This is a genomic window from Caulobacter sp. 05L422, from assembly GCF_056397765.1.
In genome coordinates this window covers 336,763-379,291 of record NZ_JBFTOB010000002.1, presented here as the reverse complement: position 1 = coordinate 379,291, position 42,529 = coordinate 336,763, and the positions used below count along the sequence as shown (strand labels likewise).

Genomic DNA, 42,529 nt, shown 5'->3' with positions numbered 1-42,529 from the left:
GCGCCGACGACCGAAGCCGCCGAGCCCGCCGCCGCTCAGGCCGCTGTCGCCGCCCAGGCCGCCGCGCCGGAAGTCGTCTCGGTGACCGGCAAGATCGCCAAGCCCGTCGAACAGAAGGCCGCCGCCTCGACCACCGCGACCGCCGTCGCGGCCGCCGTGGCAGACGCCGCCGCCGAGCCCGCCCACGGCCAGGTCGCCGCCACGGCTCATGCCGCGACGACCGGCGAAGGCGGAGCCGAAAGCGGCGCCAAGGACCAATCCAACGCCCAGGGCTCGGCCCTGAAGGACGCCGCGCCGGTCGTTGCCTCGACCGACGCCGCCGCGACCGCCCCGACCTTCGTCGCGCCCGGCACCGCCGCCGCGCCGGCCCCGATCGTCGCCGCCCAGCTGCCCAAGGCCGGCCCCGAGACGGTCAGCCACCTGACGACCGAGATCGCCAGCAAGGCGGTGGTCGGCAAGACCAGCCGCTTCGACGTGGTGCTGCAGCCGGAAGGCCTAGGCCGCGTCGACGTGCGCATCGAGATCGCCAAGGACGGCAAGCTGACCGCCGCCCTGAACTTCGACAACCCGGCCGCCGCCGCCGAGCTGCGCGGCAAGTCGGGCGAACTGCGCCAGGCTTTGGCCGCCGCCGGCTTCAACGTCGCCGACAGCGCCTTGAGCTTCGACAGCTCGAGCCAGAACCAGAACGGCGGCCAGAACCAGAACGCCTTCTTCAACAACTTCCAGGACGGCGAGAACGGCCGTCAGGCTTTCCAAGGCCGCGCCTTCCGATCGGCGCTGGGCGAGGAAATCCCCACCCTGTCTCCGTCCGCCCTGCTGCCCGGCCTTCGCGTCGCCGACAGCAGCGGCGTCGACGTCAGAATCTAGGAGAGTCCGCCATGGTCGCCGCCACCAGCAGCACCGGTAACGCCACCACCGACAAGATCAACAACTCGCGGAACTCGCTCGCCAACAACGAGCAGACGTTCCTCAAGCTGCTGACCACCCAGCTGAAGAACCAGGATCCGCTGGCGCCCACCGACACGACCCAGATGACCAGCCAGATCACCCAGATGACGGGCGTCGAGCAGCAACTGGTCACCAACGACCTGCTGGCGGCCCTGGTCGGCATGAGCACGGGCGGCGGCATCAGCGAAGGCGTCAACCTGATGGGCAAGCAGGTCACCGCCGAAACCGACAAGTCGGTGCTGAAGAACAAGGAAGCCACCTGGAGCTACACCCAGAGCCGTTCGGCCACCGGGGTGAAGATCGAGGTCCTCGACAAGTTCGGCAAGACCATCGCCACCGTCCTGCCCGACGACATGTCGGGCGGCGACCACACCTTCAAGTGGGACGGCAAGAGCACGCCCGAAGGCGTCCAGCAGCCCGAAGGCGGCGAGTACACCATCAAGGTCACCGCGACGGACGCGGAAGGCTCGAAGATCACCACCACGGCCAAGGGACGCATCGACGGCGTCGTCACCAAGGTCACCAACGAAAGCGGCGTCAACATGGTCTGGATCGGCGACACGAAAGTGCCGCTCGACTCCGTGATCGGCGTCACCAACGCGCCCGCGGCGACCACCTAGCGGTCGCCGCCACCCGATGAACGGGCGTCAGAATGACGCCGTCGCGGTCTCTTCAGAGACCCAAACGCAAACCGCGCTGAACCCTCAAACCCATTCGTTTTTGAACTTCATCGCAGGATCGCAGTCATGAGCATCAACAGCGCCATGCTCGCCGGGGTTTCCGGCCTGATCTCCAACTCGTCGGCCCTGGCCGCGATTTCGGACAACATCGCCAACGTCAACACGGTCGGCTACAAGCGCAGCTCGGCCAACTTCTCGACGCTGGTCACCTCGCAGAGCAAGAACGCCACCTACAGCGCCGGCGGCGTGCGGGCCCAGACCCACCAGTTCGTCAGCCAGCAGGGCCTGACCCAGGCCACGACCTCGAACCTGGACCTGTCGATCGCCGGCTCGGGCTTCTTCGTCGGCACCGAGAAGCCGGAAGGCCTGACCGCCACCGACAGCCGCTCGTTCACCCGCGCCGGTTCGTTCCAGCTCGACAACCTGGGTTACCTGCGCAACGACGCAGGCCTGTACCTGCAGGGCTGGCTGGCCGATCCGGTGACCGGCACGATCACGCCCGATCCCTCGGACCTGACCCAGCTGTCGTCGATCAACGTCGGCACGGTCGGCGGCACCGCCGAGAAGACCACTCGCGTCGGCGTCAACGCCAACCTGCGCTCGGAACAGCCTGTCTCGGCCGCGGCCAACGCCGTGGCGACCAAGACCGGCGTCCTCGACTCCGGCGGCGGCACCGGCACCTACACAGTCTCGTACAGCCCGACCGGCAACGGCAACCAGTACGCGGTCGAGGTGAAGCAGGGCGCCACCGTGCTCTCGACGGGCGTGGCGACCTACAACCCCACCACCGGGGCGCTGGTCAACTACATGCAGAACAACCCCGCGCCGGCCGCGCCGACCGCGGTCGCCAACATCACCGTCGGCGCCAACACCGTCGCCGTCGCCGCCCTGGGCATGGGCACCAAGGCCGACGCCGTCGCCAGCGGCGCCTATGACCCGACGACCCGCTCGATGTCGGACTACGCCGAAGACCCGACCACCGGCGTCAAGCCGGACTTCGAGATCCAGATCCCGGTCTCGGACTCCAAGGGCGGCCAGCGCACCGTCACCCTGTCGCTGCTGAAGGGCCCCGGCCCCAACGAGTGGTTCGCCGAACTGCGCGCCAAGCCGGGCGACCTGGACAACAACACCAACGGCCTGATCAGCTCGGGCAAGGTGACCTTCACCACCGACGGCAAGCTGAGCTCGGTCGGCAACCTGTTCGGCGGCGTCACCCCGACGGCGATCAACATCGGCGCGTCGGACCCGGCCGTGGCCAACCTGGCTCCGCCGGCGGTGACCCCGCCGCGCTGGGCCGACGGCCTGGGCATCGACAGCCAGGGCATCCAGATCGACCTGGCCAGCGCCGCCGGCGGCCTGACCCAGTACAACAGCCAATCGGTGGTCCAGTCGGTGAACACCAACGGCACCGCCTTCGGCAACCTGACCAACATCGAAGTCGACGACGAAGGTTATGTTTCGGCGATCTTCGACAACGGCGTGACCCGCCGGATCGCACAGGTAGCGATCGCCACGTTCTCGAACCCCAACGGATTGAAGGGGGTGAACGGAAATGCATATCGCGTCACCAACGAAAGCGGCACCTATAGCTTGAAGACTCCAGGCGGCGGCGGCGCGGGCTCGATTGCTCCGTCCACGCTGGAAGCTTCGACGGTCGACTTGTCGACCGAGTTCACGGGGTTGATCACGACACAAAGAGCCTATTCGGCTTCGTCGAAGATCATCACCACCGCTGACCAGATGCTAGAAGAGCTTCTGAGCATTAAGCGGTAATTACAGGTCTTAACTGACCTTAATTACCCTGTGTCACATTGATACATCACGGGAGTAGGGGGAAGGCTTCGTGTTTCAGTCTTTCTTTACTATTGGAATTAAGCGCCTGTTATTTCCCGGCGCCTATATTCCTCTCCAACAGTGATGGTTGTGGGAAAGGCGTAAAGCCATGTTGCAGCAGCAGCGCACGAACAGCCGGGGTGAGAAGTACGTGATCGGTCCGACCGGCGCGCCGCTAACTCTCTCGGATTTGCCGCCTCCGGAAACCCAACGTTGGGTGATCCGGCGCAAGGCCGAAGTGGTGGCCGCCGTCCGCGGTGGTCTCCTCTCGCTCGACGAGGCGTGCGATCGGTACAAGTTGACCAACGAGGAGTTCCTCGCCTGGCAGCAATCGATCGACCGGCACGGCCTGGCGGGTCTTCGGACCACGCGGCTTCAGCAGTACCGCTAGTTCGCGGGGCTGAAAGCGTAAGCCGCGCAAGGGTTTCGGCCCTTCAGCGGTCCAAGTTGTACAGATCAGCGGCCGCGTCCCTCGGGGCGCGGCCGCGACCTTTTGGCGCCCTTGGTCCCCCCTTGGAGGGGCCTTTTGTAAACGACCCGTTTACCTTGCACTGGGTAAATCCTGCCTAGCGACGGCGTGCTTCGGCATGCAGCGGCTGGCGTTCTGTCGGGAACGCTGTTCAGGGGTAGGGCGTAGTTTGGATAAGTTCCTCAGCGCGATTCAAAGGTTTGGCGTCGGCCGTCTGGCCGCCCTGATCGGCGTTGTTGTCGGCGGCATCGCCGTGATCGCCGCCGTCATGATGATGATGAGCAAGCAGCCCAACGAGCTGCTGCTGTCGAACGTCGACCCCAAGGAATCCGCCGCCGCCACCCAGGCGCTCGACGCGGCCAACATCAAGTATGAGACCAAGAGCGACGGCGCGACGATCTATGTCGCCCGCGACAAGGTCAACGCCGCCCGCCAGCTGATCTTCACCAAGGGCCTGGTGACCTCCGGGTCGGTCGGCTACGAGATTTTCGACACTTCCAGCGCGCTGGGCCAGACCGATTTCGTCCAGCAACTGAACCGCCAGCGCGCCCTGCAGGGCGAGCTGGAGCGCACCATCCAGGGCTGGGACGGCGTCAAGGGCGCCCGCGTCCACCTGGTGCTGCCCAAGCGCCAGCTGTTCGAGGAAGACGCCGAGAAGCCGACCGCCGCCGTCACCATCAGCACGGGCCGCGAGCCTTCGGCCGACATGGTCCGCGCCGTCCAGAACCTGGTGGCCGGTTCGGTCGCCGGCATGAAGCCCGACGCCGTTAACGTCATCGACCAGCACGGCAAGACCCTGTCGGCCGGCAACGACGGCAGCCTGGCCGGCAAGCTGGCCCAGGACGCCAAGAGCGAGGCCGAGGCCCGCGTCGCCAAGACAGTCAAGGAAATGCTCGACGGCGTGCTCGGCCCGGGCAAGGCGCGCGTCACCGTCAACGCCAAGCTCGACCTGAACCGCGTCACTGTCCAGGAGCGCAAGTTCGATCCGGACGGCCAGGTCATCCGCTCGGAAAGCACCAACGCCAACAACGCCAGCGAGACCAAGAACGACGACACCGGCGGCGTCACCTCGACCCAGAACATCCCCGGCCAGACCCCGAACGGCTTCCAGCCGGTGGGCTCCAAGCAGGACAGCAACGAGAGCGTCACCAACTACGAGATCTCAGAAAGCACCAAGACCACCGTCCAGGAGCCGGGTTCGGTGATCCGCCAGGACGTCTCGGTGGCCATCGACGGCATCACCGCCCCTCCGGGCAAGGACGGCAAGCCGGGCGCCTACACCCCGCGCACCGCCGAGGAGATGGCGCAGCTCGAGCAGATGGTGAAGACCGCGGTCGGCTTCGACCAGACCCGCGGCGACCAGGTCTCGGTGGTCAACGTCCGCTTCCCGCAGCCCGAGGACCAGGGTCTGGGCAAGGCCGGCCTGCTGGACGGCATGGACAAGAACGACCTGATGCGCTTCGCCGAGCTGGGCGTGCTGGCCGTCGTGGCCCTGCTGATCCTGCTGTTCGCGGTGCGTCCGTTCCTCAAGAGCCTGATGAGCCCGCCGCCGACCCCGCTGGGCCTGGCGCTGAACACCCCGCAGATCACCCGCCTGGTCACCCTGTCGGACGGCTCCACCCAGGAAGTGGTGGTCGACCAATCGGGCGAGTCCATCGCCATCGCCGGTCCGGGCGACATGGACCAGCGCATCGACATCGCCAAGATCGAAGGCCAGGTGAAGGCCTCGTCGATCAAGCGGGTCTCCGAGTTCGTCGAAAAGCATCCGGAAGAATCCGTCGCGATCCTCCGCTCCTGGCTTCACGAGTCGGAGTAGGCGATGAAGACCTCCGTCAACGACGTCAAGAAACTGGCCGGGCCGGAAAAGGCCGCCATCGTGCTGCTCGCTCTGGGCGAGGACCACACGGCGATCTGGCAAGCCCTGGACGACGAAGAGATCAAGGAAGTCTCCCAGGCCATGGCCGGCCTGGGCACGGTCTCGGCCTCGGTCGTGGAAGAGCTGCTGGTCGAGTTCGTCTCGGGCATGAGCTCGACCGGCGCGATCATGGGCTCCTATGAGCAGACCCAGCGCCTGCTGTCGGCCTTCATGCCGCAGGAGAAGGTCGATCAGCTCATGGAAGAGATCCGCGGTCCCGCGGGTCGGACCATGTGGGACAAGCTGGGCAACGTGAACGAGGCGGTGCTCGCCAACTATCTGAAGAACGAATACCCGCAGACCGTCGCCGTGGTGCTGTCCAAGGTGAAGTCCGACCACGCCGCGCGCGTGCTGGCCTCGCTGCCGGAAGACTTCGCCCTGGAATGCGTCACCCGCATGCTGCGGATGGAGCCGGTGCAGCGCGAGATTCTCGACAAGATCGAGCAGACCCTGCGCACCGAATTCATGTCGAACCTGGCGCGCACGTCCAAGCGCGACAGCCACGAGATGATGGCCGAGATCTTCAACAACTTCGACCGCCAGACCGAAGCCCGCTTCATCGCCGCGCTGGAAGAGCGCAACCGCGAAGCCGCCGAGCGCATCCGCGCCCTGATGTTCGTGTTCGAGGACCTCTCCAAGCTGGATCCGGGCGGCGTCCAGACCCTGCTGCGCGCCACTGGCAAGGAACAGCTGGCCCTGGCCCTGAAGGGCGCCTCGGACAAGCTGCGCGAGATGTTCTTCTCGAACATGTCCGAGCGCGCCAGCAAGATCATGCGCGAGGACATGGAGAGCATGGGTCCGGTCCGTCTGAAAGACGTCGACCAAGCCCAGGTCGCCATGGTGCAGGTGGCCAAGGACCTGGCCGCCAAGGGCGAGATCATGCTGGCCGGCGCCGGCGCCGAAGACGAACTGATCTACTAGGGGGATGGCTGAATGACCGACATGACCCCCAAGCGCTTCACCTTCGACACCGTGTTCGACGACCACGGCGGCATGACCGCGCCGGCGCGGGTGAAGAAGAACTTCACGCTGGAAGAGCTGGAAGAGGCCAAGGCCGAAGCCTTCGCGGCCGGCGAGCAATCGGCCGTCGCCCAGGCCGAACACGAGGCCGTCATGGCCCTGAACACCATCGGCCAGGCGATCCACAGCGCCTTCTCGACCCTGACCGCCGTCGCCCACGAGCACCGCGAGGGCTCGGCGATGCTGGCCCTGGCCTGCGGCCGGGCGATCGCCGACGCCGCCCTGGACCAGTTCCCCCAGGCTCCGGCCGAGGCGGCCCTGGTCGCCCTGGCCCGCGAGGTCGAGGCCAGCCCGAAACTGACCGTCCGCGTCGCCGCCCATCTGGTCGAGCGCACCCAGGCCGCCCTGGAGCAGACGGCCCAGGCCATCGGCTTCCCGGGCCAGATCGTCGCCCGGGCCGACGCCATGCCGGCCGCCGCCTTCCTCCTCGACTGGGGCGACGGGCGCGCGGCCTTCAATCCTGACGACGCGGCCGCCCGCGTCACCCAAGCCCTCGAAGCCGCCATCGCGGCCGAGGGACTCCACGCCGAACCCCTTCTGCCTAGCGAGAGCTGACCGTCATGTCCGAAGACAACCTCACCCTCGACGAATTCGGCGGCTCGATGCTGGCCTCCGAGATGCCGGTCGAACTCAGCGACAAGATCGCCTCGGACCTGGCGCCGGTCTTCGACGTGCCGGTCAACATCTCCGCCGTGCTGGGCCGGGCCCACATGTCGGTGGCGCAGCTGCTGCAGCTGTCGGCCGGATCGATCCTCGAGCTGGACCGCAAGGTCGGCGAGGCGATCGACATCTATGTGAACAACCGCCTGGTGGCGCGCGGCGAGGTCGTCGTCGTCGACGAGCGCCTGGGCGTGACCATGACGGAAATCATCAAGGACGGCGACGCCGCCGGGTGATCCCCAGCGACGTCGAGTGAAGCTTAACCAGTTGAACTGCCGGGGTAAAAACACCCCAACGGAGATAGAACGATGCGCCTCCTGGTCGTCGGAAAACTGAACGGACAGCTCTCGGTCGCCGTGAAAATGGCGATGAACACCGGGGCCAAGGTCTCGCACGTCGAGACCTGCGAAGCCGCGACCCACGCGCTGCGGGCCGGGCAGGGCGCGGACCTGATGATGGTCGAGTACACGCTCGACATCGCGGGCCTGATCGCCGCCAACGAGTCCGAGCGGATCCGGGTGCCGGTGGTGGCCTGCGGCGTCGACGCCGATCCGATGCGGGCCGCCGCGGCGATCAAGGCCGGGGCCAAGGAATTCATCCCGCTGCCGCCGGACGCCGAGCTGATCGCCGCGGTCCTGGCCGCCGTCACCGACGACAATCGTCCGATGATCGTCCGCGACCCGGCCATGGAGGGCGTCATCCGCCTGGCCGACCAGGTCGCCCCGTCGGAAGCCTCGATCCTGATCACCGGCGAAAGCGGTTCGGGCAAGGAGGTGATGGCCCGTTACGTCCACACCAAATCGCGTCGGGCCAAGGCGCCGTTCATCAGCGTCAACTGCGCCGCCATTCCCGAGAACCTGCTGGAAAGCGAGCTGTTCGGCCACGAGAAGGGCGCCTTCACCGGCGCCGTGGCCCGCCGGGTCGGCAAGTTCGAGGAAGCCAACGGCGGCACCCTGCTGCTGGACGAAATCAGCGAGATGGACACCCGCCTGCAGGCCAAGCTGCTGCGCGCCATCCAGGAGCGCGAGATCGACCGCGTGGGCGGCTCCAAGCCGGTCAAGGTCGACATCCGCATCCTGGCCACGTCCAACCGCGACCTGGCCGCGGCGGTGAAGGACGGCACGTTCCGCGAGGACCTACTCTACCGCCTGAACGTCGTGAACCTGCGCCTGCCGCCGCTGCGCGAGCGTCCGGGCGATGTGCTGACCCTGTGCGAGCACTTCGTGAAGAAGTACTCGGCCGCCAACGGCGTCGCCGAAAAGCCGATCTCGGCCGAGGCCAAGCGCCGGCTGATCGCCCACCGCTGGCCGGGCAACGTCCGCGAGCTGGAAAACGCCATGCACCGCGCGGTGCTGCTGTCGCCGGGCGCCGAGATCGAGGAGTTCGCCATCCGCCTGCCGGACGGCCAGCCCCTGGCCCCGGCTCCGGACACCCAGGTCGCCCGCGGCGCCCAGATGGCGGCCGACGCCGTCTCGCGCACCTTCGTCGGCTCGACGGTGGCCGAGGTCGAGCAGACCCTGATCATCGACACCCTGGAGCACTGCCTGGGCAACCGCACGCACGCGGCCAACATCCTGGGCATCTCGATCCGCACCCTGCGCAACAAGCTGAAGGAATATTCCGACGCCGGCGTCTCGGTGCCGCCGCCCCAGGGCGGCGTGGCCGCCGCCTGATCGCCTGTCCAGGTCCCGGCGCCCGCGACCATCGGTCCGGCGCCGGACATGGCTAATTTCGGTTAAGACCCTGGCGGGTTCGCGCAAATCGCTTCAAGGCGGATTCAGCGCAGTTACTGGCCAAGCTAACGGATCGAACACTCTGAATGGCTGACGCCGCCGTCCCCAAGACCGCCTCCTCGGTCCCCAGCGCCAAGTCGCTGTGGGAAGGGATCCTGCGCGGCGAAATGGGCCTGGCCCTGGGCGTCGTGGGCATCATCGTCCTGCTGATCATCCCGGTTCCGGCGATCCTGCTGGACCTGCTGCTGGCGATCTCGCTGACCGGCGCCGTGCTGATCCTGATGACGGCGATCCTGATCAAGAAGCCGCTGGAATTCACCTCGTTCCCGACCGTCCTGCTGGTCGCGACCCTCTATCGCCTGGGCCTGAACGTGGCCTCGACGCGCCTGATCCTCGGCCACGGCCAGGAGGGCTCGCACGGGGCCGGCGCCGTCATCCAGGCGTTCGGCAACCTGATGATGCAGGGCAACTTCGTCATCGGGGTGATCGTCTTCATCATCCTGGTGGTGGTGAACTTCATGGTCGTCACCAAGGGTTCGGGCCGGATCGCGGAAGTCGCGGCCCGCTTCACCCTGGACGCCATGCCCGGCAAGCAGATGGCCATCGACGCCGACCTGTCGACCGGCCTGATCGACCAGGACACCGCCAAGCAGCGCCGCAAGGACCTGGAGCAGGAATCGACCTTCTTCGGGGCCATGGACGGCGCCAGCAAGTTCGTGAAGGGCGACGCCGTCGCCGGCCTGATCATCACCGCGATCAACATCATCGGCGGCATCCTGATCGGCGTCGTCCAGCACAAGATGCCGATCGGCGAGGCCTCGGCCTCCTACACCATCATGACCATCGGCGACGGCCTGGTCAGCCAGATCCCGGCCCTGATCATCTCGATCGCCGCCGGCATGGTCGTGTCCAAGGCCGGCGTCGAGGGCAGCGCCAACAAGGCCCTGACCACCCAGCTGGCCATGAACCCGGTCGCCCTGGGCATGGTCTCGGCCTCGTCGGGCGTGATCGCCCTGATCCCCGGCATGCCGATCCTGCCCTTCGCCGCGCTGGCCGTGGGTTCGGGCTACCTGGCCTATCGCCGCGCCGTGAAGGCCAAGGAGCCGCAGCCCCTGGACGCCGCCGCCCTGGCCGCCCTGGCCGAAGCCTCGGCCGAGCCCGAGGAGGAGCCGATCAGCGCCTCCCTGGCCATCGACGACGTCAAGATCGAGCTGGGCTACGGCCTGCTGACCCTGATCAACGACCTGGACGGCCGCAAGCTGACCGACCAGATTCGCGCCCTGCGCAAGACCCTGGCCACCGAGTTTGGCTTCGTCATGCCGCCGGTCCGCATCCTGGACAACATGCGCCTGGCCAACCAGGGCTACGCGATCCGCATCAAGGAGATGGAAGCCGGGGCCGGCGAGGTCCGCCTGGGCTGCCTGATGGCCATGGACCCGCGCGGCGGCCAGGTCGAGCTGCCCGGCGAGCACGTGCGCGAACCGGCCTTCGGCCTGCCCGCGACCTGGGTCGAGGAAGCCATGCGCGAGGAAGCCACCTTCCGCGGCTACACCATCGTCGATCCGGCCACCGTGCTGACCACGCACCTGACCGAGATCCTCAAGGAGAACATGGCCGACCTGCTCTCCTACGCCGAGGTGCAGAAGCTGCTGAAGGACCTGCCCGAGGGCCAGAAGAAGCTGGTCGACGACCTGATCCCCTCGGTGGTCACCGCCGCCACCATCCAGCGCGTGCTGCAGGCCCTGCTCAAGGAGCGCGTGTCGATCCGCGACCTGCCGCAGATCCTGGAAGGCATGGGCGAGGCCGCGCCGCACACCGCCTCGGTGGTGCAGCTGACAGAACAGGTCCGCGCCCGCCTGGGCCGCCAGCTGTGCTGGGCCAACCGCGGCGAGGACGGCTCCCTGCCGATCATCACCCTGTCGGCCGAGTGGGAGCAGGCCTTCGCCGAGGCCCTGGTCGGTCCGGGCGAGGACAAGCAGTTGGCCCTGGCCCCGTCGCGCCTGCAGGACTTCATCCGCGGCGTGCGAGACGCCTTCGACCGCGCCGCCATGGCGGGCGACAGCGCCGTGCTGCTGACCAGCCCGGGCGTGCGTCCCTACGTCCGTTCGATCATCGAGCGCTTCCGCGGCCAGACCGTGGTGATGAGCCAGAACGAAATCCACCCGCGTGCGCGCCTGCGCACGGTGGGGATGGTCTAGGACGCTCCCAGCGTCCGGATCTCGGGCCTTCGGCCTAGAAAAAGCCTGGAAATGCCCCGAAATGGTCACGGGTTGTTACTGACTATTTCGGAACCGTTGCCGATAGGTCGCGTTCGGTTTGCAAGGCGGGGGCCTTCACGACGGAGCGTAATGATGAAAACCAAGATCGCCATGCTCGCCGCCGCCGCGACCGTTTCGCTGGCTGGGGCCGCTTTCGCCCAATCGACCGCCCCGGCTCAGACGCCGCCGGCCACTACCTCTTCCACGACCACCACGACGACGGCTCCGGCCCAGTCGACCACCCCGGCCGCGCCTGCGGCCACCACGGCTCCGGCCACCTCGGCCGCGCCGACCAGCGCCCTGCCGGGCGCGCCGACCCAGTCGACCACCAGCAGCACGACCAGCACCACCTCGACGGCCGCTGACGCCGACGCCGCCGGCACCCCGTCCTCGGCCAACGTGGCCCTGGACCTGAAGGTCGGCTCCGAGGTGAAGGACCCCTCGGGCGCGGTGGTCGGCACGATCGCCGGCACCACCACCGGCGCCGACGGCTCGACCAACGTGGTCGTGACCAGCGGCGAGAAGAAGTTCGCCCTGCCCAAGGCCAGCTTCAGCGCCGCCACCGCTGGCGGCCTGCAGACCACGGCCACCAAGGCTCAGATCGACGCCACTCTGGCCGGCGCCAAGCCCCAGTAACCGTCGACCCAGCCAACGATCGTCGTCTGATGATCCGCGAGCCCGCTCGGCATTGCCGAGCGGGCTTCGCACTGCTAGCGATGGGCCAGTACCCGGCGGAGCTCCCGCTGACATGAGGGGTGTCGGATGGCTCCGGCCAGAAATTCCAAGGCGCGTAGCTCGAGCGGTCTGTTCTGGGACCTGCTGACGTTCGATCGTCTCGTCACGGGGCCGGTGATTCACCTGATCTACTGGGCCGGCCTCGGCGTCGTGGCCCTGTTCGCGTTCTCGGTGGTCGGCGCCGCCGTCGGCCTGGCCCTGAAGGAGCCCGGCCTGCAATCGCTGCTGCTGGCCTTCCCCGTGCTGGTCGCGGGCCTGCTGGTGGCCGCCGCCATGGTGCTGCTGTGGCGCGCCTTCTGCGAATTCTATGTCGCCATCTTCCGGATCAGCGAGGACCTGCGGGCTCTGCGCCAGGCCAGCGACGCCGACCACGCCGTGGCCGCCGTCACCCGTCCCCCGGCCCAGAAAACGGCCGACTAAGTCCTCCGTACCCTGCGACCGAATAACGCGGTTTACGAAAATTCACCGTCGAGCTTGAGGGCAGGGGTCGTTCCCGGCGTCTAAGCGGCAAGGAGGCGTCTCAAGTCTCCAGTCGGAGACGCATGTTGACCGCCGATCAAGAACCTCACCTCGTCGACATCCATGTGGGCGCCCGCATCCGGATGCGCCGCAAATCCATGGGCCTGAGCCAGACCCAACTGGCCGACAGCGTGGGCATCACCTTCCAGCAACTGCAGAAGTACGAGCGCGGGGCCAATCGCGTCAGCGCGTCCAAACTCTACGGCATGGCGGTGACGCTGCAGACCTCGGTGGCCTGGTTCTTCGAAGGCATGCCGCCGCTGGACAGCGTGGTCGACGGCGACAAGCGCACCATGGCCGTGCGCCGCTTCATGGCCACCGAGGAAGGCGTGGAGCTGGCCTCGCTGGTGCCGCAACTGCCCCTGTCCCAACGCCTGCAGATCCTGGCCCTGGCCAAGACGCTGAGCCTGGACATCAACGACAACGGGTCGGACGAGGCCGCCAGCTAGGCCCTGAACGCCCCCGCCAGGGCCGCCGCGCCGGCCTTGGGCCGTCCGGCGTCGTCGAACGGCGCCGGGGCGTCGGCGGCGTTCTCCTTCTTCAGCCACGAGTCCTTGTCGCGCAGGCCCCACAGGGTGAAGGCGAAACGCTGGCGTTCGGGCAGGGCCATGAAGGCCTCGGCGGTCTCGGCGTAGACGGCCGCCTGGCGGCGCTGCAGTTCGCCACGCGACAGCAGCTTGTTTTCCGACCGGACCAGCGAGACGTCCAGCTCGGAGACGTGGATCGGCAGGCCCAGGCTCGCCAGGTCGCGGATCATCGTGGTGATCTGGCCCGGAGCGATGTCGGCCGCCACGTGCATCTGGGTTCCCAGGCCCGTCAGCGGCGCGCCCGAGGCCAGCAGGCGCTCGGCCAGCTTCAGGAACGTGGCGCGCTTCCTGGGATAATATTCGAGATTGTAGTCGTTCAGCAGCAGGGCCGCGTGCGGGTCGGCCTCGCGCGCCGTGCGATAGGCCAGGGCGATGTGCTCGAAGTCGCCCAGGCGGCGGGACCACAGGCTGTCACGCCAGCCGTTGCCGTCCTCGGCCACCGCCTCGTTGACGACGTCCCAGCCGACCACCTGGCCGGCATAGCGGCCGGCCACCGCCAGGATGTAGTTGCGGTAGGCGTCGGCGAAGCCGATGCGGCTCTCGTCCAGCCGCTCGAAGGCCTCCGGGGCCTGGGCGTACCAGATCAGGGTGTGGCCCAGCAGGCCCATGCCGTGGGCGCGGGCGAAGGCGGCGATGCGGTCGGGGGCGTCGAAGCGGAAGGAGCCGTCCGGCTGGACGATGTACTCCATCTTCATTTCCCACTCGGGGGTCAGCTGGCTGACCTCGCGGGCCAGCAGGGCGGCCAGGGCCGGATCGTCCAGGTGCAGCGCCTGGACGCAGGCCCCGATCCGGAACGGCGCCAGGCTCTTCAGCGGCGGCAGGTCGGCGGGGGCGGACTGGCTCTGGGCGTCCTTGGAGCCGCAGGCGGTCAGGGCCAGGGCGCTGGCCAGGACCGCGCGGCGGTCGAGACCCTTACCGCCCACCGACCGCCACCCGGCGCAGGCCCAGCTCGTCCAGGGCCGCCGTCTCCAGCTTGCCCGCCAGCTTGATCTTGGCCACCTTGGCGGCCTCGGCGACGTGCTCGTATTTCTTGAGGTTCTCGAAGGCCATCGACAGGGCGTCGCGGGCGCCGGCTTCCTCGATCAGGATCTGGTCGATCTCCAGCAGGGCCTGGTCGCGGCGGATCTTCGAACCCTGGCGGAAGCCGATCATGTACCAGCCGGCCTCGACGTCGCCCTGGGCCTGCATCGCCTCCAGCTCGGACTGGGCGTCCAGGGTGGCGACCTTCATCTCGGCGGTCTGGCGGCGCTCGACGATCTCGGCCAGGCGCTTCTGCAGGGTCTCGACCTCGTGGTTCGAGATGCGGATCAGGGAGTCGGCCCACTTGGTCATTACGCGGCTTCACTCTGCAGGATGTGGGCGAGGTAGCCGAAGCTGTCGTCGAGGCTGGTGGCCTCGTCGGGGCTCTGGCTGAGGAAGGCCTCGACGGCGGGGTTCAGGCGGATGGCGCGGTCGATCAGCGGATCGGCCCCGGCGCGGTAGGCGCCGATGCGGATCAGCTCCTCCATGTTCGAATAGGCGGCCAGGGTCTGGCGGGCCATCTTCACGACCTCGCGCTCTTCCAGCGTCTGGCAGCCGGGCATGGTCCGGCTGATGGACTTCAGGACGTTGATCGCGGGGAAGCGGCCGCGCTCGGCGATCGACCGTTCCATGACGATGTGGCCGTCCAGGATGCCTCGGGCGGCGTCGGCGATCGGCTCGTTGTGGTCGTCGCCGTCGACCAGCACCGTGAACAGCGCGGTGATCGGGGCGGCCGTGGTGCCGTCGGGACGGATCGGACCGGGACCGGCGCGCTCCAGCAGCTTGGGCAGCTCGGTGAAGACGGTGGGGGTGTAGCCCTTGGTGGTCGGCGGCTCGCCGGCGGCCAGGCCGATCTCGCGCTGGGCCATGGCGAAGCGGGTGACCGAGTCCATCAGGCAGAGGACTTCCAGGTCCTGGTCGCGCAGGAACTCGCTGATCGCCAGGGTCATGTAGGCGGCCTGGCGGCGGGTCAGGGCCGGCTCGTCCGAGGTGGCGACCACGACGATGGCGCGCTTGAGGCCGTCCTCGCCCAGGGTCTCCTCGATGAACTCGCGGACCTCGCGGCCCCGTTCGCCGATCAGGCCCACCACGACGGCGTCGCAGGTGGCCTCCTTGGCCAGCATCGACAGCAGCACCGACTTGCCCACGCCCGAGCCGGCGAAGATGCCCAGGCGCTGGCCGCGGCAGGTGGTGGTGAAGACGTTCATCGACCGCACGCCCAGGTCGATGCGCTCGCCGACCCGGCCTCGGGCGTGGGCGGGCGGGGGCGGGGTCTTCAGGGGGTAGGGGACCTCGCCCTGGGGCAGCGGGCCCAGGCCGTCGATCGGCTCGCCGAAGGCGTTGATGATGCGGCCCAGCCAGGCCTTGGTCGGACGGACCACGGCGCCCTCGGGCATGATCTTGATGACGGCGCCGGGGGCCACGCCCTCGACGGGGCCGAACGGCATCAGAAGGGCGCGGGTTTCGCGGAAGCCGACCACCTCGGCGGGCAGGACCGGCAGGCCCAGGCGCTCGATCTCGACCCGCGCGCCGACGGCAAGACGGGTCAGTCCGCCGCGCGCCTCGATCAGGAGGCCGTTCACGGCGGCGACGCGACCGAAGACGGTCAGCGGATCGATACGTTCGACGGCGGCGATCAGGCTACGCAAGCACAACTCCCGACGGCTCAGGGCCAAGCTTTGGGCCCCGGGCGTTAATGGGGAGTGAAGTAGACCGACATGGTTAATTCGCTCTTGAGGATTGCGGTTAAGCCAGGGGGCTGCGTCCTTATGACCACCCCTCTTTCCGGTCATCCCGGCCTTGGCCGGGACGACCGGAGCTTGGGGGCTAGGGCTTGGCCAGATTGGCCTTGAAGAACCCCACCACCTTGGCGTCGAAATCCTTGTGGAAGGCCGCCCGGTCGAAGCCCGGCGCGCTGGTGCAGATGAACGCGGCGGTGGCGCGGCCCTGGTCGTTGCAGGGCGTCAGGAAGTCGAAGTGCCCGGCCCCGGGGACGACATGCCATTCCGGCGGCTTGGGCAGGTTGGCGCGCACGGCCGAGGCGTAGAACGGGTCGGGCAGGATCTGGTCGTTCTCGGCCCGCCACAGCTGCAGCGGGACCGTCACCTTCGACAGGCCGGTCTTGGTGAGGCTGTAGCCCATGGCCGGGGCGGCGGAGACCACGGCCTTGATCCGCGCGTCGTGGGTCCAGACCGCCTTCAGCGCGTCGGCCGGCGGTGGGTGTGAAGCGGTCAGCTTGCAGTCGAAGAAGTCGGGATGGGCCTTGCAATGCGGGGCCAGGGTCGTCAGCTCCGGCTCGCCGCCGGCCGCCGCCAGCACGGTGAAGCCGCCCGAGGAGAAGCCAAACGCCCCGACCCGCTCCGGATCGAGCGCCGCCTGCATCGGCGAGGCCTTCAGCATGTACTCGATCAGCACCGACAGCTGGCGCGGCCGGTTGGCCATGTCGGTGGCGCGGCTCTGGTCGGCGTAGTTGTCGCCGGTGTGGGTCAGGGCGGCGACCACGAAGCCGGCTTCGGCCAGGGCCTGGGCGGTGTCGGCATGGCCGCCGAAGAAGCCGCCGTTGCCGTGCGACATGACGATCAGCGGCAGGTGGTCGCCGACCAGGGGCGCGCCGGCCGCCACGGTCTGCTGGCCGATGCCCAGGTCCATCAGCTTGGCGGGGGCGTCGGCGGGATACCAGATGCCGACGGTGATCGGCGCGCCCCCTTGCGGATCGGCGGCCTGGACCACGGTGAAGCCGGCGCTGGCGGCCAGGGCCGGCGAGGCCAGCCCCACGCTCAAGACGGCGAGCGGGGCGAGAAGCAGGGAACGAAGCGACATGGACGTCCTCGGGGATGGAAGATGTCCAGGGTGATGCCGCCGGCCCCGACGGCCCGCCACCGCCGCTTCGCGAATGGGCGAACGGGTTCGCGAACCGGCGAACCGACGTTATAGCAACGGTATGACCGACCCCACGGCCGCCAGGGCCGAACCTCTGCTGGGAACCGCCCGCGAATGGGCGATCGACTTCGCCGTCGCCGCGACGATCGGCGTGTTCGTCGGCGTGATCGGTCCGTACGGCAGCTATCTGAATGGAGCGGTCTGGCCGCGCATCTTCCACTTCGTCGTCTGTTTCTGCGTGGGAACCCTGATTTTCGGCGTGCTGCAGCGCCTGGCGGTGGCCGGGGCGGAACGTCTGAGGCTCCCGGTCTGGCCGGTGATCGTCGTCGCGCTGCTGGTCGGCTGCGTGCCGCTGGCGCTGTTCATCAGCTGGCTGGCCACGACGCTGTGGCCGTTCCTGCGCGACAGGATCGCGCCGCTGGAGTGGTACGGCCAGTGCGTCTTCCTGTCGGGACCGGTCCTGACCTTCGTCATCGTCCGCCGCGCGATGAAGGCCCGGACGCGCGACCCCCATCCGGTCCAGGCCGAGCCGCAAGCCACGGCCATGCCGGCCTCGGGCGAGGTGCTGTGCCTGCGGATGGAGGACCACTATGTGCGGGTCCACACCCCGAACGGCTCGCGCCTGGTCGCCGGGCCGTTCGAGCGGGTGATAGCCGGCATGGCTCACGAGGGGATGCGCGTGCACCGCTCGTGGTGGGTGGCCCGGGCGGCCGTCACCGGGGTGGTCGCCGACGGCCGAAACCTGCGCCTGACCTTGCGCGGCGACCTCACCGCGCCGGTTTCTCGGACCTCCGTGGCCAAGCTTCGGGAGGCCGGTTGGCTGGCCCCAGAAGCTTCGGGCGAAAAATAGGGTGAAACCCGCCGCGACCGGACGTCGCGGACCTTGCGCGGCAAGGCTCGCGGCGACGCTCCGAGGCCCATGGCCAAGGCAGTAAAATTCTCGCGACAGAACGCCGCAATCTCGCCTCACGGATTAACGGCGGGCCGCTGAAACGGTCGGAAAACAGGGGCGCCGAACCCTTTCCAAACCCCGCAAATCAGGCGTTTCGCGCCAAAAGGAATCGTCTTGACGGGCTGTCCACAGCCCCCTGCGACCATTGCGCCAAATGAGTCGCTGACCGCTTGCACCCGATTCGCAAATCAGATTAACCATTTCTTCGACGAGATCATTCACCATTAACCTGTCTTAAATTAACTGTCCGGCAGAGTGCAGGACGGGTTTCACCGGCGGATTCCGCCTAGCTGTCGAATAATGCCGCCCAAGGGCGGGGAGGGCTGCATGCGCGTACTGTTGATCGAGGATGACAGCGCCACCGCGCAGACCATCGAGCTGATGCTGAAGTCTGAAGGCTTCAACGTCTACACGACGGATCTTGGCGAAGAGGGCGTGGATCTGGGCAAGATCTATGACTACGACCTGATCCTGCTGGACCTGAATCTGCCGGACATGAGCGGGCTGGACGTTCTGCGCACCCTGCGGGTGGCGAAGGTGAACACGCCGATCATGATCCTGTCGGGCAGCGCCGAAATCGACACGAAGGTGAAGACCTTCTCGGGYGGCGCCGACGACTACATGACCAAGCCGTTCCACAAGGACGAGATGATCGCCCGCATCCACGCGGTGGTCCGTCGTTCGAAGGGTCACGCCCAGTCGGTCATCAAGACCGGCGACATCATCGTGAACCTGGACGCCAAGACGGTCGAAGTGAACGGCAACCGCGTTCACCTGACCGGCAAGGAATACCAGATGCTGGAGCTGCTCTCCCTGCGCAAGGGCACGACCCTGACCAAGGAGATGTTCCTCAACCACCTGTACGGCGGCATGGACGAGCCGGAACTGAAGATCATCGACGTTTTCATCTGCAAGCTGCGCAAGAAGCTGGCGGCCTCGGCCCAGGGCAAGCACCACATCGAAACCGTCTGGGGCCGCGGCTACGTGCTGCGCGATCCGAACGAGCAAGTCGCCGCGGCGTAGTCGCTGGCGAACGAAACCCGAAAAGTAGAGCGCCCGCCTCTCGGAGGCGGGCGTTTTCCTTTTTAGGATCAGGGTCTTAACCCTATCCGTGACAAATCGCCCGAAGCACCGAATAGTCCTTGCCCGAAGGTGGCGTCATCCGTCATTTTCCGGCGCGAGGTTTGCTGGGGGGCATCCCAGTCGTGTCATTTTGAACGCACGGCATCGCTACCAGTCGGGGTCTTGATGCAGGAATTCGATCCGAGACGGCCGACCTTGCGTCTGGCCCCGAAGGTCTTCACCGCGATCGCCGGTCTGGCCGCCCTGGGCCTGGGTTGGAAGCTGACGGCCACCGACGCGCCGATGCAGGTGGTCAAGGCCCCGCTGGACGCCAGCGCCCTGGCCGCCCTGCAACACGCCGCCTTCGCCAGCGCCGAGGCCCAGCCGGGCTTCGAGCGTCCGGAATCCATCCCCGTGAAGGTGCGTCCCGGCGAGACCCTGGAAGGCGCCGTGCTGCGCACCGGCATCGCCCCCAACGACGCCCGCCAGGTGGTCACCGCCCTGCAGGGCGCGATCGACACCGTCAACATCAAGGCCGGCATGGCGTTCGAAGCCGCCGTCGCCGAGCGCCGCAACGGCCGCGCGGGTTCGGCCCGCCTGATCGGCCTGTCGATGCGCACCAGCCCGTCCTCGACCCTGACCGTCTCGCGCACCTTCGACGGCGCGATGAAGCTGCGCGAGCTCGAGGAAAAGGTCACCGACGAGACCAAGGTCGCGTGCGGCGAGATGAAGGGTTCGTTCTACGAGAGCGTGGCCGACGTGGGCGGCACCCCGGCGGTGATCAGCCAGGCGGCCAAGCTGTTCTCGCACAAGATCGACTTCTCGCGCGACATCAAGGAAGGCGACAAGTTCTGCCTGGTGTTCGGCCGCAAGGTCACCGAAAGCGGCCGCACGGTCGAGGCCGGCGACCTGGAATACGCCGAGGTCAAGGGCCAGAAGTTCTACGCCTTCGAGCGCCCCGGTGAAGACGGCAAGCCGCAGTTCTTCGACGAGCTGGGCAAGAACATCAAAGGCTTCCTGCTGCGCACGCCGGTCGACGGCGCCCGCATCACCTCCACCTTCGGCATGCGCAAGCATCCGGTGCTGGGCTACACCCGCGGCCACAAGGGCGTCGACTTCGGGGCCGGCACCGGCACCCCGATCCTGGCGGCCGGCGACGGCGTGGTGCTGGAGGCCCGCCGCTGGAGCGGTTACGGCAACTGGCTGCGCATCCGCCATTCGGGCCAGTGGGACACCGGCTACGGCCACATCTCGCGCTACGCCAAGGGCATCAAGCCGGGCGTGCGCGTACGCCAGGGCCAGGTCGTGGCCTATGTGGGCTCCACGGGCCTGGCGACCGGTCCGCACCTGCACTACGAGGTCTGGCTGAACGGGCAGCGGGTCAACCCGATCGGCGCCAAGGTGCCGCAAGGCACGATCCTGGCCGGCGGCGAGCTGTCGCGCTTCAAGGCCCAGCGCAACCACATCGATCAGATGCTGGCTGACGCCGGCGAAGCCGTTCAGGACCCGTCGGCGCCGAAGATGGCGCTGGCCTCGCTGGACAAGGCCAAGGGCCCGGCGCTGCGTTAAGGCCCTGCGTCCTTCGAGGCTCGCCCCCAAAGCAAGAATGGCGGCTCGCACCTCAGGATGAGGAATTCAGTGCAACCAAGGTCCTCATCCTGAGGCGCCCGCGCAGCGGGCCTCGAAGGACGCAGTGCGCTTGACCGTCGCCGTGCTCCGCTGCATGCCTCGCCCGTGAAAACCGTCCTCACCACCCTCCGTCGCGAGTGGCTGGGCCAGCCGCGCGCCGACCTGCTGTCGGGCACGGTCGTGGCCCTGGCCCTGATCCCCGAGGCCCTGGCCTTCTCGTTCATCGCGGGCGTGGACCCGGCCGTGGGCCTCTACGCCTCGTTCGTGATCGCCATGACCATCGCCTTCGTCGGCGGCCGACCGGCGATGATCTCGGCGGCGACCGGGGCGATGTCGTTGCTGATGGGCGGGCTGGTCCGCGACCACGGGATCGAGTTCCTGTTCGCCGCCAGCCTGCTGACCGGCCTGATCCAAGTCGTCATCGGCGTGCTGCGCCTGGGCCGCTACGTGCGGTTCGTGTCCAAGTCGGTGATGAGCGGCTTCGTCAACTCGCTGGGCATCCTGATCTTCCTGGCCCAGCTGCCCCAGCTGATGCACGGCAACTGGCAGACCTTCGCCATGGTCGGGGCCGGTCTGGCGATCATCTATCTGTTCCCGAGGCTGACCAAGGCGGTCCCGTCGCCCCTGGTGGCGATCCTGCTGCTCAGCGCGGTGGCCGTCGCCTTCAAGGTCGACGTGACCACCGTCGGCGACATGGGCCAGCTGCCCACCGCCCTGCCGGCGTTCCATATCCCCGCCGTGCCGCTCACCTGGGAGACCCTTCGGATCATCGCCCCGGTCTCGTTGACCCTGGCCTTCGTGGGCCTGCTGGAAAGCCTGCTGACCGCCAACCTGCTGGACGACATCACCGACACCCCGTCGGACAAGGACCGCGAGACGCGCGGGCAGGGGATCGCCAACATCGTCTCGCCGCTGCTGGGCGGCATGGCCGGCTGCGCGATGATCGGCCAGTCGATGATCAACGTCACCTCGGGCGGGCGCGGACGGCTGTCGACCTTCTGGGCCGGCCTGTTCCTGCTGATCCTGATCCTGGTGCTGCGCGACTGGGTGGCCCGGATCCCGATGGCCGCCCTGGTGGCGGTGATGATCATGGTGTCGATCAAGACCTTCGACTGGGGCTCGGTGACGAACATCCGCTCCACCCCGGTGCAGTCGACGATCGTCATGCTGGCGGTCACCGTGACCGTGCTGACCACCCACGACCTGTCCAAGGGCGTGGTGCTGGGCGTGATGCTCAGTGTGATCTTCTTCGCCCGCAAGGTGGGCAAGGTGCTGGCCGTGCGCGAGATCGAGACCGGCGATGAAGGCGTGCGCCGCTACGTGGTCAGCGGCCAGATCTTCTTCGTCTCGGCCGACCTGTTCGCCGCGGCGTTCGAATTCCACGGCAAGCCGCGCCGGGTCGAGATCGACCTGACCGGCGCCCACCTCTGGGACCTGACCGCCGTCGCGGCGGTGGACAAGGTGGTGTTCCGCTATCGACGCCAGGGGGCCGAGGTCGAGGTCATCGGCATGAACCAGGCCGCCGCCACCCTGGTCGAGCGGGTGGGCCGGCACGACAAGACGCATTTGCCGGAAGGGGCGGGGCACTAGAGGCGGGGACATGCCCTCGCGGCGTGTCCCCAAGTCCTGGCTCAGCGGGTGCTGATGGGGACACGCCGCAAGGGCATGTCCCCGGCGCCGAGCTTGACCATCTCCCCCGCTCGTCCCATCCCTGGGCGATGAAAGCGCTGCCCGCCCTCAAGCCCGACTCCGACGAGATGCTGCATCTGGACGCCCTGCGCATCGTTGGGGCGCTGATGATCGTGGTGTTCCACTTCAACCGCTACATCAACCTGGATGGGCGCTGGCAGGTGGCGGACGACATGATCAAGGGCTTCAGCCTGATCGTGGACCTGTTCTTCCTGATCTCCGGCTACGTGATGGCGGCGATCTATACCGGCCGACTGACCGGCTGGAACAAGTACGGGACCTTCCTGAAGAAGCGGGTGGCGCGGCTTGGGCCGCTGCACTGGGCGACCATGCTGGTTTTCGTCGGCGTCTGGGCGGCGGGCGTCGTGCACTGGGGCGGCGATGTCGACCCCAAGCGCTACGACCTGTCCTGCATCGTTCCCAACGTGCTGTTCGTCCACGCCTGGCATACCTGCCACAGCCAGACCTGGAACTTCGTCAGCTGGGCGATCAGCGCCGAGATGGGGATGTATCTGGCCCTGCCGCTGCTGTTCTGGATCACGGCGCGCGGGCGGGTCGTCACGGCGATCGTCACGGTCGCCAGCTTCGTGCTGCTGCTGCTGAACCCCGACGGCGAGATGCCCTTCCACCAGTGGACCTGGAACTTCGGGGTGCTGCGCGCCGTGCCGGGCTTCCTGCTGGGCATGCTGGCCTTCCAGCTGCGCGACGTGCTGGGCAAGCTGCCCTTCGCAAGGGTCTGGATGTGGGGGCTGCTGGCGGTCTTCCTGGTGGCCTCGACCTTCCGGATCGAGCGGACCCTGCTGCTGCTGATCGTCTACGCCCTGGGCCTGGCCGGGGTCGCCGCCGACGCGGCCGGCGCGCAGGGCGGCGTCAGCCGCCGCCTGGCGCCCTGGGCCCAGCTGAGCTTCAGCCTGTATCTGCTGCACCCGATCGCCCTGAAGATGGGGATCAACTGGATCGGCGTGGCCGATTGGGGCCTGAACGGCGACGCCCTGCGGCTGTGGGTGCTGTTCTGGATCGTGGCCCTGATCCCGGCGGCCTATCTGTCGCTGGTGCTGTTCGAGCGGCCGGCGCGGGACTGGATTTCGGGGCTGGGCGCGAAGAAGACCCTCTCCCAGAGGGAGAGGGAGGGACCCGCCGCGTAGCGGTGGGAGGGTGAGGGATTAGGGACGGTCGACGGCGTGCCGGCACTTCGGTTGGCTCACCACGCCCTCACCCTCCCAAGCTTCGCTTGGGCCCCTCCCTCTCCCCACGGGAGAGGGTTTTAAGCGAGCGAATCCACCCAGCCTGGCAGTTCCCCGATCGAGCCCAACTCCGCATACCGCGCGTGCTCCTTGGGCGCCGTCGCCGCTTCATGCGCCCAGACCAGCGGGTAGGGGATCAGGGCCGCCCAGGCGCCGGCGTCCAGGGCCGAGATGATGTCGGACTTCACCGAATTGCCGGCCATCACCGCGGCTTCCGGGCCCGTGCCGTGGCGGGCGAAGACCCGGCGATAGGTGTCGGCGTCCTTCTCCGAGACGATCTCGACGGCGGCGAACAGGTCGCCCAGGCCCGAGGCGGCCAGCTTCTGTTCCTGGTGCAGCAGATCGCCCTTGGTGATCAGCACCAGGCGGTAGCGCTCGGACAAGGTGGCCAGGGCCTTCTCGACGCCGGGCAGGGGCTCGACCGGCTCGGTCAGCATCTCGCGGCCCGAGGCCAGGATCTGGCGGATCACCCCGATGCTGACCTGGCTGTCGGTCAGCTCCATCGCCGTCTCGATCATCGACAGGGTGAAGCCCTTGGCCCCGTAGCCGTAGAGCCGCAGGTTGCGCTTCTCGGTCTCGGCCAGCTTGGCCTCGATCTGCGCCTCGTCGCCATAGGGGGCCAGCAACTCGACGAACCGCTTGTGGGTCAGGCGGAAGATGGTCTCGTTGTGCCAAAGGGTGTCGTCGGCGTCGATACCGACGGTGGTGACGGGCATGGAAGGCTCTCCGGGTCTCGGCCGGGTGATACGCCGCGTCGGCGCCCTAGGCAAAGACGCCAGGAAAAAAGGGGAGAGCCGTCAGCCTTCCTTGTCGCCGCCGTCGTCCGGGTTTTCACCGTCCGTCCGGAACGTGCGTTCCTCGAGCTTGAGACGTTCCTCCTCGAACCGGTTGGTCAGGTGGAGCATCTGCTCGGTCAGGTTCGTCGAAACGGCCGAAGCTGGTTCTTCGTGGGCGTCGTCATGGGGATGGGTCATGCACAGGTACAGATACAGTTAGAGCGCCCCCGCCCGCACCAGACCTAACGATGTCGGCTACCCGACGTTCCCACGGCCAAGATAGGTTTTTCGCGCCTAGAAGCTCTGCAGCAGGAAGATCGCCGCGGCGACCGGGACGGCGGCCACGAGCATCACGCGCAGGCTCGTCTCGACCAGGCCGAACCAGCCGGCGTCGGCGGCGGGGGCGATGCGGGCGACGAGCGTGCTCATGGGATCAACTCCTTGAAGCTCCACCATGAGCCTCAAGAGATTAACGCGGGGCCGTCGCCGATGGATGCCGCCCCGCGACAAGTTGTTCCAGCTGTGGCGCCGAAGAGACGGTGCGCGCGGTCAGGCCCAGGACGGCGGCGGCTGTCGCGTGTCCGACGGCGGCGGGCGCACGCTGGCGCAGGCCGGATGGGCCTTGTAGACGCGCTTCAGCGAGGCGGGGAAGCGATGCAGGGCCGCGACCGGCCGGATCGGCCGCGCCGACAGGTCGCCGCCGCAGTTGGGACAGACCCCGGAGAATCGCGTCTCCACGCAGTCGATGCAGAAGGTGCATTCGAAGGTGCAGATCCGCGCGTCCGCGCTGTCGGGCGGCAGGTCGCGATCGCAGCACTCGCAATTGGGGCGCAGTTCGAGCATGGGCCGTCCTCCCGTGTTCTAATGCTTATTGTGGCGCTTAACCCTTCCAGCATAAGGGCTTGAGGGCTTCCCGCGCGAGGGGACTCTTTCACTGATCACGGGAATGTGGGCGGACGCCCCGACTCCCGTGATCAGAGGGGTTGACCCCCCCGCCATACCCCCCTAGACACGCCGCCGTTTGCGCGGCGGTCGGGCCAAAAGCCCGACCGCCTTCTTGCAAGCAGAGTCMGGCGTTAGCCGGACGCGGGCAGGGGTTACTCCTCGCCCGCCTTTTTGCGACAATGACCTGCCCCTCGGGGCGCGCGTTCTGGAGGCGCTTTTCGAGATGTCCAAAGACCTTCTCCCCGGCGTTACCGGCGTTCTGGCCCTGGCCGACGGCACGATCCTGCAAGGCGTGGGCTGCGGCGCGACCGGCGATGCGGTCGGCGAGGTGTGCTTCAACACCGCCATGACCGGCTACCAGGAGATCCTGACCGACCCCTCCTACATGGCCCAGATCGTCGCCTTCACCTTCCCGCACGTGGGCAATGTCGGCACGAACCTCGAGGACCTGGAGCAGATGGCCGGCGGCGCCGAGACGGCCGCCCGCGGCGCGATCTTCCGCGACGCCCCGACCGACCAGGCCAACTGGCGCGCCAACAGCGACTTCGACGGCTGGATGAAGCGTCGCAACATGATCGGCCTGGCCGGCGTCGACACCCGCGCCCTGACCCGCAAGATCCGCGAGACCGGCATGCCGCACGGCGTGATCGCCCACTCGCCGACCGGCCAGTTCGACCTGGACGCCCTGGTCGCCAAGGCCAAGGCCTGGGCCGGCCTGGAAGGCCTGGACCTGGCCAAGGACGCCTCGACCACCCAGACCTTCACCTGGGACGAGGGCCTGTGGTCGTGGCCGGAAGGCTACGCCAAGCTGGACAAGCCGAAGTACGAGGTCGTGGTCCTGGACTACGGCGTCAAGCGCAACATCCTGCGCGCCCTGGCCCACGTGGGCGCCCGCGCCACGGTGGTGCCGGCCAACACCTCGGCCGAGGACATCCTGGCCCGCAATCCCGACGGCGTGCTGCTGTCCAACGGCCCGGGCGACCCGGCCGCGACCGGCGAATACGCCGTGCCCGAAATCCAGAAACTGGTCGCCAGCGGCAAGCCGGTGTTCGGCATCTGCCTGGGACACCAGATGCTGGCCCTGGCGGTGGGCGCCAAGACCGTGAAGATGGAGCAGGGACACCATGGGGCCAACCACCCCGTGAAGGACCTGACGACCGGCAAGGTCGAGATCGTCTCGATGAACCACGGCTTCACCGTCGACAGCGCCTCGCTGCCGAAGGCGGTGACCGAGACCCACGTCTCGCTGTTCGACGGCACCAACGCCGGCATCGCCCTGACCGACAAGCCTGTGTTCTCGGTGCAGCACCACCCGGAAGCCTCGCCGGGGCCGACGGACAGCCTGTACCTGTTCGAGCGGTTCGCCGGGCTGATGGACGCGGCGAAGTAGAAAGCCTCTTTCTCACCCTCTCCCATGGGGAGAGGGAGGGACCCAAGCGAAGCTTGGGAGGGTGAGAGGTAGCCGGCGTGCCGGCAGGCGTCGGCGTGAAAACGGTGAGGGTGTAACCCCTCACCCTCCCACCGCTACGCGGCGGGCCCCGCCCTCTCCCTCTGGGAGAGGGTTTTCTTTTAAGTCCCGAACTGGATGAACGGGACCTTGTTGAACAGCTCGCGCTCGGCGCCGCGCGGGTCGTTCTCCAGGCGCGAGACGTTGTCGAACACCATGGTCTGGCGCTGGGTCAGGTCGTAGGGCGGCCAGTTGGGCAGGGACGAGGTGTTGGGGTTGCCGGTCCGCGCGAAGGCGATGAAGGCGTCGGCCAGCCGTTCGTGCATGGCCACCGCGTCCGGACCCGAGCCGGTGATCACGCCGGGGGCGTCGAAGTTGCCGAACACCAGCTGCATGTCCAGCGTGTGGGGCGCGCCCCAGGCGCCGCCGTCCTTGGGCGCGCGCCAGTCCAGCTGGTAGGCCCAGGCGGGGGCGCCGGCACGGGCGCGTTCCTCGTCCTGGATGATCGCAGCCTTCCACGAGCGGCCCGCCGTCGACGCCGCGAAATAGACGTCCGACGGCGTGTAGTTCGGATAGATCTTGCGATAGGCCGCCACCACCGTGGCCGGGTCGATGTCGATGCGGGCGTTGAACTGGCTGGGCAGCTTGGCGATCACCTGCTCCCAGGTCATGTCCAGCAGGGTCTTGTCATAGCCGACGAAGCCGCGCGTCTCGTCATGGGTGTTGCCGCACATCATCGGCACGGACAGGCCCACCGGCGAGGCGTCGGGGAAGAACGGGTGGCGGGTCAGGGTCCGCTCGTCCAGCACCGGACCCATATAGACCCCGCCGCTTCCGGCGATCGGGTCCGTGGCCTTCAGGCCGCCCAGGAAGGTCTCGGCGGGCAGGGCGCGCAGGGCGGCCAGGTCCTTGACGCCCAGCTTGTCGATGAAGCCCTTGGCGCGCTTGGTGGCGTTGAACGGACCGGCGGCGGTGACCTGCTGGCCGCTCATGGTGGCGGCGCGGTGGAACAGGCCCTTGGCGCTGGGCATGGCCATCAGGGTGGCGATCTTGGCGCCGCCGCCCGACTGGCCGAACAGCATGACGTTGCTCGGATCCCCGCCGAACGCGGCGATGTTGTCGCGCACCCATTGCAGGGCCAGGACCAGGTCCATCTGGCCGGTGTTGCCGCTGTCGGCCACCGACGGATCATCGAACAGACGGGACAGGTACAGGTAGCCGAAGGCGTTGAGCCGGTGGTTGACCGTGACCACCACGACGTCGCCGCGCTTGGCCAGCTTGGTCCCGTCGTACCAGGGGCTGGCGCCCGAGCCGGTGTTGTAGGCGCCGCCGTGGATGTAGAACATCACCGGCCGCTTCTTGCCGTCTTCCAGCCCACCCTTCTTGCCCGCCGTGGCGGGCGTCCAAATGTTGAGGAACAGGCAGTCCTCGCTCTGGCTCTCGCCGCTCTCGCCCTTGCCCTGGGGACAGGCCGCGCCGTAGGCCAGGGCGTCGGCGACGCCGGTCCAGGGCTTGGGCGGCTGGGGCGGCATGAAGCGTCCCGCGCCGCCGGTGTCGGCCCCGTAGCGCAGGCCCTTGAACACCTGGACGCCTTCGCCGGTCGCGCCGCGCACCTTGCCGTAGGTGGTGGTCACCACGGGGCCGGGCTTGGCGGCCAGGGCCGGGCTCGAGGCCAGGGCGAGGGCCGCGCCCGCGCCGGCGATCAGGCCGCGACGATCGACTTGGAGATGGTCCATGAGCTTCCTCCGACGCGGTTGGGCTCGCGTTCGGCGGAATCGCTACCACGGATCATGACACCGGTGACAACCCCTTTTTGGGGTTCTCGGAAGAGGCCGCGAACCTGAAGGTCCTCCCCCTGTGGGGGAGGCGGCGCGAAGGCGCCGGTGGGGGGATTGGTCCCACCTCACCATCACTCCCCCCTCCGTCGGCTGCGCCGACACCTCCCCCATGGGGGGAGGGCCTAGAGGGCGTGAACCGCCTTCGCATGCTCACGCACCACGGCCAACGTCGAGGCGTCGGCGTCGAACACCCCGAACAGGCCCTGCTCCTCCTGCGGCGGATCGCCCACGTAGGCCCGGTCGCCCATCTTGAACCAGGCGTCGGCATGCTGGGCGCGGCCCTCGCCGTTCCAGGCCCAGAAGTTGGTGCCGGCCAGGGGACCGCCGGCCTTCATGTCGGCTTCGACCAGGCCGAACATCATCTTGTAGAAGCGGTCGCGGTGCGTGGTCGGGCCGCCCGGCGTGAAGGCGCGGTCCTCGCGGATCAGACCGAACTCCTCGATCACCAGCGGCTTGCCCATGGTCTTGGCGATGGCGATGTGGCGGGTGACGTAGTCCCGGCACTTGGCCTCGCCGGCCGCATAGGTGGCCGGCTGGTTCTTGAAATCGATCCAGCCCCAGTTGTTGGGCCAGACGTGCAGGGTCAGGTAGTCGATGCTGGCCGGCTTGTGGGCCTCGACCACGCAGGCCTCGCGCTGCAGGCAGCCCATGGCGCCCTCGCTGCCGGTGGTCACCAGGTGGCGCGGGTCCAGCGACTTGATCAGGGCCGAGGTGTCGGCGATCCAGCGATAGTAGGTCGGCAGGTTGGGCACGCCGAACGCCTCGCTGCCGCCCGGGCGCGGCTCGTTGGCCAGTTGCCAGGCCATGATCGTCGGGTCGTCGCGATAGGGCTTGCCGGTGACGCTGCTGACCCGGCCGACCAGGGCCCGCAGGTAGTGCTGGAACAGCGCCTGGGCCTTGGCGTCGCCGTAGAAGCGGGCCGAGTAGTCGGCGAACTCCGGCCACGGATGGGCCGGGTCGCCCTGCTGGAACCACTGGCCGTTGCCGGTCCAACGAAGATAGGCCGGCATGCCGCCCGACCAGTCCCAGAAGTTGTTGACGTAGATCACCGCCTTCATGTCGCGCCTGGCCATTTCGGCCAGCACCACGTCCAGCCCCGTCAGCAGGTCCTGGTCGTAGTCCTCGCCGGAACCGCGGAACGTGGGGGAGATCGCCACCTTGGCGGGTGACGTCTCGCCCGCGCCCAGGATGCGCAGGTTGGTGACGCCCAGGGCCTTCAGCCGGTCCAGCTCGCGACCCAGCCGCGCGGTGTCGCCCGAGACCCCCGGCGAGCCCAGCCAAGCCCCGTACCAGAGGTTCGCCCCGACGAAGCGATAGGGCTCGCCGCCCAGGCTGAGGCGGCCGTCCTTGACGGTGACGAAGGCGGGGGAGGGGGTGTCAGCGGCGCGGGCCTGGCTCGCGACCATCGCGGCGGCGCCCGCGACCAGCAGATGGCGTCTCGACAGCATGCTTGCCTCCCCTTGTTTTGACGCAGCCTAGCGGGAGGTGGCGGCGCTGGGGAAGGGATTAAATAAAATTGATTTCAGAATGTGCGTCTTTTCTCTCCCGGGGAGGGGCGGCAAGACGCTCCATGGAGGCCCGACGGGGCGCGGACGTACTCAGGAAAGCCGGTCGCGGAAGTCCGTGTAGTCGAACTGCCGGACCAGTCTCAGCGTGTCGGTGTCGCTGTTCCACAGCGCGATCGCGGGCAGGGGGACGCCGTTGAAGGTGTTGGTCTTGACCATCGAATAGTGCGCCTGGTCGAGGAAGGCGATGCGCGTTCCCGGGGCCGGGAGCGAGGCGAAGACGTAGTCGCCGATGATGTCCCCGGCCAGGCACGAGGGGCCGCCGATCCTGACCGACACGCCCACCTCACGCTCGTCCAGCATCGCCGGCCGATAGGGCGCCTCGATGACGTCGGGCATGTGGCAGGTGGCCGAGATGTCGGTGACGGCGACGGGCAGACCGTTCTCGAAGGTGTCGAGGATCTCGCCCACCAGGACGCCCGCGTCCAGGGCGATGGCCTCGCCGGGTTCGATATAGACCTGCAGCCCATGGCGCTCGGCGATTTGGGCCAGCAGGGCGACCAGGTCGTCCTTGCGGTAGTCGGCGCGAGTGATGTGGTGGCCGCCGCCGAGGTTCAGCCACTTCAGGCCGCCCAGCATCCCCTCGAGCTTCGGCTCCAGGGACGTCCAGATCCGTTGCAGCGGCTCGAACCCCTGCTCGCAGAGGGCATGGACGTGCAGGCCGTCGACGCCTTCCAGATGCTCCGGGCGCAGCTGCGAGACCGGAAAGCCCAGGCGCGAGCCCCTTTGACACGGATCGTACTTGGCGACCTCGGCCTCGCTGTGCTCGGGGTTCAGGCGCAGGCCGATGTCGAACACCTGGCCTTGCTCGCGCGCCGCCGCGACGAGGTCGGCGAACCGCGCCACCTGGTCGGGCGAGTTGAAGATCACGCTGTCGGACAGCCGCAGGATCTCGGGCAGGTCCTGGCGCTTGTAGGCCGGCGAATAGGTGGTGAGGTGGCCGTGATAGTGCTCGCGCGCCAGCCGCGCCTCCCACAGGCCCGAGGCGCAGACGCCGTCCAGATACTCGCCCACGACGTCGGCCAGCGACCACATCGAGAACGCCTTCAGCGCCAGCAGCACCTTGGCGCCCGCCCGGTCGCCGACGTCCTTGAGCGTGGCCAGGTTGCGGCGCACCGCGACCTCGTCGACCACGAAACAGGGCGACGGGACGCGGTTCAGGTCGAAGCGTGCGAAGGCGCCGGGACCGCCGGCCTGGGTTTCCATCGTCGTCAGAACGCCAGCGGCGCCGCCAGGTCCTGGACGTTCCAGGGCAGGCCGTGCCGGTTCAGCATGTCCATGAACGGGTCGGGATCCAGCTGCTCCATGTTGAACACGCCCGCGCCCTTCCACTGGCCGGTCAGCATCAGGGCCGCGCCGATCATGGCCGGCACGCCCGTGGTGTAGCTGACCGCCTGGTTGCCGGTCTCGGCATAGGCTTCCTGGTGATCGCAGATGTTGTTGACGTAGACGGTCCGGGCCTTGCCGTCCTTCTCGCCCGTCGCGATCGTGCCGATGTTGGTCTTGCCCTTGGTGATCGGCCCCAGCGACGACGGCTCGGGCAGCAGCGCTTTGAGGAACTCGATCGGGATGATCTCGCGGCCCTGGAACATCATCGGCTCGATCCGGGTCATGCCGATGTTTTCCAGCACCTCCAGGTGCTTGAGATAGGAGTCGCCGAACGTCATCCAGAAGCGGATGCGCTGGATCTCGGGGTAGAACTTGGCCAGGGATTCCAGTTCCTCATGGTACATGAGGTACATGTTCTTTTCGCCCACCTGGTCGAAGTCGAACACCTGCTTGTGGCTCAGCGCGGGGCCTTCGATCCACTGGCCGTTTTCCCAGTGACGCGACGGGGCGGTCACTTCGCGCAGGTTGATCTCGGGATTGAAGTTGGTGGCGAAGGGCAGGCCCGTGTCGCCGCCGTTGCAGTCCAGGATGTCGAGCGTGTCGATCCGGTCCAGCAGATGCTTCTTGGTATAGGTGGTGAACACCGAGGTCACGCCCGGGTCGAAGCCGCTGCCCAGCAGCGCCATCAGGCCGGCGTCCTTGAAGCGGTCCTGATAGGCCCACTGCCAGCTGTATTCGAACTTGGCCTCGTCGCGCGGCTCGTAATTGGCCGTGTCCAGGTAGTTCACGCCGGCCGCCAGGCAGGCGTCCATGATGTTGAGATCCTGGTAGGGCAGGGCCAGATTGACCACCAGGGCGGGCTGCACGGCCTTGATCAGCGCCGTGGTCGCGGCGACGTCGTCCGCGTCGATCGCCGCGGTGTCGACGGTCACGCCGGTGCGCTGTTTCACGGACTGAGCGATGGCGTCGCATTTCGACTTCGTGCGGCTCGCCAGCGTGATGTGCGAGAAAATGTCCTTGTTCATCGCCATTTTGTGGACAGCGACCGAACCCACGCCGCCAGCGCCGATAACCAGCACCCTGCTCATTTGGGCCTCTCCTAAGCGTCTAAAAACCCTGTCCAGCATAGTCGCATGGACGAGGGGCGGGGGTCTTATCATGCGGATGACAGGTCTGCTAACCACTCGTAGCGGACCGCCGTTACCTCGGTTGCCGGCGCGCCGGCCGACGTGAAGGCGGCGGGGGCCTGATCCCGCCCTCTTCCCGTCGGCCGAGGGTTTCCGCGGCGTTCTACAGGTTCAGCAGCGTCGGATCGCCGCCCTGGGCCGTGATGTTGATGCTCAGCGCCCGCTCGACCGCGTAGCGCAGCAGGGCGTGAGGACCGCCGGCCTTGGGGCCGGTGCCGGACAGGCCCTCGCCGCCGAACGGCTGGACGCCGACCACGGCGCCGGTCATCGAGCGGTTGACGTAAGCGTTGCCGGCCGGGACCAGGCGCTGGACGTCGGCCGCGAAGCTCTCGATCCGCGAGTGGACGCCCAGGGTCAGGCCGTAGCGGCGGGCCGCCAGGGCGCCGGCCACCTGTTCCAGGTCTTCCGGACGGTAGCGCACCACGTGCAGCACCGGGCCGAACACCTCGCGCTCCAGGAAGTCGGCGGCGGGGATCTCGGCCAGGACCGGGGCGAAGAACGTGCCGGCCTCGGGGGCGGGCAGGGTGTGCAGCACCTTGGCCTCGTGGTTCAGGCGCGCCAGGTGCTTGTCCAGCGCCGCCTTGGCCTCGGGGTCGATGACCGGGCCGACGTCGGTGACGGCCAGGGCCGGGTCGCCGATCACCAAGGCGTCCATCGCGCCCTCCAGGCCGTCGATGATGTGCTCGGCGGTGTCTTCCGGCAGGAACAGCAGGCGCAGGGCCGAGCAGCGCTGGCCGGCGCTGCCGAAGGCCGACAGGATCACGTCGTCGATCACCTGTTCGCGCTGGGCGGTGGTGTCGACGAACATGCCGTTGAGGCCGCCGGTCTCGGCGATGAACGGCACGATCGGGCCCTGGCGCTGGGCCAGGGTCTGGTTGATCCGCCAGGCGGTGTCGGTGCCGCCGGTGAAGGCCACGCCGTCCAGGCCCTCGTGGGCGGTCAGGGCCGCGCCGACGGTCTCGCCGCGACCCGGCAGCAGGGCCAGCAGGCGGTGGTCCAGGCCGGCGGCGTGGTACAGCTTCACGGCCTCGTAGGCGATCAGCGGGGTCTGCTCGGCCGGCTTGGCCAGCACCGCGTTGCCGGCCGCCAGGGCGGCGGCGATCTGGCCTGTGAAGATGGCCAGCGGGAAATTCCACGGGCTGATGCAGACGAACACGCCGCGACCGGCCAGGCGCAGGGTGTTGGTCTCGCCGACCGGGCCTTGCAGCACCTCGCCACCCAGGCCGAACTGCTCCTCGGCCAGCTTGGCGTAGTAGCGGCAGAAGTCGACGGCCTCGCGCACCTCGGCGATGGCGTCGGGCAGGGTCTTGCCGGCTTCGCGCGCGAGGATGGCGCACAGGCGCTCGAGATTGGCCTCCAGGGCGTCGCCCATGGCGCGCAGGACCTCGGCGCGGGCGGGGCCGCCGGCCTGGTCCCACGTCGGCTGGGCGGCGCGGGCCAGCTTGAAGGCCTGGTCGATCTGCGGCAGCTGGGCTTCGGACACCACGCCCACCACGCGCTCGTGGTCGGTCGGGCTCTGCACCGGCATCGGCGGGGCGCCGGCGGTCAGCTTGCCGCCGATCAGCGGGCCGGACGACAGGGTCAGCTTGTCCAACTCGGCCACGTGGGCGGCCAGGCGGTCGCGGTCGGCCTTCACCGACAGGTCCAGGCCCGCGCTGTTCTTGCGGCGGGGGCCATAAACGTCGGTCGGCGTCGGGATCTTGGCGTGGCGGTCGGGATGGGCCTCGACCGCGGTGATCGGGTCGACCACCACCTTTTCCACCGGCACCCGCTCGTCGAGGAGGGCGTGGACGAAGCTGGTGTTGGCGCCGTTCTCCAGCAGGCGGCGGACCAGGTAGGGCAGCAGGTCCTCGTGGCCGCCCACCGGGGCGTAGGCCCGCAGGACGACGCCGTCATAGAGGTCGTCGGCGGCCTTGTAGAGCGCCTCGCCCATGCCGTGCAGACGCTGGTGCTCGATCTTGACGCCGGCGTTCTTCGACATTCGGACCACGGCCGCCAGGGTGTGGGCGTTGTGGGTGGCGAACTGGGCGTAGAGGTGCGGAGCGGCCTCGATCAGGGCCTTGGCGCAGACCAGGTACGACAGGTCGGTGGCGGGCTTGGTCGTATAGACCGGATAGTCCGGACGGCCGGCCACCTGGGCGCGCTTGATCTCGCTGTCCCAATAGGCGCCCTTCACCAGGCGGACCATCAAGCGGCGGCCGGTCTCCTTGGACAGGGCGGTCAGGCGGGCGATCACCTCGGGGCAGCGCTTCTGGTAGGCCTGGACGGCCAGGCCCAGGCCGGTCCACGCGCCCAGCTCGGGCTCGCGGCACAGGCGGTCCAGCAGCTTCAGCGACAGGGCCAGGCGGTCGGCTTCCTCGGCGTCGATCGTGAAGTTGATGTCGTACTTGGCGGCGATCTTGGCCAGGCGCAGGACGCGCGGATAGAGCTCGTCCCAGACGCGGGCCTCTTGCGTGGCCTCGTAGCGCGGCGTCAGGGCCGACAGCTTGACCGACACGCCGTGGCCGGCTTCGGGGCCGGCCTTGTTGGACAGCTTGCCGACCGTCAGGATCGCGTCGGCATAGGACTTCTCATAGCGGGCGGCGTCGGCGGCGGTGCGGGCGCCTTCGCCCAGCATGTCGAAGCTGCAAATGTCGCCGTCGTTGGCGGCGCGCTTGATGGCCGCCTCGATGGTGCGGCCCAGCACGAACTGCTCGCCCATGATGCGGATGGCCTGGCCGACGGCGGCGCGGATCACCGGCTCGCCCAGGCGGCCGGCGATCTTTTTGATAAACGCCGGCAGGTCCTTCTGGGCCTGGTCGTCGGGCTCGACGATCTTGCCGGTCAGCATCAGGCCCCAGGTCGAGGCGTTGACGAACAGGCTGTCGCTGCCGCCCAGGTGGGACGCCCAATCCGCCGAGCCGATCTTCTCGGCGATCAGCTTGTCGCGGGTGTCGTCGTCGGGGGTGCGCAGCAGGGCTTCGGCCAGGCACATGAGCGCGAGGCCTTCACGGGTGCCGAGGCTGAACTCCTGCAGGAAGCTTTCGACCACGCCCTGCTTGCGGACGCTGCGGCGGGCGCCGCGCACCAGGGCCTCGGCCTCGGCGCGGACGGCGGCGCGGTCTTCGCTGCTCAGGGCCTGGGCGGCCAGCAGGTCGGCGATCACCGTCGCTTCGTCGCGGTACTTGCCGTCGTCCAGGGAGTCCCAATCGGTCATGGTCGCCTCGTTATAGAATATCGTCGCTATATCGTCGGCTTGTTCGAAGGTGCTTCGTTTGTTGCGTTGTCACGCTGTACGATCTTCGGCGAAATCGCCGAAAGTCGTCGTCCACTCCAGACGCGCGACAAGCGGCCGCGGCCCGGCGTGCGGGAGCATGATCGTCGGGTGCGGGATGGGGAAGGGGAGAGGTGGGAAGGGACGCGATACGGGGGAGGTCGCGCGTCCCTTCCGCTCTCACACGGCGCCTACGGGGGAGAGGGCGCCGCGTCTGCGCTCCGCCGGGGGGGGAGTGGCGGAGGCTGATCCTAGTCCACCGGGGCGCCGAGGGGGGAGTGGCGGCCAAGCTCGCTAGGACGATCGAGGGTATAGTCCTGCTTCTTGTGAAGGTGCTTTGTTTGTCGATATAAAATTCCGAATTATCTTCGGTGAAAACGGGAAATGGCCATGTCCGCTCTAGATGACACCGATCGCCGGCTTCTGCGGGTCCTGCAGGCCGACGGCCGCATCACCAACGCGGAGCTGGCCAAACGCTGCAACCTGTCGCCGGCCGCCACTTTCGACCGTGTAAGGCGGCTGCGCGAGCGGGGCTTCATCACCGGCTACGCGGCCCTGCTGGACCCGGCCAAGGTCGACCGCGCCCTGCTGATCTTCGTCGAGGTGGTGCTGGACCGCACGACCGGCGACGTCTTCGAGGAGTTCGGCGCGGCGGTGCGCCGGGCGCCCGAGATCCTGGAATGCCACATGGTGGCCGGCGGCTTCGACTACCTGATCAAGGCCCGGGTGCGCGACATGGAGGCCTATCGCAACTTCCTCGGCGACATCCTGGTCAAGATGCCCGGCGTGCGCGAGACGCGGACCTATGCGGTTCTGGAAGAGGTGAAGAGCACGGTGCAACTGCCGCTCTGATTTATTGCGCAGATGCCTGTTTGGCCTGTTCGGTTCCCCGGCGAATTTTTGCTGTCAGGACGAATAGAAACTGACCTAAAGCCTCTGCAAATTCGACAGATTGCTTCGCTTCGTCAGGGGTGACGTGAGGTTTCTTTTCGTCCGCATGCCTAGGTCTGTTTGACCCGAGGCGCACCTCGTGGGCCCAATCCCCCATGGCACCCGTCAGTATGTTTTTCCCGACGGCTTCATCAATTCGGGAATATAGCGAACCATCTCGCAGTCCAAAACTCTTCAACATTGCATCGACCGCCGAACCCGACATCACAGCCGCAGCGTCCGGCGCATGAAGGGTGTCGAAAGCCTGTTGTAGGAATGTCTTCGCGGGCTCGGGTATATCTTCGTGAACCGCCCGGCCTTCGGGGAAGATAGCGGCTATATGGGCATTGTTCGCTCCGTCGCCTGGATAGCCTTTTGCTGTCACTAGAGAACCGCAGTTCGTGCAAACATAAACCGCCCATCTACTCGGTGGGCCTCCATCGCCCCGGGGGACGAAGTTATCCGGTGCCCATAGTTTCCTAATTTGAGGTCGAGGAACGGAGCAGTGCGGGCACCTGGGTAGTGGTAGCTGCTGCGCTATTTGCACGTACTTGCTCCCGCCGGTCTGCAAGCTCGACTTTAGTCCGTTGTGTTTGCAAAGCTAGAGCCCCGCTCCCGCTTCCGATACTCCGCCACCTTGGCCTTGTTCCCGCAGGCGCTCATCGAGCACCAGCGGCGGTCGCCCTTGCGGGAGGTGTCGACGAACAGCACCGCGCACGGCGGGCCCTCGCACTGGCGGATGCGGTCGCCGAAATCGCCGCCCAGCAGCGACACGCCCTCGCGGGCCAGTTCCGCCAGCAGGCCTCGCACGTCGCCGGCCAGGTGGGCGCGGCCGTCGGCGCCCAGTTGCAGCGGCGCGGCGGGCAGGGCGGCGTAGCCGTTCAGCAGCTCGCGGTCGGCGTCGGGCAGGGCGGTCCCTTCGGCGCGCGACAGGGCCAGGCGATAGAGGGCCTCGCGCAGCGACCGGGCCTGGACCAGGTTGCCCTCGGTGGCGCCCGGCGCGGCCTGGGCCAGCTCCGCCGCCACGAGCCAGCGGTCGAGGTCGGCGGGCGTGGCCAGCAGGTCTCGCGGCGCGGCGCCCAGCCGGCCGACCATCGTCGCCGCCAGGTCAAGGGCCGGACTGCCGCCGCGAAACTTGAACCCGTCGCGGATCTCCGCCTTCGCCGTCGTCATGCCGCGCTCCAAACCGGATTGACAGGTTACGGTGCTTCGCCGATGGTCCGCAAGATAACCTGATAAATAGGTTACATGCTGGAGGGCAAGATGAAATCGATCACGAAACGTCGCCTCGGCGCGGGTCTGGCGCTGGCGACCACGTTGCTGGCGCCAATGATCGCCGGAGCGGCGATCGCGGCCGAGCCCTCCCTGGCCGGAACCTGGACCCTGGCGGCGGCCGACCGCCTCAAGCCCGACGGCTCGCGGGCCCGCGACTACGGCCAGCACCCGAAGGGACGGCTGATCATCGACGCCCAGGGCCGCTACAGCCTGCAGATCTTCGACGGCGACCGCCCGCGCATCGCCTCGGGCGACAAGGCCAAGGCCACGCCGGAAGAGCTGTCCGGCGCGGTGATCGGATCGTCCACCCATTACGGAACCGTCGCCATCGACCCGGCCGCCGACGTGCTGGTCTTCCGGATCGAGGGCGCGTCGTTCGCCAACTGGGACGGGACCGAGCAGCGGCGCAAATACACCCTGACCGCCGACAGCCTCAGCTACCAGGTGCCGACCCCGCGCCCGGACGGGTCGATCCCGATCTCGGAGTGGCGGCGGGAGCGGTAGGAGAACAAGCCGGGGACATGCCCTTGCGGCGTGTCCCCATCAGACGCAGAGCGAGACTTGGGGACACGCCGCAAGGGCATGTCCCCGTCGGCGTTCCTAACGCCCCGCCGGCGCGATCCAGGCCCGCTCCTCGGCCAGGTCCAGTGTCACCACCCACTGCTGAAGCGCCGGGACGCCGATGTTGCCGTCCAGGATCATGTCCTCGACCAGCACCTTGCCGCTGATCTTCGGACCGCCGACCAGGGTCATCTCCACGGACTGGCCCTTCTGGATCGCCGGATCCAGGCCCAGCAGGTCGGCGACGTGCTTGCCGATCACCAGGGCGCCGGTGCTGCCGCAGTCCAGTTCCAGCCAGATCCGACCCTTGGCGGTGGGAGCGGCGACGAACGGCGTCAGGGCCAGGCCCATCGCCTCGCGGCTGAAGCGGACCGGCACCTCGACGCCTTGGCGGGCGCGGGCTTTCAGGCTGTCGGGCGTCTCGACGATCAGCCGGCGGCCGGACAGGTCCAGGGTGACGGCGCGGCCGGCGAAGGCGTCCAGCGCCACCGAGCCGTCCAGCGGCGGGGCGTCCTTGGGCAGCAGGGTCGAGAAGTCGATGACCCCGGCGGTCGGGGCCTTCAGCGGCAAGCCCGCGGCCGTCAGGCCGACGTCGTCGCAGCGCGGCGCGTCGACCCGGTCGCCCCGCATCCGGAAGCCGGTGACCCGGCCCCAGGGCTTGCAGCCGATGGAGTCGGCGAAGGGCTGCGAGATCACGGTGATGCCGCCGGCCGTGTCGAGCAGGAAGCGGCGCGGCTTGCCGTCGACGTCCGCCTGGAACGACCAGAGCACGCCCAGATAGGGCTCCAGCGGGATGGCGACCGGCCTGGCGGGCGGGGCGGGGCGCGCGGGCGCGGCGAAGGCGGGGTTCGTCGCGAGCATCAGGCCGATCGCGGCCGCTCCGCCCCAGACAAGGCCGCCCAAGGACCGCAAGATCGCGCGCATGTTCCTACCCCCGATGCGGGCGCCGTGGCGCGCGCCCTGGACCCTTGGTCGCCGTTCCGGGCTTGGCGGTAAAGTGAACTCGCGGTCATTCGCGACGAGCCGAGCGCCGGCCGCGACGAACGGCGGATCCCCCAAGTAGAAGGGGCGCGCGGGATTTGGGGGGTGCGCGCCCCTTCCGGCTTGGCGGCGTCGGGGGGGGGGTGACGTCGCCAGCACTCCCCCGCTGGGGACGGGGGATCTGTTTGGCCTCAGCGGACGGGGGGAGCCCCGCCGCCGAGCGCCTTGTAGAGCGTGGCCAGGTTGGTCTCCCGCGCGAGGCGGGCGACGATCAGGGTCTTCTGCGAGGTGTAGAGCGTACGCTGGGCGTCCAGCACGGACAGCGAGCTGTCGATCCCCGCGCCGTAGCGGGCCTGCGACAGGCGGACCGTGTCGTTGGCGGCGGCGACCAGGCGCTCCTGCGAGCCGACCCGTTCGGCGATGGTCGACTGCACGGCCAGGCCGTCGGAGACCTCGCGGAAGGCGGTCTGGACCGTCTTCTCGTAGTTGGCCACGGCGATGTCGCGACCGGCCTTGGCGCTGTCGAGACCGGCCACGTTGGCGCCGCCCGCGAAGATCGGCAGGCTGATGCGCGGCGCGAAGCTCCAGGCCCCGTTGCCGCTGTCGAACAGGCTGTCCAGGCTGTTGCTGGCCACCCCGGTCGAACCCGTCAGGCTGATGGTCGGGAAGAAGGCCGCGCGGGCCGCGCCGATATTGGCGTTGGCCCCGGCCAGCTGGTGCTCGGCGGCCAGCACGTCGGGACGACGCGTCAGCACGTCGGACGGCAGGCCGGCCGGCAGGTCGCGCAGGATCTGGGCGGTGACCAGGCCGCCGGCCGGCAGCAGGTCGTTGGGCACGTCAGTCCCGACCGCCAGGCGCAGGGCGTTCTTGTCCTGCTCGACCAGGGCGACGGCGGTGGCCACGTCGCTGCGGGCGGCCTCGACCAGGGTCTGGGCCTGGCTGAGCTCGAGCTGCGAGATGGCGCCGGCCTCGAAGCGCCGGCGCACCAGCTCCATGGTCTCCTGGCGGGTGCGCAGGGTCTCTTCGGACAGGGCCAGCAGGTCCTGGTCGGCGGCCAGGTTCAGCCAGGCGTTGGCCGTCTGGGCGATCAGGCTGATCCGCACAGAACGGCTGATCTCGGTCGTGGCCAGATAGTTCTGCAGGGCCGCGTCCTTGAGGCTGCGCACCCGGCCGAACAGGTCGAGCTCCCAGGAGGTGACGCCGACGCTGGCGGTGTAGAGCTCGACCGAGCGGTCGCCGCCCGCGATGACCTGGGCCGACGAGCTTTCGCCCTTCGTCCCGGTCGCCGAGGCGCCGACGGCCGGCACGAGGGCCGCGCGCTGGATCCGGTACTGGGCGCGGGACTGCTCGATGTTGAGCACCGCCACGCGCAGGTCGCGGTTGTTGGCCAGCGCCAGGTCGATCACGCCTTGCAGGCGCGGATCGATGAACACGTCGCGCCAGCCCAGGTCGGCGGCCGTGGTCGTCGAACCGGTGTTGGCGCCCGCGATCGGCCAGGCGTCGGCCACCGGCAGGGTCGGGCGGACGGTCTTGGGCGCCATCGTGCAGGCGCTCAGGGCCGAGGCCGCCAGCAGGGTGAGGGTCAGGTTACGCACAAGCATCTCAGTGGCTCTCGGCCGGAGTCGTGGTGGGTTCGTCGTGACGGCGCGGCTTGGGCTTGAAGACCCGCTCGACGATCACGAAGAACAGCGGGACGAAGAAGATCGCCAGCAGGGTCGCCGAGATCATGCCGCCGATCACGCCGGTGCCGATCGCGTGCTGGCTCCCCGATCCAGCCCCGTTCGAAATCGCAAGAGGCAGCACGCCGAAGACGAAGGCCAGCGAGGTCATGATGATCGGACGCAGACGGATGCGGACCGCCTCCACCGTCGCCTCGACCAGCTCCATGCCCTGTTCGTGCAGGTCCTTGGCGAACTCGACGATCAGGATGGCGTTCTTGGACGCCAGCCCCATGGTCGTCAGCAGGCCCACCTGGAAGTAGATGTCGTTGCTGAGACCGCGGAAGGTGGTGGCCAGCAGGGCGCCGACGATGCCCAGCGGGATGACCATGATCACCGACAGCGGGATCGACCAGCTCTCGTAGAGGGCCGCCAGCAGCAGGAACACCACCAGGATCGAGATGCCGTACAGGGCCGGAGCCTGGTTGCCGGACTCGCGTTCCTGGGCCGACAGGCCGGTCCATTCGAAGCCGATGCCCGGCGGCAGCTGGGCGGCGATCTTCTCCATGGCGGCCATGGCCTGGCCCGAGCTCTTGCCCGGGGCGGGCGAGCCCTGGATGTTCAGCGACGACAGGCCGTTGTAGCGCTCAAGACGCGGCGAGCCGTAGATCCAGTGCGTGGTGGCGAACGAGCTGAACGGCGCCATCGTGCCGGTGCTGGTGCGGACATACCAGCTGTTGAGGTCTTCCGGACGCATGCGGTAGGGCGCGTCGGCCTGGACGTAGACCTTCTTGACCCGGCCGCGATCGATGAAGTCGTTGACGTACGAACCGCCCCACGCGGCGCTGAGCGCGGCGTTGATGTCGGCGGTGGTCAGACCCATCGCCCCGGCCTTGGCCTGGTCGATGTCGATCTTCAGCTGCGGGGTGTCGTCCTGGCCGTTGGGACGCA

39 protein-coding genes and 1 pseudogene (1 of these 40 cut by a window edge) are annotated in these 42,529 nt (G+C 68.2%); 22 read left to right on the top strand and 18 right to left on the bottom strand.

The features are described 5' to 3' along the window. From AC1DMQ_RS04050 to AC1DMQ_RS03990, 13 genes are all read left to right on the top strand, one after another. Window positions 1-867 (top strand): flagellar hook-length control protein FliK (locus AC1DMQ_RS04050; protein ID WP_477032260.1); only part of this gene is annotated, 867 nt, incomplete at its 5' end. A gap of 11 nt (window positions 868-878) precedes the next feature. Continuing rightward, window positions 879-1,568, top strand: coding sequence for a flagellar hook assembly protein FlgD (locus AC1DMQ_RS04045; protein WP_477032259.1), 690 nt, complete (start codon window positions 879-881; stop codon window positions 1,566-1,568). A gap of 126 nt (window positions 1,569-1,694) precedes the next feature. Then, on the top strand, window positions 1,695-3,401 hold the full coding sequence (flgE, locus tag AC1DMQ_RS04040; protein ID WP_477032258.1) for a flagellar hook protein FlgE: 1,707 nt from the start codon (window positions 1,695-1,697) through the stop codon (window positions 3,399-3,401). Between the two features lie 169 nt (window positions 3,402-3,570). Then, window positions 3,571-3,852, top strand: coding sequence for a CtrA inhibitor SciP (gene sciP, locus AC1DMQ_RS04035; protein ID WP_007675208.1), 282 nt, complete (start codon window positions 3,571-3,573; stop codon window positions 3,850-3,852). 247 nt (window positions 3,853-4,099) lie between these two features. Continuing rightward, complete coding sequence (gene fliF / locus AC1DMQ_RS04030) at window positions 4,100-5,746, top strand: flagellar basal-body MS-ring/collar protein FliF (protein WP_477032257.1); 1,647 nt, start codon at window positions 4,100-4,102, stop codon at window positions 5,744-5,746. Window positions 5,747-5,749: 3 nt separating this feature from the next. Next, window positions 5,750-6,766, top strand: coding sequence for a flagellar motor switch protein FliG (fliG, locus tag AC1DMQ_RS04025; RefSeq protein WP_477032256.1), 1,017 nt, complete (start codon window positions 5,750-5,752; stop codon window positions 6,764-6,766). Window positions 6,767-6,778: 12 nt separating this feature from the next. Further along, window positions 6,779-7,420: a FliH/SctL family protein gene (locus AC1DMQ_RS04020; RefSeq protein ID WP_477032255.1), complete on the top strand. Its 642-nt coding sequence runs from the start codon at window positions 6,779-6,781 to the stop codon at window positions 7,418-7,420. 5 nt (window positions 7,421-7,425) lie between these two features. Then, window positions 7,426-7,761 carry a flagellar motor switch protein FliN gene (gene fliN / locus AC1DMQ_RS04015; protein ID WP_035072446.1) on the top strand — a complete coding sequence of 112 codons (336 nt, stop codon included), beginning with the start codon at window positions 7,426-7,428 and terminating at the stop codon, window positions 7,759-7,761. Window positions 7,762-7,833: 72 nt separating this feature from the next. Further along, entirely contained in the window at window positions 7,834-9,198 is a 1,365-nt protein-coding gene (gene flbD / locus AC1DMQ_RS04010) for a sigma-54-dependent transcriptional regulator FlbD (protein ID WP_477032254.1), read from the top strand. A gap of 146 nt (window positions 9,199-9,344) precedes the next feature. After that, window positions 9,345-11,456, top strand: a complete 2,112-nt coding sequence (gene flhA, locus AC1DMQ_RS04005; RefSeq protein ID WP_477032253.1) for a flagellar biosynthesis protein FlhA — start codon at window positions 9,345-9,347, stop codon at window positions 11,454-11,456. A 153-nt stretch (window positions 11,457-11,609) separates the two neighbouring features. Beyond that, the gene (locus AC1DMQ_RS04000) at window positions 11,610-12,152 is read left to right on the top strand and encodes a hypothetical protein (RefSeq protein WP_477032252.1); all 543 of its coding nucleotides are present in this window, start codon (window positions 11,610-11,612) and stop codon (window positions 12,150-12,152) included. A 126-nt stretch (window positions 12,153-12,278) separates the two neighbouring features. Continuing rightward, window positions 12,279-12,671, top strand: a complete 393-nt coding sequence (locus AC1DMQ_RS03995) for a DUF4282 domain-containing protein (RefSeq protein ID WP_477032251.1) — start codon at window positions 12,279-12,281, stop codon at window positions 12,669-12,671. Window positions 12,672-12,796: 125 nt separating this feature from the next. Continuing rightward, window positions 12,797-13,219, top strand: a complete 423-nt coding sequence (locus AC1DMQ_RS03990; RefSeq protein ID WP_477032250.1) for a helix-turn-helix domain-containing protein — start codon at window positions 12,797-12,799, stop codon at window positions 13,217-13,219. On the opposite strand, the gene AC1DMQ_RS03985 is transcribed toward AC1DMQ_RS03990, so the two are convergent. From AC1DMQ_RS03985 to AC1DMQ_RS03970, 4 genes are all read right to left on the bottom strand, one after another. After that, window positions 13,216-14,280, bottom strand: a complete 1,065-nt coding sequence (locus AC1DMQ_RS03985) for an endo-1,4-beta-xylanase (RefSeq protein ID WP_477032249.1) — start codon at window positions 14,278-14,280, stop codon at window positions 13,216-13,218. The genes AC1DMQ_RS03990 and AC1DMQ_RS03985 overlap by 4 nt on opposite strands. After that, window positions 14,270-14,689, bottom strand: coding sequence for a flagellar export protein FliJ (locus tag AC1DMQ_RS03980; RefSeq protein ID WP_477032248.1), 420 nt, complete (start codon window positions 14,687-14,689; stop codon window positions 14,270-14,272). Before AC1DMQ_RS03980 ends, AC1DMQ_RS03985 begins: the two co-directional genes overlap by 11 nt. Further along, window positions 14,689-16,026, bottom strand: coding sequence for a flagellar protein export ATPase FliI (fliI, locus tag AC1DMQ_RS03975; protein WP_477032247.1), 1,338 nt, complete (start codon window positions 16,024-16,026; stop codon window positions 14,689-14,691). The genes AC1DMQ_RS03980 and fliI overlap by 1 nt, the downstream gene beginning before the upstream one ends. Before the next feature lie 178 nt (window positions 16,027-16,204). After that, window positions 16,205-17,197 carry an alpha/beta hydrolase family protein gene (locus tag AC1DMQ_RS03970; protein WP_477032246.1) on the bottom strand — a complete coding sequence of 331 codons (993 nt, stop codon included), beginning with the start codon at window positions 17,195-17,197 and terminating at the stop codon, window positions 16,205-16,207. 121 nt (window positions 17,198-17,318) lie between these two features. On the opposite strand from AC1DMQ_RS03970, the gene AC1DMQ_RS03965 reads away from it, so the two are divergent. From AC1DMQ_RS03965 to AC1DMQ_RS03940, 6 genes and pseudogenes are all read left to right on the top strand, one after another. Then, window positions 17,319-18,107: a LytTR family DNA-binding domain-containing protein gene (locus AC1DMQ_RS03965; protein ID WP_477032245.1), complete on the top strand. Its 789-nt coding sequence runs from the start codon at window positions 17,319-17,321 to the stop codon at window positions 18,105-18,107. Window positions 18,108-18,536: 429 nt separating this feature from the next. Beyond that, window positions 18,537-19,232, top strand: coding sequence for a response regulator transcription factor CtrA (ctrA, locus tag AC1DMQ_RS03960; RefSeq protein ID WP_012285089.1), 696 nt, complete (start codon window positions 18,537-18,539; stop codon window positions 19,230-19,232). A 225-nt stretch (window positions 19,233-19,457) separates the two neighbouring features. Further along, window positions 19,458-20,840, top strand: coding sequence for a peptidoglycan DD-metalloendopeptidase family protein (locus AC1DMQ_RS03955; protein ID WP_477032244.1), 1,383 nt, complete (start codon window positions 19,458-19,460; stop codon window positions 20,838-20,840). Window positions 20,841-20,881: 41 nt separating this feature from the next. Next, window positions 20,882-21,009, top strand: a pseudogene (locus AC1DMQ_RS03950) (hypothetical protein); the annotation flags it as partial. Beyond that, on the top strand, window positions 21,006-22,490 hold the full coding sequence (locus AC1DMQ_RS03945) for a SulP family inorganic anion transporter (RefSeq protein WP_477032243.1): 1,485 nt from the start codon (window positions 21,006-21,008) through the stop codon (window positions 22,488-22,490). The pseudogene AC1DMQ_RS03950 and the gene AC1DMQ_RS03945, both read left to right, overlap by 4 nt. Before the next feature lie 128 nt (window positions 22,491-22,618). After that, entirely contained in the window at window positions 22,619-23,734 is a 1,116-nt protein-coding gene (locus AC1DMQ_RS03940) for an acyltransferase family protein (protein ID WP_477032242.1), read from the top strand. Window positions 23,735-23,853: 119 nt separating this feature from the next. Here AC1DMQ_RS03940 and AC1DMQ_RS03935 read toward each other — a convergent pair whose 3' ends face one another. The 4 genes from AC1DMQ_RS03935 to AC1DMQ_RS03920 form a co-directional block, all read right to left on the bottom strand. Then, window positions 23,854-24,549, bottom strand: a complete 696-nt coding sequence (locus AC1DMQ_RS03935) for an HAD family hydrolase (protein ID WP_477032241.1) — start codon at window positions 24,547-24,549, stop codon at window positions 23,854-23,856. 81 nt (window positions 24,550-24,630) lie between these two features. Continuing rightward, entirely contained in the window at window positions 24,631-24,807 is a 177-nt protein-coding gene (locus AC1DMQ_RS03930) for a hypothetical protein (protein WP_477032240.1), read from the bottom strand. Between the two features lie 96 nt (window positions 24,808-24,903). Then, on the bottom strand, window positions 24,904-25,038 hold the full coding sequence (locus AC1DMQ_RS03925; protein WP_477032239.1) for a hypothetical protein: 135 nt from the start codon (window positions 25,036-25,038) through the stop codon (window positions 24,904-24,906). A gap of 120 nt (window positions 25,039-25,158) precedes the next feature. Next, window positions 25,159-25,452: a DUF1272 domain-containing protein gene (locus AC1DMQ_RS03920; RefSeq protein WP_477032238.1), complete on the bottom strand. Its 294-nt coding sequence runs from the start codon at window positions 25,450-25,452 to the stop codon at window positions 25,159-25,161. Window positions 25,453-25,777: 325 nt separating this feature from the next. Here AC1DMQ_RS03920 and carA point away from each other — a divergent pair, with 325 nt between their 5' ends. Further along, window positions 25,778-26,944 carry a glutamine-hydrolyzing carbamoyl-phosphate synthase small subunit gene (gene carA, locus AC1DMQ_RS03915; protein WP_477032237.1) on the top strand — a complete coding sequence of 389 codons (1,167 nt, stop codon included), beginning with the start codon at window positions 25,778-25,780 and terminating at the stop codon, window positions 26,942-26,944. 179 nt (window positions 26,945-27,123) lie between these two features. Here carA and AC1DMQ_RS03910 read toward each other — a convergent pair whose 3' ends face one another. The 5 genes from AC1DMQ_RS03910 to putA all read right to left on the bottom strand — a co-directional run bounded on the left by AC1DMQ_RS03910 (window position 27,124) and on the right by putA (window position 36,116). Further along, window positions 27,124-28,737: a carboxylesterase/lipase family protein gene (locus tag AC1DMQ_RS03910; protein WP_477032236.1), complete on the bottom strand. Its 1,614-nt coding sequence runs from the start codon at window positions 28,735-28,737 to the stop codon at window positions 27,124-27,126. A gap of 224 nt (window positions 28,738-28,961) precedes the next feature. Then, on the bottom strand, window positions 28,962-30,287 hold the full coding sequence (locus AC1DMQ_RS03905) for a glycoside hydrolase 5 family protein (RefSeq protein ID WP_477032235.1): 1,326 nt from the start codon (window positions 30,285-30,287) through the stop codon (window positions 28,962-28,964). A gap of 150 nt (window positions 30,288-30,437) precedes the next feature. Continuing rightward, window positions 30,438-31,610, bottom strand: a complete 1,173-nt coding sequence (locus tag AC1DMQ_RS03900; RefSeq protein ID WP_477032234.1) for a carboxynorspermidine decarboxylase — start codon at window positions 31,608-31,610, stop codon at window positions 30,438-30,440. 5 nt (window positions 31,611-31,615) lie between these two features. Continuing rightward, window positions 31,616-32,821, bottom strand: coding sequence for a saccharopine dehydrogenase family protein (locus AC1DMQ_RS03895; RefSeq protein ID WP_477032233.1), 1,206 nt, complete (start codon window positions 32,819-32,821; stop codon window positions 31,616-31,618). Between the two features lie 202 nt (window positions 32,822-33,023). Continuing rightward, entirely contained in the window at window positions 33,024-36,116 is a 3,093-nt protein-coding gene (gene putA / locus AC1DMQ_RS03890; RefSeq protein WP_477032232.1) for a bifunctional proline dehydrogenase/L-glutamate gamma-semialdehyde dehydrogenase PutA, read from the bottom strand. A gap of 441 nt (window positions 36,117-36,557) precedes the next feature. Between putA and AC1DMQ_RS03885 the strand changes: the two genes are divergently transcribed. After that, complete coding sequence (locus AC1DMQ_RS03885; protein WP_477032231.1) at window positions 36,558-37,025, top strand: Lrp/AsnC ligand binding domain-containing protein; 468 nt, start codon at window positions 36,558-36,560, stop codon at window positions 37,023-37,025. A 1-nt stretch (window position 37,026) separates the two neighbouring features. On the opposite strand, the gene AC1DMQ_RS03880 is transcribed toward AC1DMQ_RS03885, so the two are convergent. Then, entirely contained in the window at window positions 37,027-37,488 is a 462-nt protein-coding gene (locus AC1DMQ_RS03880; protein WP_477032230.1) for a DUF4145 domain-containing protein, read from the bottom strand. Window positions 37,489-37,682: 194 nt separating this feature from the next. Beyond that, on the bottom strand, window positions 37,683-38,276 hold the full coding sequence (locus AC1DMQ_RS03875) for a CGNR zinc finger domain-containing protein (protein WP_477032229.1): 594 nt from the start codon (window positions 38,274-38,276) through the stop codon (window positions 37,683-37,685). Window positions 38,277-38,366: 90 nt separating this feature from the next. Between AC1DMQ_RS03875 and AC1DMQ_RS03870 the strand changes: the two genes are divergently transcribed. Further along, window positions 38,367-38,882 carry a lipocalin-like domain-containing protein gene (locus AC1DMQ_RS03870; RefSeq protein WP_477032228.1) on the top strand — a complete coding sequence of 172 codons (516 nt, stop codon included), beginning with the start codon at window positions 38,367-38,369 and terminating at the stop codon, window positions 38,880-38,882. A 96-nt stretch (window positions 38,883-38,978) separates the two neighbouring features. Here AC1DMQ_RS03870 and AC1DMQ_RS03865 read toward each other — a convergent pair whose 3' ends face one another. From AC1DMQ_RS03865 to AC1DMQ_RS03855, 3 genes are all read right to left on the bottom strand, one after another. Then, the gene (locus tag AC1DMQ_RS03865; protein ID WP_477032227.1) at window positions 38,979-39,863 is read right to left on the bottom strand and encodes a pepsin/retropepsin-like aspartic protease family protein; all 885 of its coding nucleotides are present in this window, start codon (window positions 39,861-39,863) and stop codon (window positions 38,979-38,981) included. A gap of 248 nt (window positions 39,864-40,111) precedes the next feature. Further along, entirely contained in the window at window positions 40,112-41,521 is a 1,410-nt protein-coding gene (locus AC1DMQ_RS03860) for an efflux transporter outer membrane subunit (RefSeq protein ID WP_477032226.1), read from the bottom strand. A 1-nt stretch (window position 41,522) separates the two neighbouring features. After that, a protein-coding gene (locus AC1DMQ_RS03855; protein ID WP_477032225.1) for an efflux RND transporter permease subunit crosses the window boundary here: on the bottom strand, window positions 41,523-42,529 show its final stretch. The gene runs 2,188 nt beyond the window's last position; 1,007 of the gene's 3,195 nt are visible here — the last part of the coding sequence; its start codon lies off the right edge, out of view — the gene reads right to left on this strand; it ends in the stop codon at window positions 41,523-41,525.

What these genes read in the sequence shown, in the direction of transcription:
- AC1DMQ_RS04000 (WP_477032252.1), top strand. Translation starts at nt 11,610, where the DNA reads ATGAAAACCAAGATCGCCATGCTCGCCGCCGCCGCGACCGTTTCGCTG.
- AC1DMQ_RS03935 (WP_477032241.1), bottom strand. Translation starts at nt 24,549, where the DNA reads ATGCCCGTCACCACCGTCGGTATCGACGCCGACGACACCCTTTGGCAC.
- AC1DMQ_RS03970 (WP_477032246.1), bottom strand. Translation starts at nt 17,197, where the DNA reads ATGTCGCTTCGTTCCCTGCTTCTCGCCCCGCTCGCCGTCTTGAGCGTG.
- AC1DMQ_RS03925 (WP_477032239.1), bottom strand. Translation starts at nt 25,038, where the DNA reads ATGAGCACGCTCGTCGCCCGCATCGCCCCCGCCGCCGACGCCGGCTGG.
- AC1DMQ_RS03980 (WP_477032248.1), bottom strand. Translation starts at nt 14,689, where the DNA reads ATGACCAAGTGGGCCGACTCCCTGATCCGCATCTCGAACCACGAGGTC.
- AC1DMQ_RS03870 (WP_477032228.1), top strand. Translation starts at nt 38,367, where the DNA reads ATGAAATCGATCACGAAACGTCGCCTCGGCGCGGGTCTGGCGCTGGCG.
- AC1DMQ_RS03900 (WP_477032234.1), bottom strand. Translation starts at nt 31,610, where the DNA reads ATGGAAACCCAGGCCGGCGGTCCCGGCGCCTTCGCACGCTTCGACCTG.
- sciP (WP_007675208.1), top strand. Translation starts at nt 3,571, where the DNA reads ATGTTGCAGCAGCAGCGCACGAACAGCCGGGGTGAGAAGTACGTGATC.
- AC1DMQ_RS03955 (WP_477032244.1), top strand. Translation starts at nt 19,458, where the DNA reads ATGCAGGAATTCGATCCGAGACGGCCGACCTTGCGTCTGGCCCCGAAG.
- AC1DMQ_RS03940 (WP_477032242.1), top strand. Translation starts at nt 22,619, where the DNA reads ATGAAAGCGCTGCCCGCCCTCAAGCCCGACTCCGACGAGATGCTGCAT.
- AC1DMQ_RS03895 (WP_477032233.1), bottom strand. Translation starts at nt 32,821, where the DNA reads ATGAGCAGGGTGCTGGTTATCGGCGCTGGCGGCGTGGGTTCGGTCGCT.
- AC1DMQ_RS03965 (WP_477032245.1), top strand. Translation starts at nt 17,319, where the DNA reads ATGACCGACCCCACGGCCGCCAGGGCCGAACCTCTGCTGGGAACCGCC.
- AC1DMQ_RS03875 (WP_477032229.1), bottom strand. Translation starts at nt 38,276, where the DNA reads ATGACGACGGCGAAGGCGGAGATCCGCGACGGGTTCAAGTTTCGCGGC.
- fliN (WP_035072446.1), top strand. Translation starts at nt 7,426, where the DNA reads ATGTCCGAAGACAACCTCACCCTCGACGAATTCGGCGGCTCGATGCTG.
- flhA (WP_477032253.1), top strand. Translation starts at nt 9,345, where the DNA reads ATGGCTGACGCCGCCGTCCCCAAGACCGCCTCCTCGGTCCCCAGCGCC.
- AC1DMQ_RS03905 (WP_477032235.1), bottom strand. Translation starts at nt 30,287, where the DNA reads ATGCTGTCGAGACGCCATCTGCTGGTCGCGGGCGCCGCCGCGATGGTC.
- flbD (WP_477032254.1), top strand. Translation starts at nt 7,834, where the DNA reads ATGCGCCTCCTGGTCGTCGGAAAACTGAACGGACAGCTCTCGGTCGCC.
- AC1DMQ_RS03885 (WP_477032231.1), top strand. Translation starts at nt 36,558, where the DNA reads ATGGCCATGTCCGCTCTAGATGACACCGATCGCCGGCTTCTGCGGGTC.
- AC1DMQ_RS03910 (WP_477032236.1), bottom strand. Translation starts at nt 28,737, where the DNA reads ATGGACCATCTCCAAGTCGATCGTCGCGGCCTGATCGCCGGCGCGGGC.
- AC1DMQ_RS04045 (WP_477032259.1), top strand. Translation starts at nt 879, where the DNA reads ATGGTCGCCGCCACCAGCAGCACCGGTAACGCCACCACCGACAAGATC.
- AC1DMQ_RS03920 (WP_477032238.1), bottom strand. Translation starts at nt 25,452, where the DNA reads ATGCTCGAACTGCGCCCCAATTGCGAGTGCTGCGATCGCGACCTGCCG.
- AC1DMQ_RS03860 (WP_477032226.1), bottom strand. Translation starts at nt 41,521, where the DNA reads ATGCTTGTGCGTAACCTGACCCTCACCCTGCTGGCGGCCTCGGCCCTG.
- putA (WP_477032232.1), bottom strand. Translation starts at nt 36,116, where the DNA reads ATGACCGATTGGGACTCCCTGGACGACGGCAAGTACCGCGACGAAGCG.
- carA (WP_477032237.1), top strand. Translation starts at nt 25,778, where the DNA reads ATGTCCAAAGACCTTCTCCCCGGCGTTACCGGCGTTCTGGCCCTGGCC.
- AC1DMQ_RS03930 (WP_477032240.1), bottom strand. Translation starts at nt 24,807, where the DNA reads ATGACCCATCCCCATGACGACGCCCACGAAGAACCAGCTTCGGCCGTT.
- AC1DMQ_RS04020 (WP_477032255.1), top strand. Translation starts at nt 6,779, where the DNA reads ATGACCGACATGACCCCCAAGCGCTTCACCTTCGACACCGTGTTCGAC.
- AC1DMQ_RS03995 (WP_477032251.1), top strand. Translation starts at nt 12,279, where the DNA reads ATGGCTCCGGCCAGAAATTCCAAGGCGCGTAGCTCGAGCGGTCTGTTC.
- AC1DMQ_RS03865 (WP_477032227.1), bottom strand. Translation starts at nt 39,863, where the DNA reads ATGCGCGCGATCTTGCGGTCCTTGGGCGGCCTTGTCTGGGGCGGAGCG.
- fliG (WP_477032256.1), top strand. Translation starts at nt 5,750, where the DNA reads ATGAAGACCTCCGTCAACGACGTCAAGAAACTGGCCGGGCCGGAAAAG.
- flgE (WP_477032258.1), top strand. Translation starts at nt 1,695, where the DNA reads ATGAGCATCAACAGCGCCATGCTCGCCGGGGTTTCCGGCCTGATCTCC.